The organism is Caballeronia sp. RCC_10, assembly GCF_041360715.1.
In the GTDB taxonomy this organism is placed as follows: domain Bacteria; phylum Pseudomonadota; class Gammaproteobacteria; order Burkholderiales; family Burkholderiaceae; genus Caballeronia; species Caballeronia grimmiae.
The window spans coordinates 57,672-115,043 of the sequence record NZ_JBFUPT010000012.1; the positions used below are offsets into that span (position 1 = coordinate 57,672).

53 protein-coding genes (2 of these 53 running past the window's edge) are annotated in these 57,372 nt (G+C 62.2%); 30 read left to right on the top strand and 23 right to left on the bottom strand.

Going from position 1 to position 57,372, the window contains the following annotated elements; translation table 11 throughout:
• The 4 genes from AB6804_RS20615 to AB6804_RS20630 all read right to left on the bottom strand — a co-directional run.
• Positions 1-721 carry the 5' end (the start) of a putative bifunctional diguanylate cyclase/phosphodiesterase gene (locus AB6804_RS20615; protein WP_370888019.1) on the bottom strand. The gene continues 1,175 nt to the left of window position 1, outside the view, so 721 of the gene's 1,896 nt are visible here — the first part of the coding sequence; its start codon is at positions 719-721; its stop codon lies beyond the left edge, outside the window.
• The gene (locus tag AB6804_RS20620) at positions 718-1,242 is read right to left on the bottom strand and encodes a YfiR family protein (protein ID WP_370888020.1); all 525 of its coding nucleotides are present in this window, start codon (positions 1,240-1,242) and stop codon (positions 718-720) included. Before AB6804_RS20620 ends, AB6804_RS20615 begins: the two co-directional genes overlap by 4 nt.
• Positions 1,242-3,263 (bottom strand): TonB-dependent receptor plug domain-containing protein, encoded by a 2,022-nt coding sequence (locus AB6804_RS20625; RefSeq protein ID WP_370888021.1) that lies wholly within the window; start codon positions 3,261-3,263, stop codon positions 1,242-1,244. Before AB6804_RS20625 ends, AB6804_RS20620 begins: the two co-directional genes overlap by 1 nt.
• Before the next feature lie 246 nt (positions 3,264-3,509).
• Complete coding sequence (locus AB6804_RS20630) at positions 3,510-6,704, bottom strand: PAS domain-containing protein (RefSeq protein ID WP_370888022.1); 3,195 nt, start codon at positions 6,702-6,704, stop codon at positions 3,510-3,512.
• 733 nt (positions 6,705-7,437) lie between these two features.
• Between AB6804_RS20630 and AB6804_RS20635 the strand changes: the two genes are divergently transcribed.
• From AB6804_RS20635 to AB6804_RS20660, 6 genes are all read left to right on the top strand, one after another.
• Positions 7,438-8,601: a porin gene (locus AB6804_RS20635; protein ID WP_370888023.1), complete on the top strand. Its 1,164-nt coding sequence runs from the start codon at positions 7,438-7,440 to the stop codon at positions 8,599-8,601.
• A 91-nt stretch (positions 8,602-8,692) separates the two neighbouring features.
• Positions 8,693-9,013, top strand: coding sequence for a flagellar transcriptional regulator FlhD (locus AB6804_RS20640; protein WP_370888024.1), 321 nt, complete (start codon positions 8,693-8,695; stop codon positions 9,011-9,013).
• The gene (gene flhC, locus AB6804_RS20645) at positions 9,010-9,552 is read left to right on the top strand and encodes a flagellar transcriptional regulator FlhC (protein ID WP_370888025.1); all 543 of its coding nucleotides are present in this window, start codon (positions 9,010-9,012) and stop codon (positions 9,550-9,552) included. The genes AB6804_RS20640 and flhC overlap by 4 nt, the downstream gene beginning before the upstream one ends.
• Before the next feature lie 102 nt (positions 9,553-9,654).
• Positions 9,655-9,957: a hypothetical protein gene (locus AB6804_RS20650; RefSeq protein WP_370888026.1), complete on the top strand. Its 303-nt coding sequence runs from the start codon at positions 9,655-9,657 to the stop codon at positions 9,955-9,957.
• A 225-nt stretch (positions 9,958-10,182) separates the two neighbouring features.
• Positions 10,183-10,569: a hypothetical protein gene (locus AB6804_RS20655; RefSeq protein ID WP_370888027.1), complete on the top strand. Its 387-nt coding sequence runs from the start codon at positions 10,183-10,185 to the stop codon at positions 10,567-10,569.
• A 9-nt stretch (positions 10,570-10,578) separates the two neighbouring features.
• A complete protein-coding gene (locus AB6804_RS20660; RefSeq protein ID WP_370888028.1) occupies positions 10,579-11,136 on the top strand; it encodes a hypothetical protein in 558 nt (185 codons plus the stop codon).
• Between the two features lie 133 nt (positions 11,137-11,269).
• Here AB6804_RS20660 and AB6804_RS20665 read toward each other — a convergent pair whose 3' ends face one another.
• The 3 genes from AB6804_RS20665 to AB6804_RS20675 are packed head-to-tail and all read right to left on the bottom strand — an operon-like array spanning position 11,270 to position 14,228.
• Positions 11,270-12,151, bottom strand: coding sequence for a tyrosine-protein phosphatase (locus AB6804_RS20665; RefSeq protein WP_370888029.1), 882 nt, complete (start codon positions 12,149-12,151; stop codon positions 11,270-11,272).
• Positions 12,152-12,162: 11 nt separating this feature from the next.
• Positions 12,163-13,500, bottom strand: coding sequence for an ATP-binding protein (locus AB6804_RS20670; protein WP_370888030.1), 1,338 nt, complete (start codon positions 13,498-13,500; stop codon positions 12,163-12,165).
• Positions 13,500-14,228 carry a response regulator gene (locus AB6804_RS20675; RefSeq protein ID WP_370888031.1) on the bottom strand — a complete coding sequence of 243 codons (729 nt, stop codon included), beginning with the start codon at positions 14,226-14,228 and terminating at the stop codon, positions 13,500-13,502. The genes AB6804_RS20670 and AB6804_RS20675 overlap by 1 nt, the downstream gene beginning before the upstream one ends.
• Before the next feature lie 155 nt (positions 14,229-14,383).
• On the opposite strand from AB6804_RS20675, the gene AB6804_RS20680 reads away from it, so the two are divergent.
• Positions 14,384-15,115, top strand: coding sequence for a response regulator (locus tag AB6804_RS20680; RefSeq protein ID WP_370888032.1), 732 nt, complete (start codon positions 14,384-14,386; stop codon positions 15,113-15,115).
• Positions 15,116-15,127: 12 nt separating this feature from the next.
• Here the strand turns inward: AB6804_RS20680 and AB6804_RS20685 are convergent, their stop codons facing one another.
• The 4 genes from AB6804_RS20685 to AB6804_RS20700 are packed head-to-tail and all read right to left on the bottom strand — an operon-like array spanning position 15,128 to position 16,803.
• Positions 15,128-15,796: a flagellar basal body L-ring protein FlgH gene (locus AB6804_RS20685; protein WP_370888033.1), complete on the bottom strand. Its 669-nt coding sequence runs from the start codon at positions 15,794-15,796 to the stop codon at positions 15,128-15,130.
• A gap of 16 nt (positions 15,797-15,812) precedes the next feature.
• Positions 15,813-16,439 (bottom strand): hypothetical protein, encoded by a 627-nt coding sequence (locus AB6804_RS20690; RefSeq protein WP_370888034.1) that lies wholly within the window; start codon positions 16,437-16,439, stop codon positions 15,813-15,815.
• A gap of 1 nt (position 16,440) precedes the next feature.
• Complete coding sequence (locus AB6804_RS20695) at positions 16,441-16,623, bottom strand: DUF6726 family protein (protein ID WP_370888035.1); 183 nt, start codon at positions 16,621-16,623, stop codon at positions 16,441-16,443.
• Positions 16,624-16,629: 6 nt separating this feature from the next.
• Positions 16,630-16,803 carry a hypothetical protein gene (locus AB6804_RS20700; RefSeq protein WP_370888036.1) on the bottom strand — a complete coding sequence of 58 codons (174 nt, stop codon included), beginning with the start codon at positions 16,801-16,803 and terminating at the stop codon, positions 16,630-16,632.
• A 283-nt stretch (positions 16,804-17,086) separates the two neighbouring features.
• Between AB6804_RS20700 and AB6804_RS20705 the strand changes: the two genes are divergently transcribed.
• Positions 17,087-17,437, top strand: coding sequence for a DUF6152 family protein (locus AB6804_RS20705; RefSeq protein WP_370888037.1), 351 nt, complete (start codon positions 17,087-17,089; stop codon positions 17,435-17,437).
• A 2-nt stretch (positions 17,438-17,439) separates the two neighbouring features.
• Positions 17,440-17,931 carry a DUF6644 family protein gene (locus tag AB6804_RS20710; protein WP_370888038.1) on the top strand — a complete coding sequence of 164 codons (492 nt, stop codon included), beginning with the start codon at positions 17,440-17,442 and terminating at the stop codon, positions 17,929-17,931.
• 13 nt (positions 17,932-17,944) lie between these two features.
• On the opposite strand, the gene argE is transcribed toward AB6804_RS20710, so the two are convergent.
• From argE to AB6804_RS20730, 4 genes are read right to left on the bottom strand one after another with little or no spacing between them, the layout of a single operon-like run.
• Positions 17,945-19,102, bottom strand: a complete 1,158-nt coding sequence (gene argE / locus AB6804_RS20715) for an acetylornithine deacetylase (protein ID WP_370888039.1) — start codon at positions 19,100-19,102, stop codon at positions 17,945-17,947.
• Complete coding sequence (locus tag AB6804_RS20720) at positions 19,095-19,772, bottom strand: DUF1028 domain-containing protein (protein WP_370888040.1); 678 nt, start codon at positions 19,770-19,772, stop codon at positions 19,095-19,097. Before AB6804_RS20720 ends, argE begins: the two co-directional genes overlap by 8 nt.
• A gap of 10 nt (positions 19,773-19,782) precedes the next feature.
• Positions 19,783-20,220, bottom strand: coding sequence for a RidA family protein (locus AB6804_RS20725; protein ID WP_370888041.1), 438 nt, complete (start codon positions 20,218-20,220; stop codon positions 19,783-19,785).
• Between the two features lie 25 nt (positions 20,221-20,245).
• Positions 20,246-21,553, bottom strand: a complete 1,308-nt coding sequence (locus AB6804_RS20730; protein ID WP_370888042.1) for a flavin-containing monooxygenase — start codon at positions 21,551-21,553, stop codon at positions 20,246-20,248.
• Between the two features lie 160 nt (positions 21,554-21,713).
• Here AB6804_RS20730 and AB6804_RS20735 point away from each other — a divergent pair, with 160 nt between their 5' ends.
• The 6 genes from AB6804_RS20735 (at position 21,714) to AB6804_RS20760 (ending at position 28,361) form a co-directional block, all read left to right on the top strand.
• Positions 21,714-22,640, top strand: coding sequence for a LysR family transcriptional regulator (locus tag AB6804_RS20735; RefSeq protein WP_370888043.1), 927 nt, complete (start codon positions 21,714-21,716; stop codon positions 22,638-22,640).
• 174 nt (positions 22,641-22,814) lie between these two features.
• Positions 22,815-23,963 carry an SRPBCC family protein gene (locus AB6804_RS20740; protein ID WP_370888044.1) on the top strand — a complete coding sequence of 383 codons (1,149 nt, stop codon included), beginning with the start codon at positions 22,815-22,817 and terminating at the stop codon, positions 23,961-23,963.
• Positions 23,964-23,993: 30 nt separating this feature from the next.
• Positions 23,994-25,175: an ABC transporter ATP-binding protein gene (locus AB6804_RS20745; protein ID WP_370888045.1), complete on the top strand. Its 1,182-nt coding sequence runs from the start codon at positions 23,994-23,996 to the stop codon at positions 25,173-25,175.
• A gap of 1 nt (position 25,176) precedes the next feature.
• Entirely contained in the window at positions 25,177-26,223 is a 1,047-nt protein-coding gene (locus tag AB6804_RS20750; protein ID WP_370888046.1) for an ABC transporter substrate-binding protein, read from the top strand.
• A gap of 43 nt (positions 26,224-26,266) precedes the next feature.
• Positions 26,267-27,508, top strand: coding sequence for an ABC transporter permease (locus AB6804_RS20755; protein WP_370888133.1), 1,242 nt, complete (start codon positions 26,267-26,269; stop codon positions 27,506-27,508).
• A gap of 25 nt (positions 27,509-27,533) precedes the next feature.
• Positions 27,534-28,361 carry an ABC transporter permease gene (locus tag AB6804_RS20760; protein WP_035960245.1) on the top strand — a complete coding sequence of 276 codons (828 nt, stop codon included), beginning with the start codon at positions 27,534-27,536 and terminating at the stop codon, positions 28,359-28,361.
• Between the two features lie 13 nt (positions 28,362-28,374).
• On the opposite strand, the gene AB6804_RS20765 is transcribed toward AB6804_RS20760, so the two are convergent.
• The 4 genes from AB6804_RS20765 to AB6804_RS20780 form a co-directional block, all read right to left on the bottom strand.
• Positions 28,375-29,292: a LysR family transcriptional regulator gene (locus tag AB6804_RS20765; protein ID WP_370888047.1), complete on the bottom strand. Its 918-nt coding sequence runs from the start codon at positions 29,290-29,292 to the stop codon at positions 28,375-28,377.
• Positions 29,293-29,367: 75 nt separating this feature from the next.
• Complete coding sequence (locus AB6804_RS20770) at positions 29,368-30,159, bottom strand: phytanoyl-CoA dioxygenase family protein (protein WP_370888048.1); 792 nt, start codon at positions 30,157-30,159, stop codon at positions 29,368-29,370.
• A gap of 147 nt (positions 30,160-30,306) precedes the next feature.
• Positions 30,307-31,977: a cation acetate symporter gene (locus tag AB6804_RS20775; RefSeq protein ID WP_370888049.1), complete on the bottom strand. Its 1,671-nt coding sequence runs from the start codon at positions 31,975-31,977 to the stop codon at positions 30,307-30,309.
• Positions 31,974-32,279 carry a DUF485 domain-containing protein gene (locus AB6804_RS20780; protein ID WP_370888050.1) on the bottom strand — a complete coding sequence of 102 codons (306 nt, stop codon included), beginning with the start codon at positions 32,277-32,279 and terminating at the stop codon, positions 31,974-31,976. The genes AB6804_RS20775 and AB6804_RS20780 overlap by 4 nt, the downstream gene beginning before the upstream one ends.
• Positions 32,280-32,613: 334 nt before the next feature.
• On the opposite strand from AB6804_RS20780, the gene AB6804_RS20785 reads away from it, so the two are divergent.
• From AB6804_RS20785 to AB6804_RS20850, 14 genes are all read left to right on the top strand, one after another.
• Complete coding sequence (locus AB6804_RS20785; protein ID WP_370888051.1) at positions 32,614-33,690, top strand: M4 family metallopeptidase; 1,077 nt, start codon at positions 32,614-32,616, stop codon at positions 33,688-33,690.
• A 42-nt stretch (positions 33,691-33,732) separates the two neighbouring features.
• Complete coding sequence (locus AB6804_RS20790; RefSeq protein WP_370888052.1) at positions 33,733-34,038, top strand: protealysin inhibitor emfourin; 306 nt, start codon at positions 33,733-33,735, stop codon at positions 34,036-34,038.
• A 278-nt stretch (positions 34,039-34,316) separates the two neighbouring features.
• On the top strand, positions 34,317-37,241 hold the full coding sequence (locus AB6804_RS20795) for a bifunctional glycoside hydrolase 114/ polysaccharide deacetylase family protein (protein WP_370888053.1): 2,925 nt from the start codon (positions 34,317-34,319) through the stop codon (positions 37,239-37,241).
• On the top strand, positions 37,216-41,019 hold the full coding sequence (locus AB6804_RS20800; protein ID WP_370888054.1) for a tetratricopeptide repeat protein: 3,804 nt from the start codon (positions 37,216-37,218) through the stop codon (positions 41,017-41,019). Before AB6804_RS20795 ends, AB6804_RS20800 begins: the two co-directional genes overlap by 26 nt.
• Positions 41,020-41,070: 51 nt before the next feature.
• Entirely contained in the window at positions 41,071-41,607 is a 537-nt protein-coding gene (locus AB6804_RS20805) for a transporter (protein WP_035960236.1), read from the top strand.
• 6 nt (positions 41,608-41,613) lie between these two features.
• Positions 41,614-43,041, top strand: coding sequence for a PelD GGDEF domain-containing protein (locus AB6804_RS20810; protein WP_370888055.1), 1,428 nt, complete (start codon positions 41,614-41,616; stop codon positions 43,039-43,041).
• Between the two features lie 7 nt (positions 43,042-43,048).
• Complete coding sequence (locus tag AB6804_RS20815; RefSeq protein ID WP_370888134.1) at positions 43,049-44,083, top strand: hypothetical protein; 1,035 nt, start codon at positions 43,049-43,051, stop codon at positions 44,081-44,083.
• On the top strand, positions 44,080-45,651 hold the full coding sequence (pelF, locus tag AB6804_RS20820; protein WP_370888056.1) for a GT4 family glycosyltransferase PelF: 1,572 nt from the start codon (positions 44,080-44,082) through the stop codon (positions 45,649-45,651). Before AB6804_RS20815 ends, pelF begins: the two co-directional genes overlap by 4 nt.
• Before the next feature lie 19 nt (positions 45,652-45,670).
• On the top strand, positions 45,671-47,041 hold the full coding sequence (gene pelG, locus AB6804_RS20825) for an exopolysaccharide Pel transporter PelG (RefSeq protein WP_370888057.1): 1,371 nt from the start codon (positions 45,671-45,673) through the stop codon (positions 47,039-47,041).
• 360 nt (positions 47,042-47,401) lie between these two features.
• The gene (locus AB6804_RS20830; RefSeq protein ID WP_370888058.1) at positions 47,402-48,721 is read left to right on the top strand and encodes a tyrosinase family protein; all 1,320 of its coding nucleotides are present in this window, start codon (positions 47,402-47,404) and stop codon (positions 48,719-48,721) included.
• 224 nt (positions 48,722-48,945) lie between these two features.
• Positions 48,946-49,959, top strand: a complete 1,014-nt coding sequence (locus tag AB6804_RS20835; RefSeq protein WP_370888059.1) for an NAD(P)-dependent alcohol dehydrogenase — start codon at positions 48,946-48,948, stop codon at positions 49,957-49,959.
• 68 nt (positions 49,960-50,027) lie between these two features.
• Positions 50,028-50,318, top strand: a complete 291-nt coding sequence (locus AB6804_RS20840; RefSeq protein WP_370888060.1) for a hypothetical protein — start codon at positions 50,028-50,030, stop codon at positions 50,316-50,318.
• A gap of 190 nt (positions 50,319-50,508) precedes the next feature.
• A complete protein-coding gene (locus AB6804_RS20845) occupies positions 50,509-52,179 on the top strand; it encodes an FAD-dependent oxidoreductase (RefSeq protein WP_370888061.1) in 1,671 nt (556 codons plus the stop codon).
• 53 nt (positions 52,180-52,232) lie between these two features.
• The gene (locus tag AB6804_RS20850; RefSeq protein ID WP_370888062.1) at positions 52,233-52,799 is read left to right on the top strand and encodes a hypothetical protein; all 567 of its coding nucleotides are present in this window, start codon (positions 52,233-52,235) and stop codon (positions 52,797-52,799) included.
• On the opposite strand, the gene AB6804_RS20855 is transcribed toward AB6804_RS20850, so the two are convergent.
• The 3 genes from AB6804_RS20855 to AB6804_RS20865 all read right to left on the bottom strand — a co-directional run bounded on the left by AB6804_RS20855 (position 52,796) and on the right by AB6804_RS20865 (position 56,196).
• A complete protein-coding gene (locus tag AB6804_RS20855) occupies positions 52,796-53,101 on the bottom strand; it encodes a DUF4148 domain-containing protein (RefSeq protein ID WP_370888063.1) in 306 nt (101 codons plus the stop codon). The genes AB6804_RS20850 and AB6804_RS20855 overlap by 4 nt on opposite strands.
• A 718-nt stretch (positions 53,102-53,819) precedes the next feature.
• Positions 53,820-54,656 (bottom strand): alpha/beta fold hydrolase, encoded by an 837-nt coding sequence (locus AB6804_RS20860; RefSeq protein WP_370888064.1) that lies wholly within the window; start codon positions 54,654-54,656, stop codon positions 53,820-53,822.
• A 784-nt stretch (positions 54,657-55,440) separates the two neighbouring features.
• The gene (locus AB6804_RS20865; RefSeq protein WP_370888065.1) at positions 55,441-56,196 is read right to left on the bottom strand and encodes a FadR/GntR family transcriptional regulator; all 756 of its coding nucleotides are present in this window, start codon (positions 56,194-56,196) and stop codon (positions 55,441-55,443) included.
• A gap of 501 nt (positions 56,197-56,697) precedes the next feature.
• Here AB6804_RS20865 and AB6804_RS20870 point away from each other — a divergent pair.
• Entirely contained in the window at positions 56,698-57,108 is a 411-nt protein-coding gene (locus tag AB6804_RS20870) for a hypothetical protein (protein ID WP_370888066.1), read from the top strand.
• A 22-nt stretch (positions 57,109-57,130) separates the two neighbouring features.
• Here AB6804_RS20870 and AB6804_RS20875 read toward each other — a convergent pair whose 3' ends face one another.
• Positions 57,131-57,372: the 3' portion of a hypothetical protein gene (locus AB6804_RS20875; protein WP_370888067.1), read on the bottom strand. The gene runs 7 nt beyond the window's last position; 242 of the gene's 249 nt are visible here — the last part of the coding sequence; its start codon lies off the right edge, out of view — the gene reads right to left on this strand; it ends in the stop codon at positions 57,131-57,133.

Consider the following 57,372-nt stretch of genomic DNA (forward strand, 5'->3'; position numbering starts at 1 on the left):
CGTCGAGGTCGATCAGGACCAGCCCGAGATAGCGGCTCGGCTCCTTCGCGCTCGCGAGCCGCTCATCGAGCGACTCATAGAACGTGCGGCGGTTAGGCAGTTTCGTGAGCGGATCGGTGCGAGCGAGATATTCGAGTTCACGTTCGGCCTCGCTCACGCGCCGCCGCATGCGGTTCATCACGAGCGTCGAAATCGATAACGCGCCGAGACACGCGACACCGAGAAAGCACGCGTATTGGACGAGTTGCCGGCGCACGAGATCACTAGTTGCGACCAGCACCACATATCCAAGCAGATGGCCATTGTGTTCGATGGGCGCACGCACGAATACGTCATCGAGCGAGAGCGTGGTGCGATGTTCCGTCGATTGCAGCGTGCCCTCTGCCGCTTCCTCCGGCGTGATGCCTTCACGCGCATAGCGAGTGAACAGCTGCCCATCCTTGCGGTAGACGCTCAGGCTCTGAACATAAGCCACGCGGCCAAGCGAACGCAGCACGTCTTGCGTCGACCGTTCGTCTTCGAACATCAGAGACGCACTGATGTTCTCCGATATCACCGACGCCTGCAGCGTCGCATCGTCATATAACGCGCTGCGAAAGGCCACGGCCTGATACAGCAACAGGACGATGCTCGCGGCCACGAGCGCAATGCCGACACTCACCAGATTCGCGCGGACCGTGAGGCGTCCCGTGCTGCCCTTACGCGTGTTCGTGGCTTTCACTTGAGCCTCCTTGCGAGCCGCAGCAGCTTGGAACTGAGCACGAGCTTGCGGCGCGTGGCTTCGCCATTGTTGATCTCGAAGCGCAGATGATCGTCTTCGGCGACCAGCGCGATGACGGCCTCGCCGTGTGTGATCGCGCCGACGCCCGCGATGATGAGCAAGGCATCGTCGGAGGCGAACGCATCGCGCATTTCTCCGCTGGTTCCGTCGTTGCCGGCGATGGCCAGCACGTCGCAATCGGCGAGCGGCTTGTCGGCGAGACTCGTGAACCGCCACACGCGCGCACCGACCGCACGGCCATTCAATGCCGCGAGTGCTTCGCGCAGCGGGCTGCGCGCGCTGGCGCAGACGCGCAATTCAGCGTTGCCCATGCGATCGGTGGGCCACTGCGTGAATTGCGTGAAGTTGAAGATGTACGCGCTTTCGAGCCTGCGAAGATCGGTTTGCGCATGCGCGCACCATGCCCCGGCCCCACCGGCCGTGAAGAGACATAGCGCGAGGCATCGACGCAATGACATCATCAGAATCCGTAGACCAGTTTGGCGAGCAGCGTGCGGCTCTGCTGCACGATCACGTTCTGCTTGAAGCCGGGCCCGGCGGGATCCGCATAGCGGCGATCGAACACGTTATAGAGCGACACCGACGCATCCGCACGCGGCACCAGCTTCCGGCTATGCACGGTCAAATTCGCGATGCAGTACCCGCTCGCTGAAGCCGTCTGCGCAACCCGCGACGACATGCACTGCACCTCCGCGCCCGCGCGTGCGCGCGCAGCGTAGAACGGCGCGCTGACGTTGAGCTTGCCCACGTGAAGCGGCGAGTTCTGCAATGCGCCGCCCGCGATGGAGTCCCGCGCGAGCTGATACGAATAGCTCGCGCGCACGCGCAAGCTCGTTGCGAACTGCTGCTGCCACGCGAGTTCCGCGCCGCGTGCCTGCGCGCGCTCGACGTTGCGAAAGACATAGAGACCCGTAGCGGGATCGATGGACTCGGTGATGACATCGCGCAGCCTGTAGCGATACAGCGTGACGGTCGCGCGCCCCATCCCGCCCAACGCGCGTTCATAGACGAGTTCCTGCGTGCCGATATGCTCCGATTTCAACAAGGGATTCGCGAGCTGCCCGCCTTCGCCCGGAAACGCGTAGTACATCTCGTAGGCGTTCGGCGCACGGTATGCAGCGCCATAGATGAGCTTGAAGGTATCGCTCGGTGTCGGCCGCCAGATCAGCGCAATGCGCGGGCTGAAGTTGCCGCCGATGCTGCTCTCGGTGTCGTAGCGGCCGCCGATATCGAGTGTGAGCGATTCGGCCAGTTTGATCTCATCGTCGATATAGACGCCGATGCGGTGACTCACCCGATGATCGTCGAGCAACTTCTCGTATGGATCGACGTTGTAGTTCCACTGGTCGCGCGCCGCGTCCATCGTGTAATCGACACCGAATACGATGCGATTTCGCGGCAGGGTTCGCACCGTCGCGTGCACGTCGCCGCCGTACCAGAGTGCGTGATCGCCATCGACGTTCGACGTGCCGGGCGCGGGCACGCTGACTTGCCGGCTCGTGTAGTCGTAATGGCCGCCGTACAGTTCGTAGTCGATCGCGATGTCGTCACGCACGGCCTGCCGGTAGGTGGCATCGACGAAGGCATGCGTGTCCGTCACGCTGAACGGTGCGTTGAACGCCGCATCGTAAGGCGCGCCCGGCACGTTCTTCGTGCGATTGCCGTATCCGGCGCTGATGCGGAAATCGCCGATGCCGAACTTGGCGAACAGCTTCTGATTGCGCTCGCCATCGAGATTGCGGGCGACGCCATGATTCTGATCGGGGGTATCGAATTCGGGGTAATACAGGTCTTGGCCGCGACGTTCATACGCCGTTGCCGACAGCACGAGGTCGGCATTGCGTTCGCCGTGCCAGCCATAGGTCACGCGCGCCTGTTTCTCGCCGAAGCTGCCGAGCGCGCCCGCGATTTGCGCGCCGCCGATATCCGCGCCCTTCTTCGTGATTACGTTGACCGTGCCGAACAGCGCGTTCGATCCATACACGGCCGAACCCGGACCCGGTATGTATTCGATGCGTTCGACGAGATCCATGTCCACCGGAAAGTCCGAGCCGAGCGGCGCCTGATCGTAGACCGCGTCGTTCAGGCGCATCCCGTCGACCAGCAGAAGGAAGCGGCTGTTGTAATCGCCCGGACGCTGAAACCCGCGCGCGCCGAGATACGAATACATGCGATCGGACGTGACATACAGCCCCGGCAGCGTGGCGAGGGCATCGGCAAGCGTGCGCCAGCCGTGATCGCGAACATCGGCGGCGGTCAGGATCACGACCGCGGCCGGCGCGCTCGATGCCGACTGCTCGATGCGCGTGGCTCCGCTGACGGTCATGTCCATCAGCGATTCGAGCGGCAGTGACGCGAGGTCATCGCTCGCCAGCGACGAGGCGGCCGAGGCTTCGACAGGCGGCGTCCATATGCCGAGCATCACCGCCATGAACAGCCCGACAAGCGAAGGCAGCCATGCAACGGCGAAGCACGAAGTCAATGGAGAGGCACCAGGGAGCGACATCTGTACGGCTAGTTATATGAACGTCTGTGCCTCCTTATCGGCATAAGTGTCCGGCTCCTTGAGCCGATAGCGCAAAGATCCCGCTTTGCGGCGGCCTCGATCGGCAACATTTTCTGATGACGCGCCGCTGCCGACAAGGCGGTGTACGAAGCCAACCGCAAAGGCTGAACGGCTATGGCCTCGCACCGCGCATTGCGGCGCGCAGCCGCTGTCCCTGCTGGCTCACGAAGTTTCGACAACGCGCCGAAGCGCGTGCGCAAGCGACGCCGTATCGTACGGCTTGCGTAACAGCACGACGCCGTCGATCGGCGGTGCATCGTTCTGGCCCGTCGCGAAGATGACGGACAGGCCCGGTTGACGCTGGCGTGCGAGCAGTGCGAGTTCGTCGCCGGGGACGTCGGGCAGGCCGATGTCCGTCAGCAGGACATCCACGCCGTGTTTCTCCAGCAAGGCAAGCGCCGAAGTCGAATCGGTCGCCTCCAGTACGACATGACCGAAGCTTTCGAGCAGTTCGACCGTCACGGCGCGAATGAGGTCATCGTCTTCGACATAGAGAATGCGCAGCGACGCGTCCTTGTGTTCAGGCTCGGGTTCCGTACGCAACGGATGGCTGCGCTTGACCGACTCATTGCCCAGCACGCGACGTATCTTGCGCGCAAGCGCCTCGCGCGAGTATGGCTTGCTCAGCAATTCGACGCCCGCATCCAGCCGGCCGCCGTGCACGATCGAGTTCTCGGTGTAACCGGAGGTGAACAGCACCGCAATGCCCGGAATGCGTTCCTTCGCCTTGCGTGCAAGTTCCGTGCTCTTCATCGTGCCGGGCATCACCACGTCCGTGAACAGCAAGTCGATATGCACGCCGCTTTCCACGATGGCGAGCGCGCTGATCGCATCGTTGGCGCGTAACACGCGGTAGCCCAGATCGTTGAGCATGTCGATGACGGTGGCACGGACCTGTTCATCGTCCTCGGCGACGAGCACGACCTCCGTGCCTCCTTCGGTAGCGCGCGAATCCGCCACTACGGGCTGAACTTCTGCTTCGAGCGTGCGCGGCAGATAGAGCCTGACCGTCGTTCCGTGACCCGGCTCGCTATAGAGCTTGATGTGTCCGCCCGATTGCTTGACGAAGCCATAGACCATCGATAAGCCGAGCCCCGAGCCCTTACCTTCCGGCTTCGTCGAAAAGAACGGCTCGTACGCCTTGCTCATGACCTCGGCCGTCATGCCGCTTCCCGTATCGGTCACCGCGAGCATGACGTACTGGCCCGGTTCGACTTCGGGATGGCCATAGGCATACGTGTCGTCCAGCACGGCGTTGACGACTTCGATCGTCAGCTTGCCCTGGCCCTCCATCGCGTCGCGTGCATTGATCGCCAGATTGAGGATGGCATTTTCGAGCTGCCCGGGATCGACGAAGGTATTCCAGAGTCCGCCGCTCATGACCGTTTCGACTTCGATTGCGTCGCCGAGACTTCGCCGCAGCATGTCGTCCATTTCAGCGACGAGTCTCGCAAGGCGCACCGCCTTCGGTTCGAGCGCCTGCCGGCGTCCGAACGCAAGCAACTGACTCGCCAGCCGGCCGCCACGGTTCACGCCGGCCAGCGCCTGCTGCAAGCGACGTTCCGCTTTCTCGTTGCCCTGCACGTCCTTCGATAGCAACTGCAAGTTGCCTGATATCACCTGCAGCAGATTGTTGAAGTCATGCGCGACGCCGCCGGTGAGCTTGCCGATCGTCTCCATTCTCTGCGACTGCTGCAACGCCAGTTCAGTTTGCCGCAGCGCTTCGGCCGCCGCCACGTCGGCGCTGATATCACGCCCCACGGCGTGAATAATGTCGTTATCGGGAACAGCCGTCCACGAAAGCGTGCAATAGCCGCCCTCGCGCCGGCGGAAGCGGTTCACGAATTTCAAGGTCCGGTTGCCGTCGGAGAGGCGTCGGACTTCATCGAGCGTCGCGGCGACATCGTCCAGATGAACGAGGCTCATGAAAGACTGCCCGATCAGTTCGACCGCAGTCCAGCCGAGCAGATCGGTCCACGCGGGATTGACGGAGACGATCGACGCGTCGAGGCCGGCGACGAGCATCAGATCAGTCGAAAGACGCCACATGCGCTCTCGGTCCGCCGCACTCTCCGCGACCTTCTGTTCGAGATCCTCGTTCACGCGCTCGAGAAAATGCGCCGCTGTCTTCTGATCGTGGATGTCCATGTTCACGCCGATCCATCGCGTGATCGCGCCGTCCGCGTTGCGAACCGGCAGCGCCCGGCTCAGGTGCCACCGGTACACACCGTTGACCCCGCGCAGGCGCACTTCGCGTTCGAACGCCTCTTCCGCGCGGACCGCTTGGCTCCACAAGTTCAGCGCGCCGGTCGCGTCGTCCGGGTGCGTCACCGTGGACCAGCCTTCGTCGCGCAGGCTGCCTTCGGGCATGCCGGTGTACTGATAGCTTCGCTCGTTGATCCAGTCGATGCGTCCGCACGCATCCGCCGACCACACCTGACACGGCAAAGCCTGAGCGAAGGTGCGAAACCGCTCTTCGCTTTCGCGCACCGCTCGCTGCGCTTCGATGTGCGCGGTCACGTCATTACCCTGTACGAACACGCCCAGAATCTCGCCCGCGGCGTCCCTCACGGGCTGATAGCTGAAGTCGAGATAGCGCGTTTCACCCGCCATGCCCGCACTCCGGTTGAGCGTCAGCGGCTCCGCGAGACGCGCGGTAGGAACGCCCTCGAAGAAGGCCGCATCGAGCAGTTCGAAGAAGCCTTGACCCGCCACTTCGGGCAGCGCCTCCCTGACGGTCTTGCCGATGATTCCGCGTTCCCCGACGAGTTCCATGTAGGCGGGGTTCGCCAGCTCGAACACGTGTTGCGGTCCCGTCATCATCGCGATGAAGCCGGGCGCCTGCTCGAACATGCGGCGCAGACGCTCGCGATCGTTCTGCAATGCACGTTTCGCGCGGACTTTGCCGGTGGTTTCGACGACGATGGCCATCACCGCGACCGGCTGCCCCGACTCGCAGAAGATGGGCGAGTAGTCGAGGTTCATCCACACCTGTTCCGGCACGCCGTTACGATGCAGCGTCAGTTCCTGATCCTCGTATCGCAAGGTTCTGCCGCTCAGACCGACTTTCATCACGTTGTCGTTGAAGTCCGCGACTTCCGGCCAGCCTTCGCGAACATTCGAGCCGAGTAACACCGGATGCCGGCCCGCAGCGAAGCCCGAATAGGCGTCGTTGTACAGCATGACGCCCGGTTCACCCCATAGCGTGACGATGGGAACCGGCGACGACATGATGACCGACAGCGTGTTCTTCAGAATGCCCGGCCATGTCGCGATGGGGCCCAGCGGTGTGGCCGACCAGTCACGAGACGCGATGATTTCAGAGCAGTTTCCACCTCCCGTCAAGAATGGCGGCATGACTTCGGTAGTTTTGGGAGATGTCATCGAGGAGAGAAGAGGCGAAAAATTCGCAGACGGGATAGTCGAACGATTGTACCTTTGCGTGAACTTCTCTCTTCAGGCCCGGACCGAACACGTATTTCGTCGGCACGAAAAAAAAGCCCCGCCGTTAATGACACGACGGGGCCTGACAAACGGCAATGCCGCTTACTTGCAGTGACGTTCCCAGTGATGATGAACGCGGAGCTTATGGCAGACCGCATGGTGATGCGATGCTGCGAAGGCGGGTGCAATAGCGAAGAACGTGGTGCCTGCAACCAGAGCGGCGAGAACGACCTTTTTCATGACTTGGCAATGTGTGAAATGAAGAAGGCGTCATGCTAGCAGCGCTAGTTTACGGACTCTTTGCAACCACCACCGATATGAATGGACGCCCTTCTTCGTGTGGCGCGCAGCCCACATCATCTTTCTGACCGGCTCAAGAAATTACCGTCTGTAATGAGCTGCCCCGGCGAATGCGCACGCGCGCACTCAACGCAGTCACGCAATTACTTCCTTCGCAGCACTTGCCCCGCAATACTTACGCAATATTCCGTAACCCGCGCGACACCGCTCAGCCGATTTCTTCGCAATTCTCCGTGCTTTAATCCGCGCTCCGATGCGTCGACAGATCCATCGGAAAGCCGGTCCGCGTCGTCCATGCATGAGAGCGGCGCGTCGACCGACGCACTGGCCATCCTGGAGAAACAGAGTGAAGAAATTCTTTATTGCCTCGAATGCGTTCAAGACGCTTACGGCGTTGACGGCGCTCGGCGCGATTGCAAGCGCAGCGCATGCACAAAGCAGCGTGACGCTTAACGGCCTCATCGACGCGGGCCTCACCTACACGAACAATCAAGGCGGCTCGCACAACGTTCAGGCGACGAGCGGAGCGGTCAATGGCAGCCGCTGGGGCCTGCGCGGCGCGGAAGATCTGGGCGGCGGCCTCAAGGCGATCTTTACCCTTGAAAACGGCTTCAACATCATGAACGGCAAGCTCGGGCAGAACAGCCGTGAATTCGGCCGACAGGCCTTCGTCGGACTGTCGAGCAACGTCGCGGGCGCACTGACGCTCGGCCGTCAATACGATTCCGTCGTCGATTATCTCGGCCCGCTGGCTCTCACCGGCACGCAATACGGCGGCACGCAGGCAGCGCATCCGTTCGATAACGACAACCTCGACAACTCGTTCCGCATCAGCAATTCGGTCAAGTATCAAAGCCTGAACTATGCCGGCTTCAAGTTCGGCGGCCTTTACGGCTTCTCGAACGATGCGGGCGGCTTTGCAACGAACGGCGCTTATAGCGTCGGTGCGTCGTACAACTACGGTCCGCTGAACGTGGCGGCGAGCTACATGCAGTTGAACAACGCGGGCGCGACGCTGAACGCAAGCGGCGCGGTCAGCGATGACGCCACGTTCAGCGCAGCGCGTCAACGCACGTTCGGCGCAGGCATCAGCTACGCGTTCGGGCCGGCGCAAGCGGGGTTCGTGTTCACGCAGACGCGCCTCGACGGTGCAACGGGCATCGGCGCATCGGCGTCGGGTACGACCAGCGGCATCACGCTCGACGGCGGCAGCGCGCGCTTCACCAACTATGAATTGAACGGCCGCTACAACCTCACGCCCGCATGGTCGCTGTCCGGTGCATACACGTTCACCGACGGCCATCTCGATGGCGTCGATCCGAAGTGGAATCAGTTCAGCCTGCAAACCGCATACTCGCTGTCGAAGCGTACCGACGTCTATCTGCAAGGCGTGTATCAGCACGTGAGCGATGTGGGCGATTCCGGCATCACGGCTGCGATCAACGGACTGTCTGCCTCGTCGTCGAACAGTCAGGTGTCGGCAACGGTCGGCCTGCGCCATCGCTTCTGATGCGATTGATCTCGTAACACCGTGAGCAAGAGCGGGCGCATCGCGCGAGACGCGATGCGCCCGCCTTCCCATCATCGAACCAATGTCAACGATGACCATCGCCCCGGAAAGCCTCGCGCAGATTCGCGAACTCAACCTCGCCTATCTGCTGCTCGCACGACGCCTGCTCGATGAGGACCGCATCATGGCGATGTACCGTCTCGGGCTGGACGATACCGCCACGCGCATCCTGTCGGCGTTGACGCCCGCGCAAACGCGACGCCTCGCCGAATCGACCGAACTCGTCTGGCGATTGCGGCTCAACGATGTCACGACGCTCAGGGCACTGGTCGATAGCGATCAACGCAAGCCGCTCTCGCATCTTCATGTTTCGATCGTCCTCGGAGAAGAAGCGTGCAAGCGCAGATCATGAACGCTAGTGCCGCGCGCGCGCCTGTCGCAGGCAGGAGCATCGTCGCGGAAGTGCGAGAAATCATGCTTGCCGAAGAACTCATCCGGCTCGGCGCGCGGCTGCAATTGCTCGAAGCGGAAACGACTCTTTCGCGTGACCGGCTGCTGAAACTCTACAAGGAAGTCAGAGGCGTATCGCCGCCCAAGGGCATGCTGCCCTTTTCGGCCGACTGGTTTCTCACGTGGCGGCCCAATATTCATTCGTCGCTCTTTCATTCGATCTTCCGTAACGTCCGCCCGCTCGTCGCCGAGAGCGACGCACGTGCGACGCTTCGTGCGCTCATCGAGAGCTATCGGCTTTATCTTCAAACGGTGGAGGCGCACGGCGAAGAGGCAGTGCTGTCTTTCACGAGGGCATGGACGCTGCCGCGCTTCTTCGATGCAGGCGTGCTGCATCTGAACACATGCACGCGCTGCGGCGGCCGCTTCATCGGCCACGCATGCGATGACTTCACATGCGGTCTGTGCCAACCTCCATCGCGAGCAGGCAAGACCGGTTGATCGCGCAAGACTGGTAAGGGTTCGAAAGGATCGACAGCCTCAGGCGCGTCGAGCATGCGCCGTTATGCCGGACTGGCAAAACGTCTTACGAAGAGGCACACGATGCAGATAGGCGGTTCGAATCCATCCCCTTATGCGGGCATGACCGACATGCCCGCGCGACGCGACGCCGACACCCACGCCACGAAACAGCAGATCGCACCGGATACGGTCACGACACAGGCAGTGGAACCCGCACCGGTAGCGACAGAGGCGGCGGCCTCGTCGGTCAAGCAGTTCGCATCGGGCGCGCTCGGCCTCGACAGTCCCGGCACATCCAGCGACGACACCAACGCGTTCTATACCGCCGGCAAATGGGTCGCAGCGGCAGTCACCGTCGGCAAGATCATTTCGTTGTTCGTATGATGTCCGGAAAGATTCGATAACATCCGGAAAGAACCTCGTCACCTGCAACGCTTCTCGCCGCATTGATTGCGGATGTGCTAAGCGAACATATCGATGCACGCTGCGTGAACCCTTTCATCGGACGCAGCGGCTTTTCAACGATAAACGTCCAGGCTCATGCACGCTCATACTCATAGAAAGTCTCTCCATTCTTCATTGCACGCCGTGCTCGCCGGCTTCGCGCTCATGCTGCCCATGTTGCACGCATCGGCAGAAGAGGTGCCGGATGTCTGCTCCGCACTGAAGTCCATCGTCGCCGCCGACTCCTTCGCGGCGCTCGGCAGGAACGCGGCGCTGATGCCCGCTGGATCGCCCGGTCAAGGCACATGCCGCGGCAGCCGTCATGTCTACGATTGCCGCTGGAAGGCGCACTGGGGCGCCGATGGCGTAGTCGCCGATCCGCTGCAGGAACTCGGCGCGGATATCGCCGCATGCTTTCCCGATGTGCGCCATGACGTCAACACGGCGACGTGCCAGCACTTCATCGTGCGAGACGATACGGCAAAGCATGCTGTGAGTCTGACCGCGAGCATCGACGGTCCTTCCTCGCTGCGTCTGCGCGTAGCGCGTTAAGTCAACACCATGCGCGCAACCGGCATGCTCACGCACGCGCTGCGGCAATTCATGCGATGCGTTGCAATCGCCGTATGCGCGAGCGTATCGTCCGGTTGCACCTGGACGCTCCTCACCGCCGCCGATACTGCGGGCTCGCTGGTTCAGGCGGGCATGTCGGTCGCTTCGAAGTACTCGTCGCCGAACTACGTCACGGGTGCGCCCGCCTCGCTGCGATCCATCTGCATCGAACTGAATCAGACGATGCCCGCCGGAGATATCGTCCCCGTGCTGCAGATAGCGTTGCAGCGTCGCGGTGTCGATTCGATGGTCTATAACCCCGGCACGTCGCCGCCCGGCTGCGAAGCGATGCTCGTCTATGCAACGACCACGAGCTGGGGCAATCCGAGCTTCAGCGACGATCCCGAAGCGTATCTGTCCGCCATCGACCTGACCTTGTTGCGTCAAGGGCACGTACTCGTGACGGCCCGTTATCAGGCGCATGGTTACACGCTCGACCGCTTTTCGAGCGCGCAGCAAAAAGTGGATGCGCTCGTCGACAAGATGGTGGCGTCGCGCGGGCCGTAGTTCCTTTCCGTGCCTTTCACAAGGCAAGACTCACCCGAACGCGATGTTATTCTGGCCCGGCCTCTGGATACGTCCTCGTTTCCGGCTCGTTTTGCGGGCGCAGACGAGCCGGTCTTTTTCGAGCGATGGCGTCCTAATGCACGAGCTTGGCGCGCAGCATCGCGATATCGCTTTGCCCGAGCGACAGCCCGCGCGTGAGATATTCGTTCAATGTGCCGAAGCGGTTCTGAAGTTCATCGAACGCTGCTTCGATGGTCGCACTTTGCGCCTGATGCAGCGGCGCGACGGCAAGCAGCGGCACGCCCACGCGCGCCGCATGCGCCGACATGCGCGCCGCAATCTGCGCTTCGGCCGCAACGTTCGTCACCAGATAGTCCTGAATGATCACATCGAGCGGCACATCGGCGATGGCAAGAATCAGCGCCGCCGCCCAGCCCGTTCTGTCCTTGCCCGTTGCGCCGTGCACGACTTGCCGCCCCGCCGTGCGTGCGAGCCGCGTCAGCAACGCACCGAACTGAGCGCGCGCCGTGGGATCATCGATCATCTGGCGCTGATGGTCGATCATCCATGCGCTCGCGGCCGCGGCATCCGTGGGACGCTCAGCGCCTATGTCGATGGGCGCGATCTCGTGCGTCTCGCGCAATAAGCCCTCAGGTACGCGATCCGGCGTAAGCGTGGCTTCGTTCAACGTGCGCAGATCGTGAATCGTAACTAGCGATAGATGCTGAATCGCGATCAGGTCCGCATCGTCCGCATTCATCGCGCCGGAACGATAGAACACGCCGCGCCGCACGCGACGGCCATCGGCTGTGGGATAGCCATCGCCCGTGCCGGCCATGTCGCGGAAGTTTTCTATCGACGTCAAGCGCGGCGCTTCAGGCACGGCGGCGCTGTCGCTCGCGCCGCCGCACGCGGAAAGCAGGCTCGTGCCCGCGCCAGCGAAAAGCATGGCGCTCGCACTGCTGCGCAGGAAGCGACGGCGCGACGACGAAACCGATAAGGAAGAGAGGGACATGGGTGCTGTTCTTATGATCGAAGCGACCGCGCACGCGCATCTAGGTCAGGCACGATGATGCGCACGATCAGTCCGCCGCCCGCCGCGTTGCCGATCTCGCATCGTCCATCCAGTTCGCGCGCGAGCCTTGCGACGATGGCCAGTCCGAGGCCGCAATGACCGTCGCCGCTGCGTGCCGGATCGAGCCGGACGAACGGCCGCATCGCGTCTTCGATACGCTCGTCGGGAATGCCGGGGCCGTGATCGCTTACTTCGATGAGCCATGCATCGGCAAGGCGCGCGGTACGAATCTCGACCGGCGGTTCGCCGTGTTCGAGCGCGTTGTCGACGAGGTTCGTCATCAGCCGGTCGATGATCGTGCGCGGCAGGCAAAAGGCGTCGCCCGCTTCGAGCGAGAGCGAGAACAGCGCATCGCCGCCATCATCGGGCGCGGGAAACTGCTCGGCGATGAACGCATCGACATGGCTTACCGATGTATCCGCCGGCGCGCGTGCGGCGAACTCGAGAAACTGCTGCACGATGCGCGTCAACGAGTCGATATCGCGCAGCGTGTCCTTGCGTCTGCTCGAAGCGTCGTCTTGTTGAATGGTCGCGCGCAGGCGCAGACGCGTGAGCGGCGCTTTCAGATCATGCGCAACGCCCGCGAGCATCACGGTCTTGTCGTCCTCGGCGTCGGACACGCGGCGCATCATCCGGTTAAACGAGCCGATGAGTTCGCGCAACTCGCGCGGCCCCTTCTCGTCGACGGGCGCGGGACGCTCGCCGTCGCCGAAGCGTCGTGCGGTCTGTGCGACGCGCGCGAGCGGACGCTGCAATTGCCACGTCGCGATCAGCGACAGGAGCACGGCCCCGAGCAACATGACGATCGACTCTGCGACGAACGGCGCGGGATGCGGCACGTCGATCGGTGTGACGATCCAGAAGCTGCTCGACGGATAGCGCACCCATAGGCGCGACATCGCGTTCGCATCGGTATCGACCGCGATGCGCGTGCCGGCGGGAAGCCCTTCTTCCAGCTGCCGCGCGAGATGCTCGTGACGCGTCCCAGCGGGCGCATGCAATTCGACAGGCTTCGGCATGTTCCACACTGGCACCGTATGCACGTGCATCGCGCGGGCGAGGCGGCCATCGAGCGCGGCATCGCTATGGGCCGCTTCGAGCACGAGCAGCAAGCCGCGCGCATAGCCATCGGCTTCATTGCGCTTTCCCTCATTCATCAGGATGGCGAACCATCCGCCTTGAACGATCAACAACACGACGATCGATATGAGCGCCGTGCGGCCAAAGAGCGTATTGCAGACGCCCGCCGCGCGAGGCCGCAGCCACCGGACCACCGCCTGCACACGCATCAGGCGACGCGTGAGTCGAATGCGGCGCCGTCGATGTCGGGCACGAACACGTAGCCCTGACCTCGCACGGTCTGCACGTGACGCGGATTCGAAGGATCGTCCTCGATGATGCGGCGCAGCCGCCAGATCGGCACGTCGAGCCCGCGATCGCGAAACGAGAGGTCGTCGCCGCGCAGCAGATCATGGATGAGCACGCGCGAAAGCACCTTGTACGGATGCTTCATGAAGATCTTGAGCAGCGCGAACTCGCTGTCGCGCAGCGCGATGCGCTCGTCGCCATCGACCAGTGAACGCGTCACGAAGTCCAGCTCGAAGCGGCCGACGCGTTCGCGCGCGCACGGCTCGGGACGGCTCGGCACGTTCGCGCGACGGCGCAGCACCGTTTCGATGCGCGCAAGCAGCTCGCGCGGATCGAAGGGCTTCGCGAGGTAGTCGTCCGCGCCCGCCTGGAGGCCCGCAATCTTGTCGTTCACGCTCGTGCGGCCAGTAAGCAGGATCACCGGGATATCGTCGCCGCTTGCGCGCAACATGCGCAGCGCGCGCAGGCCATCGGTATTCGGCATCATGATGTCGAGCACGACGATGGAGGGCCGCTCCAGTTCGAGCCGATGCGCGAGCGCGCCGCCGTCATGCAGCACGGACACCTGCACGCCGCGTTCGTGCAGGAACTGGCGCAGCAGGTCGCGCACCACGGAATCGTCGTCGACAATGAGAACCGAAATAGCCATCCCGAAATTGTAATGGCGAGCCTGTAAAACAGGCCTCTTTTCTAAAAAGCAATGACGTTACGGATTCTTACGAGGGCTCACAGGAAGTCACCGGGAAAGAATCGGAAAGCTTTTCGTATCGCGATTTGCACCATGCCGCGCATAGAATGCGGCGCATGACTCAACATGTATTGATGGTCGACGACGACCCCGTGATGCGCGACCACGTACGCGAATATCTGCAAAGCCACGGCTTCGCCGTGTCGGTGCTGCACGACGGCGCGGCGCTGAAGCGCAGCATCGAAGCCGAGCGTCCGTCGCTCGTCGTGCTCGACGTGATGATGCCCGGCAAGGACGGCATCAGCGCACTGCGCGAACTGCGCAGTTCGGGTGAAGACGTGCCCGTGATTTTGCTGACCGCTCGTTCGGATGTGATCGACCGCGTGATCGGCCTCGAACTCGGCGCCGACGATTATTTGTCGAAACCGTTCGATCCGCGCGAGCTGCTCGCCCGCATACGCTCGGTCCTGCGGCGCCGTCATGTCGACGCGCCGGGCGCGCCCGAGATGCGGCCCGCCTATCGCTTCGGCCCGTTCGAAATCGACTTCACCGCACGCGAATTGCGCCGCGACGGTGCGCGGCTGCCGCTGCGTTCTGCGGAATTCGCGTTGCTCAAGATTCTCATCCGGCACGAAATGGTCGTGCTGACGCGCGCGCAACTCAACGAACGGATGCGCGGCAACAGCGCGCATCGCGATCGCAGTCTCGACGTCGCCATCTGGCGGCTGCGGCGTCTCATTGAAACGGACCCGTCGGAGCCGCGCTACGTGCAGACGGTGTGGGGACGCGGCTACATCTTCGTGCCGCATGGCGATCCGGGCGCGGCCGAGCACGCGCCGTCCTTGTGACGCGCGCCTGAATCAAAACGTGAGCACGCTCATGAAGAGGCGCTGAAGCCAGCCCATCGTGGTCGAATCCGCGAGCATGCCCACGCCGACCTGTTCGATGCGTGCGTTCGCCACCTTGTTCGACGCGACATAGTTGCCTGCTTCGACATCCTTAGGATTGACGATGCCAGAGAAGCGCATCCGGTCCTGATTGCCGCCCATCGCAATGATCTTGTCGCCCGCGATCACCAGATTGCCGCCGGGCAAGGTGCCGATGACCGACACCGCGAGCGTGCCGTCCATCGCGCTGATGTTCGACGTGCTGCCCGAACCGTTGAAGCTCGTCGATGCCGAGCCTATGTTGAACAGCCGCGCAAGTCGCGCCGCTGCGCCGGTGCTCTTGTCGGCGGCCTCGGCGCTGATCGAGCTGTCGCGGCTCGCTTTTGCATCGGCGGAATTGCTGCCCCGATAGGACTCGGACAAGCGAATCGTGAGCACATCCCCCACTTTTTGTGCGCGCGGCGTTTCATAGAGCGAGTACGCGCTGCCTGTCTGGAAGATTGCGCCTTGCGTGTTGACATTCACGGGTTGCGAGACACTCGGTGCGAAGGTCGGCATCTCGACGATCGAACGCGAAGACGACGACGTGGAAGAGCACCCGCATAGCGCAAGCGCCGCGCATGCCAAAAGCGCGATTCTCATGATGTGATGTTCCTGTTCAGGGCGTATCCGCGGCAGCCGCACGCCATTGTTCGGTGAGCCGCGCGAGCCACGCTTCGTGGTCTTTCAGACGATAGATGACGCGCGCCGTCGTTGCGCCCGCGTTCGCTTCGAGCGTGATCGTGCTTGCGGCGTTTTCCCAGATGTATCGCGTGTAACCGTGCTCGCGCTTGACGCGGCTTGCGCCGTACTTCGACACGAGCGCATCGGCGAAATCGCTGGCCAGGTGCGCGTCGAAGACGAACGACATGCGATAAAGCCGCGGCTCCCTTTCGCCTGGCATCGCGGCGAAGCGCATCACGTGATCGAACGACGGCGCACAATCGACGACCGCCTGCGATGGACGCCAGCCTTCCTGCGTCCGATGCGCCCACTTGCACGCGATGGACACGCCATGTGGATCGCTCAGTTCCATGCCGAGCGAAGCGGCTTCGGGGTCCGTCGTGCAGATCGCGAGACTGCCGGCCGGAAGCGCGCGTGCATGTTCGTGGCGACGAAAGTCATCGAGCGATACGCCCAACTGCAGGCCGCGAAACGCATAAGGTTTCTCTGCGTGCGCGAGCACCGGCAGCATGAGGGTTGCGATGACGGCGCGCGCCGCAATGCGTCGAAAACGATTGTGCATGTCAGTCGATCGCGGCGGCGCAGGCATCGAAAGGCGTCGCCGCTGCATGACCGACGACGGGTACGATCTTCAGCGTCGCGGATGTCAGCCGGCATGGCAGCGCGGCGACCGCACAAGCATCGAGCATGAAGGGGCAAGCTGCGGCAACCACGAGCAGCAGCGCGGATTTGATGCGCGTTTGCATGTGCGCTCAAGCCGTAGTATCGATGGTGATCCCGAGATGCGCGGGATTGGACGGCTTGGCTGGCGCTGCCGGTGACGTCGCGGCGCTTGCGCCGGTGGTGGCGTTCTGGCTGCGCTTGATGGGAAGGGTCGATGCGCTTGCCTGCGGCGCGTGTGTGGCGAGTGGATTGGTGACGTTCATCGTGTGCGCTCCTGTGCGAGAAAGACCCTTGAACAAGGGACCATCGCATTGTGGTGTTGCGCACGGTCACGCGATCGCGCGATGTGATTGCGCTTTTCGCCGCTGCTTACCAGCGGTTACAGCGCGTTAGAAATGATGCTTAGCGCCCCTTCCCCAGCGACGCATTCTTGTCATTACCTTGCAAAATGCTGTCGAAAGTTCCTATAGTGATCGGGATGCGTCCGGATTCCAGACATCGACGGAATCACGCGCCGCACACCCGGACACGGACAAAGGTGATGACATGCGCATTCGACACTGCCTGATGGGCGCTGCTGCCGCGCTCGCCGTCGCGACGGCATCGGCGCACCACGGATGGAGTTCCTACGACGTTTCGAAAACGGTCAGGATCGAGGCCCCGCTAGTCGATGTTCAGTATCGCAATCCGCACGCCGACGCGGTGGTCGACTATCAGGGTGCGCAATGGAATGTCGTGCTGGCTCCGGTGAGCCGCATGCAGTCGCGTGGTCTGCCGAAGGATTCGTTAGCGGCGGGCAAAGTCGTCAGCATTGAAGGCTATCCGCGTTCGGATGGAACGCATGAGTTGCGCGCTGAACGCATTACGCTGGATGGCAAGACAGTCGAACTGCGTTAGCAATGGATCTGGCCACTTCAGCGGCCACGCTCGCAGCGTCTGTAGAAGCGTCCGCATTTGCGTTATGGCTTCGCAGTTCACCGTGGGTGTATCCCCTCGTCAATCTCGTTCATTTGCTTGGACTGACGCTCCTGATCGGGCCTATCGGGTTACTCGATCTGCGCTTGCTGGGCTTTGGCCGGCGATTCCCGATTGCCGCAGTGTCCGACGCACTCACGCCCTATGCGGCAAATGGTCTTGTGTTGCTGATCGCAAGCGGCGCAATGCTCTTCTGTGCGGATGCGGTCCCGCTGCATCGCAATGCCTTGCTGCAAGCGAAGCTGTGCTGCATCGTGCTCGGGCTGATTAATGCATTCGCGTTTCGCCGCATCTGGTCTAGGCGGTTCGTCGACTGGGACCAGCAGCCGCCGTTGACCGGGCGCGTGCAGGCGGCGCTGTCCTTGCTATTGTGGCCATCGGCGGGCGTGCTGGGGCGGCTGCTCGCTTATCAATGACGGTATCGATTGCTCACTGCGCGAGATGATCCGCGAGGCGTGTCAACATGGCATCACAGGCGTGGAGTTGTTCGACGGTCACGAACTCATCGGGCTTATGGCCCTGGTCCATGCTGCCCGGCCCGCATACGACCGCAGGAATGCCCGCCTGATCGAACAAGCCGCCTTCCGTGCCGAACGCCACGGTGCCGAATTCGTTCGACTCGCAAAGCTGCGCAAGAAGACGCGCTGCATCGCTTTCAGGCGATGCCGCCAATCCCGGATACGCAGATAGCGGCTGCAAACGAATGCCGGAATCGGGCTTGATCGCGCGCATCCGTGGAACGAGTTCCGCCTCGGCGTAGTCTTGCAGATGATGGGCGACTTCGTTCGCATCGAAGCCCGGCAGCGCGCGCACTTCGAAGTCGAACTCGCATTCCTCAGGCACGATATTCAGCGCCCGGCCACCCTTAATCACACCGGTCTGCACAGTCGAATATGGCGGATCGAATCGCTGGTCATGATGCTGCGGATGCGCGAGCTGCTCGCCAATCACCTCCAGACGATTGATGAGCCGCGCCGCGTATTGAATCGCGTTGACGCCATACGGCGCATAAGCCGAATGACAAGCCGCGCCCTTCACATGACAACGCATCGCGAGCTTGCCTTTGTGACCGAGGACTGGCTTGAGTTCCGTCGGCTCGCCGATAAGGCAAAGCACGGGCTTATGCGGCCGTTTTTCGAGTGCGGCAAGCATGGGACGTACGCCCAGGCAGCCCACTTCTTCATCGTATGAGAAAGCGAAATGCACGGGCAAGCGCAATTCACGTCCGGCGAATTGCGGCACTGCTGCCAGCACCGACGCAATAAAGCCCTTCATATCGGCGGCGCCGCGTCCGTATAAACGGCCTTCGCGCTCGCTCATGCGGAACGGCTCGACCGTCCAGGCCTGACCGTCGACCGGAACGACATCCGTATGACCCGACAGCACGATGCCGCCACGATCGGGCGGACCGATGGTCGCAAAGAGATTCGCCTTGGTGCGAGCGTCGTTATAGAACAACTCACTCTCAACGCCATGTTGTTCCAGATAATCACGGATGAAGGCGATCATCTCGAGGTTCGAATCGCGGCTGACCGTGGCGAAGCCGATGAGTTTTTCGAGCAGCCCACGGCTCGACGAGTCATTCATCGCCCGGCACTCCATAGCTCGGCGCGGCGGTCGGATTCAATGCGCGCGTGATGTAGTCCTGCATCTGCGGCGCATAGGCTTGCCATAGAACTGCGAGCTTGCCGATGGGGTCATCATCGGCCCAGTCGATGCGCAAATCGACGATGGGCCAGACCTGATCGCCCACGATCTTGAGTGCAGCCGAATGCACCGGCCCCGCCTCTCCGCCCATCTCCATCGCGGCACGCATCGCGGCAAGCAGCCGGTCCGCAAGCGCGCCCGATGTGCGCTCGAATGCGGGCGTCATCGCTTCTATCACGTCGATGCTGGTCAGCATATTGCCGGCCGCGACGCATTGATTGCCCGCTACTGCATGATTGATTCCGAGCGCCTGCTTGCCGCTAAAGAACGCGGTGCGGCCTCGCGCGTCGAGCACGGTGACTTGCCGATAATCGCTATACGCGTCTGTTTCCAACGCACGATCCAGCGCAAGCGAAGGATCGATTTCGCGGTCATTCAGATGATCGAGAATCAAGGGGCCAAGCGCGGGCAGCGTCACGTTCTGCGTCGCTACCGCACCGACGTTCGCGCGCAGCCACGGACACCGCGCACCAACCGCGATGCTCGAAGAACTGATTGCAATGCCAAGCTGCCCGGTCTTTTCGCAACGTCCGGAAATCGAGAATGTCATCTACGCTCCTTTACGCCGAAGGCGGCGTCCATCCATCGGGAATGACCGCAATCACATCGATTTCCATCAGCCATTCCGGCTGGCCTAATGCTACGACGACGAGTCCGGTCGAAATAGGAAACACGCCCTTTAGCCATTTCCCGACTTCACGATACACAGGTTCGCGATAACGCACATCGGTGAGGTACGTCGTAGTCTTGACGATGTGGGACATATCGCTGCCCGCTTCTTCCAGCAGCTGCTTGACGTTCTTCATCGCCTGCTCGGCTTGCGCACGCGGATCGCCGAGACCAACGAGATTGCCTTCGAAGTCCGTGCCGATCTGACCTCGCACATAGACCGTATTGCCCGCGCGTACGGCCTGGCAAAGATCGTTATCGAGCGTCTGATTGGGATACGTGTCCTTCGTATTGAACATGCGGATACGGGTGTGCGTGGGTTGGCTCATCAATACACCTTTTCGTGGGACTCAGTTAAATCGCTTCGCTGACTTTCAGCGCGGGTGCATCGCCTGGCTCGTTCGTTTGGGCATCGTAGTAAGCGAGATACTTGCGCTGCGTGACGATGTGATCGGCAATATGCTTCGCGTCGTGCCACACGCCCCAGATGAACGCGGAACCGCGCCGCGAGAGCCACGGCAAGCCCAGAAAATAGACGCCGGGTTCCTTCGACACCCCGCGCTGATGCTTTGGTTTTCCTTTCTCGTCGAATGCGTCCACTTGGAGCCAGCCGAAGTCGACCGCGTAGCCCGTCGCCCAGATGATCGACGTGACGTTCGCCTGTGCCAGATCGAGTTCGAGAATGGGTTGCGTCACGCACGGCGGATCGGACGGAATATCGCGCGCGTGCGGCTCTTGCGGAAGATCGAGTCCATTGCGTTGAGCATAAGCGTCGGCTGCGTCCAGTAGCGAGAGATAGTTCTCGTCGCCACGCCGGATGTTGTCCGCAAGGTCAGCCTGAAACGTGGCGATACCGTCATCGAATGACTTCGTGAGTCCGACGAGCGTCACGCCCTGATGCGCGAGACGCCTGAAATCGACGGTATGTCCGCCGCGCGCACCGCTCACGGCGATGGTCACGTGCTCCTTGCCCGGCCGCATGACTTCGGCATCCCATTCGCCGAGCACGCCGAGCCACCAGCAGAAGTCGCGTCCGCGGTACGCGCGTGGCGGTCGATCATGCGGCCCCACGGACAAATAGACTTGCCTTCCTGAACGCTGCAATTCATCGGCAATTTGAACGCCCGACGAGCCCGCGCCCACGACGAGCACCGCGCCTTCAGGCAATTGCTGTGGATTGCGATAGTCGGCGGAGTGAATTTGAGTGAGTCGCGTGTCTCGCGGCGCAATCGGCGGAATAACAGGGCGCTGGAACGGACCCGTCGCGACAACGACTCGGTTTGCTTCAACCGTGCCCTCAGATGTCTCGACCGTGAAGCCGGGACGGCCTGAGTTGCGCACCACTTTCTTCACTTCGACGCCCGTGCGGATCGGCGCATTGAACTTCTTCGCGTAAGCGACGAAGTACTCCGCAACCTGATCCTTCGACGCAAAGCCGTTCGGGTCGAACTCGCCGAACTCAAGATTAGGGAAACGGTCGTGCCAGGCCGGCCCGTTGGCGACGAGCGAATCCCAGCGTCCTGTGCGCCAGCGCTCCGCAATGCGGGCGCGTTCGAGCACGAGATGCGGAACGCCCGCTTTGCTCAAGTGCTCGCTCATCGCGATGCCGGCCTGACCGCCGCCCACCACCAGCGTATCGATCGACGTAGTTTCCACTGTCATGGCTAGGTCCCTTAGGAAAAGCAGATTCGTATGCGTGGCAATCTACGCGTCCCGAGAGGATTCGAAAAATATATAAAAAAAATGCCGCGCATCGGATTTTCCTATGCAAGGATTTTTGGGCACCGCAGAATGAAGCTGATCGAACACGGAGTCATCGGTGATGGAAAGCCACCCTTTGCGCTACTCACTGCGCCAGTTACGCTATTTCGTCGTCACCGCCGAAGCATTGTCATTCACGGCTGCGGCCAAGCGGCTGCACATCTCGCAGCCGTCCATCTCCACGGCGCTCGCGGATCTCGAAGTGTCCTTTGGCGTGCAGCTTTTTATCCGGCATCACGCAAGCGGCCTGTCGCTCACGCAAGCGGGACGTGACCTCCTCGGGCAAGCGCGCAATCTTCTGAAAATTGCAGAAGAACTGCAGATGGCCGCGAAAGAACTGGACGGCGGCATGACGGGAGCGATCACGCTGGGCTGCCTGGTTTCACTCGCGCCGCCGCTCATGCCGGGCCTCATCAGCCGCTTCACCGACGAGCACGCGGGCATATCCTTTCGAACCGTCGAGGCGCATCAGGATGCGCTGTTGAGTGGTTTGCAGGACGGCTCACTCGATATTGCACTGACGTATAGCCTCGACATGACGGAAGACATCGCCTTTACGCCGCTGCTTTCGCTGCCGCCTTACGCCATCCTGCCGAGGACACATCGACTCGCGCGTGCGCGCAAGGTCTCGCTTGCCGATCTGCTGCCGGAGCCTTACGTCATGCTCGATCTGCCGCACAGCCGCGAGTATTTCGCCGCACTCTTCGATGCGGTCGGCAGCCGCCCGGTGCCCGCGTTCCGCTCTTCGCAGCCCGAGGTCGTGCGCGGCATGGTGGCCAACGGACTCGGCTATAGCCTGCTGAACTTTCCGCTCAAGTCGAATCGCACGGTGGACGGCGAAGAGTTCGTGATTAAACGTTTCAAGGACACTGTCAACGCAACGACACTGGGTATCGCCCAATCGCGCACGATGAAGCCGCGGCAGGTCGTGCACCGGTTTGCGTCGTTCTGTGAGAACTACATTCGGCGCTTGCGTCTGGATGCCTGAGACAAGCCGGCAACTCATTGACTTTGTACGCCTGCATAGTCAAAAACTTTGCTTTGTATCCGAAAACAATATTTTGGCTGGCAATTTGGCTTGATAGATTGATGACCATGTTGGAGCGCGATGCAGAAGCCTTGCGTCGGCGCGCTCTCTATGCAATGAAAGAAGGAGGGCTTCATGGCTGACCCGGCAGGCACGAATACACTGCAAGCGCTCGTCGATGAACTGCGCACAGGTTGCGAACGATCATTCGGTGATGGGCACGCGATGCCGCCGGGCGTCTATACCTCCCCCGACTTTCTCGCGCTGGAAGAGCGCGACATCTTCGCGCAAGAATGGCAATGCGTGGGCCGCGCAAGCGCACTCGAAGCGGCCGGAGACTATCTGACGGCGCGTATCGGCGAGCAGCCCATCGTCGTGTTGCGCGACGAAGACATGCAACTGAAAGCCATGTCGAACGTGTGCCTGCATCGCATGTCGGTGCTGCTGGAGGGACGGGGCAATGTACGCCGCATCGTCTGTCCGTATCACGCATGGAACTACTCGCTCGATGGCGCATTGAAAGGCGCGCCGCTAATGGACCGGCAAGCGGGCTTCTGCAAGGAAAGCTATAAGTTGCCGCAGATTCGCTGCGAGGAATGGCAAGGATGGATCTACGTGACGCTCGCTCAGAGCGCGCCGCCCGTCCATACGCAGCTCGCAAAGCTGAATGAACTGATCGATGCATACGGCATGGCCGATTACATCGAGACGTTCCATGAAGAACACGTGTGGAACACCAACTGGAAGATCCTCGCGGAAAACTTCATGGAGAGTTACCACTTGCCAATGCTTCATCGCGCGACGGTTGGGCCGCATTCGAAGCTCGAAGAAATGGAATGCCCGCCTGGCTATCCCGCGTTCAATTATCACTGGATCACCAAAGAGGCGAGTTTGCCCATTGGCAACGCGCATCCTTCCAACACGCGGCTGACCGGACACTGGCGCAAGACGACTGCGCTGCTTGCCATCTATCCGACTCATCTGATCACGCTCACGCCCGGTTATTTCTGGTACCTCGTGCTGCAGCCGCAAGGCGTCGGGAAGGTGCATATCCGTTTTGGCGGCGGGCTCGCGCCTGAATTCATTGCCGATCCCGAAGCGAATGCCCATATGGCGACGCTCAAGCAATTGCTCGATGAGGTCAACGCCGAAGACAGGCGCGGCGTCGAAGCCGTGTTTCGCGGCGTGCATGCACCGCTTGCAAGCCCAGGGCAATTGAGTCATCTCGAACGGCCCAATTACGACTTCGCGCGCTATCTGGCAAGCAAGATCGGCGCGCATTGAATATCGCATCAAAGACAGGACGCAATCACGATGTCAGACCCTTCCTTCATCTCGTTCTCGGGCGTGAGCAAATCGTATGACGGCGCGAACTATGTCGTCGACGATCTGAACCTCGACGTGCGCAAGGGAGAATTCCTGTCCTTGCTCGGGCCGTCGGGATCAGGCAAGACGACTACGCTGATGATGCTGGCCGGCTTCGAATCGCCCACGCATGGCGAGATTCGCCTGGACGGCAAGCGGCTCGACGACAAGCCGCCGCATCAGCGCGATATCGGCATGGTGTTTCAAAACTACGCACTGTTTCCCCATCTGACGATTGCCGAGAACGTCGCGTTCCCGCTTTCCGTGCGGCGCATCAGCCGCGCCGAGCAGAAGACGCGCGTGAAGCGCGCGCTCGAGATGATCGAACTGCCGCATCTCGCTAATCGTCGTCCCTCGCAATTGTCGGGCGGACAGCAGCAGCGCGTCGCGCTGGCGCGTGCGCTCGTGTTCGAGCCGAGCGTCGTGCTGATGGATGAACCGCTCGGCGCGCTCGACAAGCGCCTGCGCGAAACGATGCAATACGAAATCATGCGGCTGCATCGGGAGTTGTCGCTGACCATCGTCTATGTGACGCACGATCAGGCCGAAGCCCTCACGATGTCCGACCGCGTCGCCGTGTTCTCCGATGGCCGCATTCAGCAAGCCGCGACGCCCAGCGAACTTTATGAAAACGCGCAGAACGCCTTCGTCGCGAACTTCGTCGGCGAGAACAACGGACTGACCGGACGCGTGGTCGGTCTCGATGAACCATGGGCCACGCTCGCGCTATCGGATGGCAGCACGATTCGCGGCCGCTACGAGCACGGCCTGCGCGCCGGCGACGATGCCATGCTCGCGCTGCGCCCCGAACGCGCCCACATTCCGGATGCCGAGGGCACGCATGTGGATCAGCACTGCAACGTCGTGCGCGCACGCGTCGACGAGCTCGTGTACTGCGGCGATCATCATCGCGTGCATCTGACGCTGGGTTCGCGCGATGCGATCGTCGTCAAGGTGCCGAACACGCAACGGCATGCACTGCCCGCACCCGGCGACGTGATTCAAGTCGCCTGGCGGCACGACGACTGCAAGATTCTCGCGGCAGCCGCGCCACGCAGCGCACCCGTCATTCAATCCCCCACCGCGCCATCACCTTCCATCATCACGACCGCACCAGCAGGAGCCAACTGACATGCGCACTCATATCAAAGCACAATGCGCCGCACTCGCCGTACTCGCTTTTGCCACCGTCACGACGCAAGCAGCAGAAACGCTGTCCGTCGTGACCTTTGGCGGCGCTTTCGAAGCCGCTGCAAAGAAGGCCTGGTTCGATCCGTTCACGCAATCGACGGGCGTCACGTTCTCGACCGAATCGTATGACGGCGGTCTCGCCAAACTGTCGGCCATGGAACAGGCGAAGAACACGACGTGGGACCTGATGGACCTGGAAAGCAACGACGCCATCACCGCGTGCGACGAAGGCTTGCTCAAGAAGATCGACAAGAATTCGCTTGGCAAGACGAGCGATTTTATTCCCGGCTCGATCACGGATTGCGCGGTCGCGAGCATGGTGTGGTCCACCGTCTATGCCTACGACACGAGCAAGCTCAAGAGCGCGCCGACCACCGTCAACGACTTCTTCGACTTGCAGAAATTCCCCGGCAAGCGCGGGCTGCGCAAGTCGCCGAAGGTGGCAATGGAATGGGCGCTGATCGCCGATGGCGTCGATCCCAAGGACGTGTACAAGGTGCTCGGCACGCCCGCCGGCGTCGATCGCGCGTTCAAAAAACTGGATACGATCAAGAAGAACATCGTGTGGTGGGAGTCGGGGGCGCAAGCGCCGCAGCTTCTCGCGGACGGTGCTGTGGTGATGGTGCAGGCCTATAACGGCCGCATCGACGATGCCGTCAAGCGCGACCAGAAGCCGTTCAAGGCGGTATGGGACGGGCAGCTCTATGACTTCGAATGGTGGGGCATTCCCGCGGGCGCCAAGCATGCGGATACGGCCGCGAAGTTCATCGTATCGCAGGCACAGCCAAAGGCGTCGGCCGATCTCTCGAAGTACATCGCGTATGCGCCGCCGCGCAAGGATGCGATTCCGCTCGTCGACAAGCAGCGTCTGGCCGATCTCCCCACTGCGCCCGACAACTTCAAGCGCGCGGTGCAGGTCAACGCAAGCTTCTGGGCCGACAACGCGGATGCGATCAACAAGCGCTTCCAGGCGTGGCTGACGCAGTAACGCTCCTGTAGAACGAGAGTCCATCTTGACCGTGACCACCCACCTGCACGCATCGGCCCAGGGCGCTCCGACCGGAGCCGAGGGCCGTGCGTCCTATCAGAGGGCGCAACGGCGCGCATCCATGCAGGCGTTGATGCTTGCGTTGCCGTTGATCGTGTTCCTGCTGTCGACATTCATCGCGCCGATTGCGCTGCTGCTCGCACGCAGCGTGCAGAATCACGAAGTGCCCGACAGCATGCCCGCGCTCGCGCGCGCCCTCGATGCGTGGGACGGTCACGGCGTGCCGGACGAGCGGACTTTCGCATTGCTCGCGTCGGGCCTCGCGCAGGCACGCGAGAGCGGACAACTCGGCAATGTGGCGCGCCGGCTCAACTTCGCGCAGCCCGAGTTCCGCAGCCTCTTGATGCGCACGGCGCGCGGCCTTCGCGACGATGCCCCGGCCGCGTGGAAGCCCGCATTGATCGGCATGGACGAGCGATGGAACTCGCCCGAAATATGGCGCTTGCTCAAGCGTGCGGCCGCATCGCCGACGCCGGATTATCTGCTCGCCGCCGTCGATGCCGAGGTCACCCCGCAAGGCGCGATCGCGTCGGTGCCGTCGAATGCGGCGGTGTATCGCGATGCGTTCACGCGCACCATCTCCATCAGCGCGACGGTGACGCTGCTATGCCTCGTGCTCGGCTATCCCGTTGCGTGGCTGCTCGCGAATCTGCCGGCGAAAAGCAGCAACCGCCTGATGCTGTTCGTGATCGTGCCGTTCTGGACGTCCCTGCTCGTTCGCACGACCGCATGGTATGTGCTCTTGCAGCCGGGCGGCGTCATCAATAGCGTATTGACGGGGCTCGGCATCGCGACGCATCCGGTGCCGCTCATCTTCAATCGCACAGGGGTGCTGATTGGCATGACACACGTGCTCTTGCCGTACATGATCCTCGCGATCTACTCGGTGATGAAAAGCGTTTCACCCGTCTACGTGCGCGCGGCGAAATCTCTCGGCGCGCATCCGTTCACGGCTTTCATGCGCGTGTACGTGCCGCAGACACTGCCAGGCGTCGGCGCGGGATGCTTCCTCGTATTCGTGCTCGCGCTCGGTTACTACATCACGCCCGCGCTGCTTGGCGGTGCAGGCGACGAGATGATCAGCCAGCTCATTGCGATCCAGACCAACACGCAACTCAACTGGGGCCTCGCGGGCGCGCTGTCTGCGTACCTCGTGATCTTCACGGCGATCTTCTATTTTCTGTTCAACCGCATCGTGGGCATCGACCGTCTGCGCTTCGGCTGAGGCACTCGCATTCGAAGGAACGTTCATGCAAGACAAACGCAACACGGTGCTGACCGAACGCATCGCCGCGCGCTGGGTGCGCTTGCATACCGCGCTCGTGCTGTTCTTCCTGATCGCGCCAATCCTCGCGATCATCCCGCTCTCGTTCAACTCGGGCTCGTATTTCTCGTACCCGTTGCAGGGCTTTTCGTTGCGCTGGTATCAACAGGCGCTCACGAGCGCGGACTGGCAGCGCGCGCTGCTCAACAGCATCGGCATCGGTGCGGCTTCTACGTTGATCGCAACGTGTCTCGGCACGCTTGCCGCGCTGGGCCTTTCACGCGCGCAGTTTCCGCTACGCTCGGTCATCATGCCGATCATCATTTCGCCGATGATCGTGCCGATCGTCGTGGTCGCGGCGGGCTTCTATCTCATCTTTGCGCCGCTCGGTCTCGTCAACTCGTATCCCGGCGTGGTGCTTGCACATGCGGCGCTCGGCACGCCGTTCGTGGTCATCACGGTGACAGCGTCGCTGCTATCGTTCGATCAGAGCTTGTTGCGCGCGGCGTCGGGGCTAGGTGCAAAGCCGTGGACCGCGTTCAGGCGCGTAACCCTGCCGCTCATCACGCCCGCAGTGGCAACGGGCAGCGTCTTCGCGTTCGCTACTTCGTTCGATGAAGTCATCGTGATCCTGTTCATCGGCGGTCCGGAGCAGAAGACCGTGCCCCGGCAGATGTGGAGCGGCATCCGCGATTCCATCGATCCGTCGATTCTCGCCGTCGCAACGATGCTGATCGTGTTCGCCGTGCTGCTGTTCGCGAGCATCAACTGGCTGCGCGCTCGTGCGGCGACGGCGAGCGAAGCGCTGGCTTAGTTAGCGCCCGAACTCATCGCCCGAGTTCTTCGCTGAGCATCTTCTCTGCATAGTCGACGAAACGACGCGCCGGCGTGGTAAGCCGATTGCGCTTGAGCCACGCGGCGACGAGCGCCGAACGCGTTACGTCCTCGGCAATCTCCGCCGCGACCACTTCATTGCCGTCATAAGTCAGCGACGAAGGCGGCCGCGTAACGAGAAGCGAATAGCCGAAGCCCTGCCCCACCATGCCGCGCACGAGTTCGAGCGACGGCGAACTGAACGTGACACGCGGCGTCAGGCCGAATGGCTCGAACAGATCGACGAAGTAATTCCGGCTCGGCGCGACATCGAGCAGAATCAGCGGCTCGTCGTAAAGATCGAAAAGACTGACCATCGCCTGCCCTGCGAGACGATGCGACGCCGGCAGCAACACATAGGGGCTTTGCGGACGCGTCAGCCGATGCGTATCGATGGCCGCATCGAGACCGAGTTCATACACCATGACGAGATCGAAGCGGCCGCTGAATAGCCCTTGCAGCAATTCGTCCTGATCGCCATCGCGCACGCGAATCTCGATGCCGGGATACACCGTGTTGAAGCCGCGAATCAGCGACGGAAGATACAGCGGCGCGAAGGTCTCGAAGCAACCGATATCCACGCTGCCCGACGATACATCCCCTTCCGCCAGCGCGTTTTGCTCGAACTCTCTCGCGCTGCGCAAGAGTTCGCGGGCCTGTTCATAGAACCGCGCGCCCGCTGGCGTCAGCGATACACCCTGTGCATGACTGCGGATGAAAAGCTGTGTGCCGAAGCCTTCTTCCAGCCCCTTGATGGCGGCGGATATCGACGGCTGCGCGATATAAAGCTGTCGCGATGCCTCCGCGACACTTCCATGATCGACCGTCGCAACGAAGTATTTGAGCTGACGCAGCGTGAAGGAAGTGGCCATGCGCGCGCTGTAACGAAAGGACCGGGAAGCCGATGGTAGCAGGCCAGAATCATTGAGTGCCGCCCGCTCTTTCGATCAGCCGATGAAGGGAAACTCCTTCTCGGGCAGCGGATCGCCATGCCGAAGCTGCCCCGCGAGATGCCGATAGGGCGGTGACGTCTCGCCGCCGCGATCGACATACACCGCTTCATCGCCGAGCCATCGGAACGACACCACGCGGCGCGAGTTGCCCGCTTGCCGATTACCGGGCGCGCCATGCACCGTCAGGTAGTTGAACGCGATCGCATCGCCCGGCTGCAAGTCCCAGCCGAGAATGTCGTATTCCTCGCGATGCGCTTCGATATCCGGCATGTCTTCGAGACCGTCGACGCTTCGATCGTAACTTACGCCGGTGAACTTTCGCGGCCTGAAGAGCTTGCCCCAGCGATGCGAACCCGCGACGAATTCGACGCATGTATCGCGGGGAACGGTATCGAGCGGCACCCACATGCTGACGCTTTGCCGCGCGCTCACGCAGTAGTAGGGCTCGTCGTGATGCCAGGGCGTCGGCTTGTCCGCGCCGGGTTCCTTGACGAGCACATGCTCGTGAAAGATGCGCGCACGGTCGGACTGCATCAGTTCGCGTGCGATGCGCGCAGCCGGACTCTCTTCGACGAAGCGTCGAAACGGCTCGATGCGCTCCCAGTTGCAATAGTCGCCAAAGAAGCGGCCTGTCGCTTTACCAGCCGTATAGTCGCGAAAATCCGGACCCGGCTCGGCGACGTTCATCGCAACGCCCTCACGCAGCGTCGGAATCCATTCCGTGAATACGCCGCGTAGCACCGTAACGCCATCGCGTGCGAACGCTTCTTTCTCTTCTTCGAACATTTGATTCTCCTGGTGAGAAGATCGCTAATGTTCGATAAGGGTGTCACGACATATTGCCCGGGGAAATAATGAAAAACCTATAACCCCGAAAGGAAAATGCTGGAGCGCGGCCAGCGAGCATCTCGCCGGCCGCGCATGTCCAAAGACTCAGTGACTCGCGCCTTCCACTGCGCCGATGCCCGTTTCCGAACGAACGGTCTGCGCATCGAAGCCTGCCTGATCGATCCGCGCACGCGCGGACTTGTCCGTCACCGAGAAGAGCCAGATGCCGGCGAAGCCGATCGCCATCGAAAACAGCGCGGGCGATGCATACGGAAACGGCGCATTGGCGAAGTGAAAGACATCCACCCACACGGCCTTGGAAAGCACGGTCAGCGCCACTGCGGAGAGCAGCCCGAGGAAGCCGCCGACCGCCGCGCCGCGCGTCGTGCATCCTCGCCACAACACGGACATGAACAGCACCGGGAAGTTGGCCGAAGCCGCGACCGCGAACGCAAGCGACACCATGAACGCAATGTTCTGCTTCTCGAACACGATGCCGAGCACGACCGCCACGAAGCCGAGCACGACCGTCGTCACACGCGATACATGCAGTTCGCTCTTGCTCGACGCGTTGCCATGCTTGAACACGGTCGCATAAAGATCATGCGATACCGCCGATGCCCCCGCGAGCGTCAGGCCCGCAACCACCGCGAGGATCGTCGCGAACGCAACCGCCGATATGAAGCCGAGGAACACGTTGCCGCCCACCGCGCTCGCAAGATGCACCGCCGCCATGTTGGTCCCGCCGAGCAGCTTGCCGCCCGCATCCTTGAACGCAGGATTGGTGGACACCAGCACGATTGCGCCAAAGCCGATGATGAACGTGAGAATGTAGAAGTAACCGATCCACGTCGTCGCCCAGAATACCGACTTGCGCGCTTCCTTCGCATTCGGCACCGTGAAGAAGCGCATCAGGATGTGCGGCAGGCCAGCGGTGCCGAACATCAGCGCAATGCCGAATGAAATGGCCGAGATCGGGTCTTTGATGAAATTGCCCGGCCCCATGATCGAGGCCTTCTTTTCATGCACGTCGACGGCTTTCGCAAAGAGCGCCTCGGGGCTGAAGTTGAATTGCCACAGCACCATGAACGCCATGAACGATGCACCCGCGAGCAGCAAACACGCCTTTATGATCTGCACCCAGGTGGTCGCGGTCATGCCGCCGAACAGCACGTACACCATCATCAGCGCGCCGACGATCACCACCGCGATCCAGTATTCGAGGCCGAACAGGAGCTTGATGAGCTGTCCCGCGCCGACCATCTGCGCGATCAGATAGAACGCCACCACGACGAGCGTTCCCGATGCGGCGAACGCACGAATGGGCCCCTGCTGGAAGCGATACGCGGCGACATCGGCGAACGTGAAGCGTCCGAGATTGCGCAGCCGCTCGGCCATCAGGAACGTGATGATCGGCCAGCCGACGAGAAAGCCGATCGAATAGATGAGACCATCGTAGCCGTTCGTATAGACCGCCGCCGAGATGCCGAGAAACGATGCCGCCGACATGAAATCGCCGGCGATCGCAAGGCCGTTCTGAAAGCCGGTGATGCCGCCGCCCGCCGTATAGAAGTCGGCAGCGGAGCGGGTTCTTTTCGCGGCCCACTTGGTGATGAAGAGCGTCGCCACGACGAACGCGATGAACATGCTGATCGCCGTCCAGTTCGTGGCCTGCTTGACCGCCTGCCCGAGATCGCCGCCCGCTGCGAACGCAGTGTTGGAAGCCGTCGCAGCGGCGATGAGCGCGCTTGCAGTGAAGATGCGTCGAGCGTTCATTCGACCTCCCGCTTGATCTTGTCGGTGAGTTCGTCGTACGTGCTGTTGGCGTGACGAACGTAGAGTCCGGTAATGGCGACGGTGAAGACGATCACGAACAGGCCGATCGGCATGCCCCACGTCATCACGCCCGCGCCGATTTTCGATGCGAGCAGATCCTTGTCGAATGCGATCAGCAACACATAGCCGTAATAGACGATTAGCACGAGCGCCGTGAGCGTCCAGCCGAGCGTCGAGCGTTTGCGGACGAGTTCGCGATAGGCCGCGCTCGATTTGATGGTCTGTGCGACCTGTACGTCCATGATGTGTCTCCTGCCAAGGTGATGTTTGCGCGCGCGATGCATGATCTCTGAATCTTTTTTTTGCGCTGACGCCTAAGGTACGTGCGCCGGCTTACCCGTTTCTTACGCGAAGGGACGGTAGGCGGCGGGGTTTACGCGGGGGTATCGGCGGCAAACTGCGTGAAGCACGCCACGAAACGTGATGATTGCGCGTGATTCACGTATCGTTGCAACAGCTCCGCAGAACTTCCTCACGACGACACGCGCCGTACGGACGAGCCGATCGACCGTTCGACATCGCCAAAGCTAACGTGGGCCGAAGCTGTCTCGCTCACTCGAAATCAGGGAGAAGACCATGTGCAATCACGCCAGCCATGAACGAGCCCATCCGATCTACTGTATCCTGCCGCCGCATATGCTCAAGGAGATCGCGAAAAAGGGCACGCCGCAGCAGCGCTCGCTCGCCATCGAAACCCTGAGCGCCGACCACACGTTCCGGCAAATCCGCTCCGTTGAGGCGGCGATGATCGCGCCCAGACGCGGCGCGCACCTGAAGCCGGCCGCCGCGCCGTCGGCTCAGCGCAGCATCTACACGGCGAACAATACGGAGACCTTGCCGGGCACGCTCGTGCGATCCGAAGGCGCTCCGAAGTCCGACGATGTCAGCGTCGACGAGGCCTATGACGGCCTCGGTGCGACCTTCGATTTCTATCTGAAGGTATTCCAGCGCAACTCTATCGACGATGCGGGGATGCCGCTCGTCGGCACCGTGCATTACGGCGTCGAATACGACAACGCGTTCTGGAATTCGCAACAGATGGTGTTCGGCGATGGCGACGGCTCGCTGTTCAATCGCTTCACGATTTCGCTCGATGTGATCGGCCACGAACTCACGCATGGCGTCACCGAGCACGCAGCCGCCCTCGCCTATTCGGGTCAGTCCGGCGCGCTGAACGAATCCGTGTCCGACGTATTCGGTGCGCTCATCAAGCAATACGCGCTGCAGCAAACGGCAAGCGAAGCGGACTGGCTGATCGGCGCGGGCCTGTTGACGAGCAGCGTGAACGGCGTCGCGCTGCGTTCGATGAAAGAGCCCGGCACCGCTTACGACGATCCCGTGCTCGGCAAGGACCCGCAACCCGCCGACATGGCGCACTATGTCCAGACGGCGCAGGACAATCACGGCGTCCACATCAATTCGGGCATTCCGAACCGCGCGTTCTGTCTGGCCGCGCTCAACCTCGACGGCTACGCCTGGGAGAAGGCCGGGCGCATCTGGTATGAGACGCTCAACGATACGCACCTCAAGCCGAACGTCAACTTCAAGACCTTCGCGAAGCTCACGGTATCGAACGCTGACCGCATCTTCGGCGCGGGCAGTGCGGAGTCGAAGGCCGTCAGCAAGGCGTGGGATACGGTCGGGGTTTTGTGATCCGCGAGCATCACTTCGCATGGCATGCAGAAGGAGTCGTCTGTGCGCGCTGAACTGATCATCGACGGGGGCGTCGGCTTTTTTCCCGGCCTTGCACGGCCCATTGTCATCGACGAATGCGATCTGTCGCCCGCCGACCGCGAAGAGTTGTCGCGCCTCGTATCGGCCGCACGCGAGCAACGGGCTGCCGCGCCACGGGCCGACGGGAAGCCGGTGCCGGACGGGCGGACGTATCGCATCGTCATCGTTTCGGGCGATGGGGACACGGAACTGCGATGCGCCGATCCTGCCGTGCCGCCCGCTTGCTCCGCGCTGATGGTGTTTATCAGGCAGCATGGGCGCCGGTGATTGCTCGCGAACGCTGTCGGATCTACCTGTCGCGTTGTAAAGCGGCGGGGGTCTGTCCTTGTCAGAGCCAGAGCGCAGACGCGACGGCGTACGAACGTCTGCTGGCACCTAATTTGCTCAGATCATTCGGCGCGGCGTCGCGAGCCGCGCGGATATCGCCTGTCCAACTTCAGCGAGCACGCCGCGAAGGCCCACGATATGAGACGACACGACATTCCAATCGCATCCGCCGCATCTCGCGCAGCCGACGCGCGCCGCGCCCGCGATCACGCTGCCTGATGCTCACGCTGTCACGCAGCATTGGAAGCACGCTCGCGTCGATATTCGCCGCAGCACTCGCGATGACGCTGCTTCCCGCACGCGCGGATGAACCCGCGCGCGACCCATCCATCGCGCTCTTCTACGGCGCGCCGGTGCCGGTCGGCCAGTTGTCGGCATTCGATACCGTCGTCGTCGAACCGGACAGCGGCTTCTCGCCGTCCGTGCACGCCGCCCAATCGGCGCAGTCGAAATGGTTCGCTTACGTGAGCGTCGGCGAAGTCACGCCCGTGCGTGCTTACTATAAGGACATGCCGCCCGCGTGGCTCAAGGGCAGCAATGCGGCGTGGGCGTCGCGCATCGTCGACCAGTCGGCGCCCGGATGGCCGCAATTCTTCGTCGAGCGTGTCATCACGCCGCTGTGGGAGCGCGGTTATCGCGGCTTCTTTCTGGATACACTGGACTCCTATCAAGCCATCGCCCGCACCGACGACGAACACGCGCAACAACAAGCCGGCGTCGTCGCGCTCATCCGCGCGATCAAGGCGCGCTATCCTGACGCGCGGCTCATCTTCAATCGCGGATTCGAACTGATGCCGCAGGTTCACGACCTCGCGTATGCGGTCGCGTTCGAGTCGCTGTATCGCGGATGGGATCAGGCGGCGAAGCGGTATGTCGCGGTATCGGAGACCGACCGCGAGTGGCTTCTCGGCCAGACGCGCACGCTGCGCGAACGTTACGGACTGCCGGTGCTGTCGATCGATTACTGCCCGCCCGCCGATCGTGAATGCACGCGCGATGCTGTCGACAAGATCACCGCGCAGGGCCTCATTCCATACGTGACGGACGGTGCGTTGCAAACCGTCGGGACCGGCCCCGCCCGCGCCGCGATGCTACCGGCTGCCAGTGCATCGCGCACGATTCTCGTCGTTCAGGACGTGACACCCGGCGCGGATCTCAACGTGACGCCGGGCGTGCGCTATGTGTCGATGCCGCTCAACTGGCTCGGCTATCGCGTGGAATTCGCGGACATTGCGAAGCCTTTGCCCAAAGGCGACTTGTCGAAGCGATATGCGGGCGTCGTCGTGTGGCTCGACTATCCGGTGCCTGACCCGTCGGCGTTTCGCGACTGGCTCGAAGCGCAGGTCGACAATCACACGCCCGTCGCGATGCTGACGACGTTCGGTGTCGACGTGAGCGGCGACCTTGCGCGCAAGCTCGACCTCGAACCCGTTGCAGGCCGCGCTGGCAAACGATTGCGTGTTGAATCGATGGATGCCTCGATGATGGGCTTCGAGATGCAGCCACAACCCGATCCGCACGATACGGCGAACGTCCGCGTCGGCGCGCGCAGCCATTCGCTGTTGCGGCTTGCATCGGCGGACGCGGGCAACGCCTTCACGATCGACGCCGCCGCGATCACCCCGTGGGGCGGCTACGCGATGCGCCCCTTCGCCGTCTTCGACATGCCGATGGCCAATCAGGCGCGTTGGGTTCTGCAACCGATCCGCTTCTTTCGCGCGGCGCTGCGCCTTCCCGAAGACATGCCCGCGCCCGATCCGACCACGGAAAACGGCCGGCGCTTGCTGATGACCCATATCGACGGCGATGGCCTCGCCTCGCGCGCGGAGTTCGACGTGAACGGCGGGACGATGAAGGTATCGACAAACGCATCGCCGCAGTATTCCGGCGACGCGCTCTACAACGTGATCCGACATTTCGGTCTACCAACTACTGTGTCTGTCATCGAGGGCGAGATATCGGATAACGGCCCCTACCCTAAAGACGCGCCACGCCTGCGTGCCATTGCGCGCGAGCTGTTTGCGTTGCCGAACGTCGAGATGGCGAGCCACACCTACACGCATCCGTTGCAGTGGATGCGCGTGACGGGCCTCGGCAAATCCAGCGGCGACGACACCGCCGAGGGCGCGAGCCGCGCGAACTACAACGGACTGTCGATCGCCATTCCCGGCTATCGCTACGACACCGATCGCGAAATCGAAGGCTCCATTCGCTACATCGACACGCTCGCGCCCGCCGGCAAGCGCGTGAAGATGTTGCTGTGGAGCGGCGACTGTCAGGTTCCGGCGAGCGTCATCCAGGCAGCGGACAAGGCGGGCGTCTACAACATGAACGGCGGCGACACGCTCATCACGAAGCGCTACCCGAGCTGGGCTGCGATTGCGCCGCTCGGCGTGAACAAGGATGGCTTCTTTCAGGTGTTCGCGCCGAACCAGAACGAAGAGCCGTACACGGACCTGTGGCATGGACCGTACTACGGCTACCAGCGCGTGCTCGAAACCTTCGACATGACGGAGACACCGATTCGCTTCAAGCCGGTCGATGTCTATTACCACATGTTTTCCGGCACCAAGTATGCATCGGTGAAGACCTTGTCGGAGGTGTATCGCGCACTGTCGGCGCAACCGCTGATGCCCGTCTACGCGTCAGAATATGCGCGCAAAGTGCAGGACTTCGAGCGCATGGACGTGTCGCGCGATGGCGACTTCTGGCGCATTCGCGGCAATGGCGATCTGCGCACCGTGCGGCTGCCGGAAGGCCGCGTGCCGGACCTTGCGAGCGCGGAAGGCGTCATCGGATATAAAGCGGGGCCGGGCGGCGTTTATGTCAGCCTGAGCGGCGCCGATGCGCGCTTTCGCATCGTCGATGCAGCGCATGCGGCAAAGCTGCCGTACCTCGCGGAAGCCAACGGCGCCGTCGATCGCTTCGCGCGCATCGCGCAGGGCTTTTCGTTCGAACTCGCGTCGCATGTCGCGCCGCACTTCGCCATCGGCGGCGAAGCGCGTGCGAATGCATGCGTCGTCAGGGCGAATGGCCGTACGCTTGCTCCCGCCATCGCGCAGGGACGTCGCGTGTATTCGCCGCCCGCGTCGAAGCGCAACGAATCGGATGCCGTCCATGTCGATGTCGTCTGCGCAAGCTGATCGCCAGCGGCTTTTCTCGCCCTTCGTCATCGCGGCTTTCGGGCTGCTGGTTGCGCTCATGCTCGTGCTCGCGTTTCCGCGCGAGCGCTTGCAAGAGCGGCTGCTGCAAGGCCGCGAAGCCGATACGCTGACCATTGCCTATCTCGAAGCGTGGCTGCGCATCGAACCCGATAACACCGACGTGCTGAATGAATTGACGCGCGAGTATCTGAAGGCACAGCGTGTTGCAGATGCAAAACGGATGCTCACGCGGCTGTCCGTTTCGAGCGATCCGCAGGCGCAGTTGCGGGCGCTGAAAGTGCGTATCGAGCTTGCCGAGACAGAGGCATATGCACTTGCGCCGGGCGATCCTGCACGCGCCGCGCGGCTTGCTCAGTTCGATGCGCTGCTCAGAGAGGCCATCGACAAGCCGTGGGATGCGGCCGAACTCGAAGCCTTCGCGGCGAAGGCGCGTGCATTGAACGACGGTGCGCTCGCCGGCCGATACTATGAACGGCTCGCGCGACTGAAGCCCGACGAAGCCTCGCGTTGGCTCGCGCAAAGCGCCCAGTTGAAGCTCGCTGCGGGCGATCACGCTGCCGCCGCCGATGCGTTCTTCGCAGCGCAGACGCATGCCGCGACACGCGACGACGAGCGTCGCCTGTTCCTCTCGGGCGTGCAGGCGTTGCAGGCCGGGAACCGTCTCGCCGATGCGCTCGCTGCCGCCGATGCGCACATCGGCTCCCTCGGGGGCGATCATGAAACGCTGCGCTATTTGACGCGGCTTGCGCTGGCCGCCGGGCGACCGGACATCGCGGGCCGCTATGCGAAGCGCCTGCTCGATATGTCGGCGCGCAAGAACGCGGCGCGATTGGCGTCGTTCGATGGCGCACGAACGCCACGCGCCGCGATCTGCGCCCGCGCGTGCATGCGCGGCTCGCCGGGACATGTCATCACGCGCATAGCGGATGCACAAGTGCCGCGCAACTTCCCCGATCCTGCCGACTACGAACTTGGCTTCAAAGTCTTTCTGGCGAATGGCGATCTCGCAGCCGCGCAACGCGTTGCACAAACGGCGGTCGATCGCGATCCCGCATCCATCGAATGGCGCGAACGCCTCGCGCAGGTCGCCGAATGGAACCATGCGCCGGACGTCGCGCTCGCCAACTATCTCGTGCTCGCCCGCATGCATGGCGACGACAAATACTGGAAACAAGTGGAGCGCTTCGCCCCTGCCCTTGGCGACATCGACGCAATGCTCGCCGCGGCCATCCACGAATCGGACCGCGCGCCCGGCGACATGAAGCAGCTCGATCGCGTCGTGAGCGCCTACGAAGCTCAGGCCGATCCCGATGCCGCGCTTCGCTTTCTGCAAGCGCGTGCAAAGGGTGCTTATCGCCGGCAAGTGCTTGAGCGTTACGCGAGCCTCGCCGAACGCAAGGGCGACGACGATCGCGCCATCGAAACATACGGACACCTGATGACCGAGTTTGGCCCCGATCCCGCCTACGCGCTCAAGCTAAGTCTCATGTACTACACGCGCGCTCGTTTCGATCGTTCTCTCGCCGTGCTGGATGCCGCTAAAAGCCACGCCAGCGCGGAGAACGGCGGCTTCTGGCGCTTCTACGCGATGATGGCGACGCTGCGCCAGCAAGACCAGAAGGCGCGCGAAGGCTACGACAGACTCGTCGAAGGCGGGCAGGCATCTGCCGACGATCTCACCGCGATGGTCTCGCTCTACGATGACGAGCCGCTCGAAGCGGGACGCATTGCCGAGTTCGCGTATCGCCGCACGGGCCGCGAGCCTCTGCTCGAACTGGCTATCTTCGACTACCTGCGCGCCCATGCGACTGCGCGCATCGGCGCATTGCTGGCCTCGCTCGATCCCGCCGCTCGTGAGCAAGCCGAGCACTCGCCGCGCTTCTTGCTGGCGCGTGCGCAGTATCTCCGGCGCGCGGGCGACCCGGACGGCGCACTCGCCGACACCCGCGCGGCGCTCGTCATTGCACCCGGCGATCAGGAAGCCCGCGCCGCGCTGATCTGGGCTCTGAACGAGCGCGGCAGCGATGCCGAACTGCGCGCCGCCCTCGCCCGCTACGCACGCTCCAGTGAACGCGACAGCGGGCTTTGGGCGCCGTATGCCGCCGCGTATTTGCGGCTCGGCAATGCGCGTGGCGCGCTGCACATGATGCACAAGCAGGCCGCGTCGCGCCGTGACGATCCGTTGTGGGCGCTTGGCTATGCGGATGCGCTGGAACTCAACGGGCGCATCGACGATGCATGGCGCGTGCGCAACGCAGTGTGGCGCAAGCAGATGGCGCTGCGTGCATCGGGCAAACAACCACTTGCCCTCGATGATGAGCAGCGCGACGACCTGCGCGGCCGCATGGTGGGCCTTACAGACCAGTTCGCTGGCGGCGACGCATCGCGACAAGTCTTGATCGAGTTGCTGAGGGAAGACGAAAACTCCATCGGTACGCCGAATCAAATGATCGCGGGCGACGACGCGTTGCAAGGCGCCGCGCGTCGCGAAGAGAACAAGCAGCGCCTCTATTCCGCCGTCGCCCGCGAAGCCGCTCTCGGCTGGCTGCAATCACACGAGGCCTACGACGCCGAAAGCCTGTGGCTCTTGCGCCAGTACATCGACAGTGCGACGCGCCCGGTCTACGCTGAAGTGACGATCGCGCTCGCCGAACACGATCGCGCGACGCTGAATCGCCTGCTCGATACCGAAGCTGACTGGATACCGCGCCAGAACCGGCTCGACGCCGAAGCCACGACAGGGCGCTTCGGCGACGTGCAAACGCACGCGTTCGAACAGCAGTTCACGCTGCCCGACGATGAAATCGTCAATCAGATACTGCGCGAGCAACTACTTCGCAACGCGCAAGCCATCGCGCCGCATTTCAGGGTCGTCGATCAGGGCGGACTGTCGTACACGGAAGCCGGCATCGGCGCAGGCCTGCGGCTGTCGCCGACGCAATCGCTCGCCCTTAGTTACGCCGAACGCAACCAGCACGGCGATAACACACTCGTCAACGTGCCGCGTCACGACCGCCAGTTGTTGCTCGCGTGGCGGCATCTTGGCCTCGACGACAGCGAGCGCGTGAGCATCGGCCGTCGCAATGCACTCGATGACTTCACGACGGCTCGCATCGACGGAACGCTTTTCGAACAACAAACGCTCAGCTTCAACTACGCGCTCGGCTTCAACCAGGCGGCGACGGAAACGAGCCAGTTGATCGTCGGGGGAATGAAGGATCTCGCGAGCGTGGGCTTCAATTATCGGCCGGACCCGCATGTGTTCGTCGGCGGGCGGGTGGAATACGACCGCTTTCATGGACAAGACCGGTCGTTTCTCGGCACGGGGACGGTGGTGGATTTCAACGCGGGCTACAAGCTGCGAGCGGATTATCCCGACTACACGATCCGCGCGGTCTTCACGCATGGACAGTACAGCGCGTCGGGCACTCCCGGCAGCCAGCTCGCGCGCCTGTTGCCCGCCGGCACGCCGCTGACTGCGAGCCAGTCCATGCCGCAGTCGTTCACGCAGGAAGGCGTGCTGTTTTCTTTCGGCGACGATCTGCCCGAAGGCTATACGCGCGGCTGGCGGCCATTCTTTGCTGCCGGGCCGATCCACGATTCCAACCAGGGCTGGACCGCGCAAGTGCGCGTGGGACTGGCGGGCAGCGTGCTCGGCAACGATCAGGCGCTCGTCTACTACGAGCATGCCGGCGCGACGGCCGGGCGCACGCAGGCGTTCACGGAATATGGCGTGCGCTATCGCTGGCTGTACTAGCGACGCCCGCCCTAACGATACATCGGACAACGAAGCAAGCGGAGAGGACATATGAGACTGCCACGACGACTGGAAGCCGCGTTATTGACCACATACGCGGTGCTTGCGCTCAATGCATGTGCAGTGATGGATCACAGTGACACCGCCGCCGCCGCGCTCGACAAGAACGCAAGCTGGACCGTGCTGCCGATCGCCAATCGCACGGAAACGCCGCAAGCGGGCTTGCGCGCGTCGGCGATTGCGCAAAGCCTGCTGACATCGAATGGAATACAGCTCACGCGATACCCCGACACCGGCGACGAAGAAACGCTCTTCGATACCGCGAAACCCGACGCGAATGCGAAGGCGCTCGCCTGGGCGCGCTCGCAGAACGTGCGTTACGCGCTGACCGGCACGGTCACGGAGTGGCGCTACAAAGTCGGCGTCGATGGCGAGCCGGCCGTGGGCCTCACCTTCGATGTCGTCGATGTCGCGAGCGGCAAGGTCGTCTGGAGCGCGGCGGGCAGCCGCACCGGATGGAGCCGCGATGCTCTTTCGGGCGTCGCACAGAAGCTCGAGAAGTCGCTTCTCGGCGCGTTGACGAAGTAAGCCGCCATGCCCGCAATCGAAGGTAGCGGCAAGAGGCAGGACGACGCCAATCCGCGACGCCAGCGCGCCGCGCAAAGCGGACAGTCCGTCGCCCGCGACATGCCTTGGGCGCGCGTGTTCGCGCCATCGGGCATCTCGCGCAGGCGGGCCGCGTTCATCGCGATGGAAGTCGTCGTCGCGACCATCGCGCTGCTCGTGGTTTGCTGGTTCGTCGACCCCGCCGACCCGCTGCTCTCGCGCACCGGCTTCGGCTGGGTCTGGCTCGTGCCTGTGGTCTTCGCGCTGCGCTACGGCACGCTCGCGGGCACGGGCAGCGCACTGTTGCTATTGCTCGCATGGCATGCGCCGCAGTGGGCCACCGGCACGCACGCGCACGCCGCATTTCCCGGCGGCTTCTTCTTCGGCGGATTCGTGCTGACCCTGCTATGCGGGCAATTCGGCGATATCTGGATCGGACGTCAGCGGCAGGCGCGCATTGCCAACGACTATCTCGCTGAACGGCTGTCGATACTCACGAAGAATCAGTTTCTGTTGCGCCTGTCGCATGAGCGGCTCGAACAGGACGTGCTTGCGCGCCCCGCGACCTTGCGCGATTCTCTCGCGCGCCTGCGTTCGCTCGCGCTCAACGACGAGGACGATGGCCCGCTGCAAGGCGCCGCGCGCTTTCTGAAGACGGCTGCGCAGGCGTGTCAGCTCGAAACGGCGAGCCTCTTTGCATGGACGGGAAGCACGGTCGCGACAACGCCGGTTGCAAGCGTCGGCGATCCCTTCGAACTCGACATGAGCGATCCGCTCGTCAGCGAGGCGCTGGACAAGCTCGTGCTGACGCATCCCGAATCGAATGCGACCGATGCCAGCACGCGTTATCGCGCGGTCGCGCCCTTGCTCGACGCCGCCGGGCGGCACGTCGCGCTGCTCGTCGTGGAACGCATGCCCTTTCTCGCGATGACCCGCGACAATCTCCAGTTCCTGCTCGTGCTATGCGGCTATTACGCCGACAGCGTGCGCCATGCGGATGTGAGCCGCTCGATCCTGCAAGCGTTCCCACGGTGTCCTTATGATTTCGCACTCGACTATGCCCGCCTCGTGCACTTGCTGCGCGATACGGGTGTGGAGTCGTCGCTCGTCGCGCTCGTCTTCGATACGAGCGAGTTCGGCGCATCGCTGCATGAACACGTGCTGCGTCTGCGACGCTCGCTCGATGCGCAGTGGCCGATCATCACACCGGCGCGTCGCGTCGTGCTCACACTGATGCCGCTTTCGGGCGAAAGCGCGGTGGCGGGCTATCTGCTGCGCATCGAAGAGAATCTGCGCGCGCAGTTTGGCGCGGACTTCGAATCGGCTCACGTCGCGACGCACGCAATGCGCCTTTCCGCCGATTCGCCCGTGGAAGGCCTGCATCACTTTCTGAGGCTGTGTCATGTCGAAGACTGAGCGCGCGATGCATCGCACGATTCTGGCGCTGGCGTGGCTGTCGGCGATCTGTGGCGTCGTCGTGCAGGCCCACGTTTTCGTACTCGCTGCGCAAGGCGGGCCGCCAACGCGCGTGCTGCTCATGTGCCTCGCGCTGCAATGCGTCGCTGCTGCGCTGATCGCGTTTGCGTGCTGGCGGACCCTGCCGCAGCGATATCGCTCGAAAGGGGCATGGTGCTATCTGTGGCTGCTGAATTTCGCGGTACCGGCGGGCGGCGCGCTGGTTTCCGTGGGCGCAATGATCGTGGCGCTTGCGTTGCCGCGTCGCGTGCAGGCTCGCCATATTGCTTACGTCGAAGAACCGGAGTTCGCGACGCATTTGATTCCGCATGTTTCATATGGACGGGGCGCGCGCCTGAAGGCCGAGTTACAGAACGCAGAAGCGGTCACATCTCTGCGCATGACCGCCTTGCTCGCGATGCAGTCGATGCCCGCGCATACCATCAGTCCGCTATTGCGCGGCATGCTCGCCGATCCGCTCGACGATATCCGCCTGCTCGCCTACGGCATGCTCGACAGCCAGGAGAAGCAGCTTACGCAGCGCATCCTCGCGCAACGCCCGAAACTCGCGATGCAGCTTGAGCCGCGCGAGCGTTATGAGGTCAACAAGACGCTCGCCGAACTCTATGGCGAGCTCATCTATGCGCATCTCGTTCAGGGCGACGTCTATCGGAACGCAGCCGATCAGGCCGATGCCTACGCCGCCGCTGCACTCGATATCGAGCCCTCCGACGCCGCGTTGTGGCGCATGCGCGGACGGCTCGCGCTGGACCGCGGCGATCTCGATGCCGCCGACAGCCTGCTTGAACGCGCGATCGAACAGGGCTTCGCACGCGATCGCATGCTGCCCTATCTCGCGGAAGCCGCCTATTTACGCGGCGATTTCGCGCGGGTGAAAACGCTGCTCGGACAAATGAGCCAGTCCGCGATCCTGCCCGTCATGAAACCCGTGCTCGAGTATTGGCGCGGCTCGCTCGCCACTCTTCGCAAAGGCTCGACATGAACACCGTTGCCCTTCCCGATGCAGCGTCCGTGCAGACCTGGCCTGCGCTCAGCACTGCGTTACCCAAAGCCACGCGCGCGGATGTCGTTCTGCTCCTCGAAGGGACGTTCCCGTATGTAAGCGGTGGCGTATCGAGCTGGGTCAATCAGATGATCCGCGCGTTTCCCGATCTCACGTTCGCGCTCTGCTTTCTCGGCAGCCGTCCGCAGGATTACCCGAAGGCATCGTATGCATTGCCGCCCAACGCCGTGCACCAGGAAAATCACTTCCTGTACGACTTCGAAGCCGCGCCCGAAGCCGAGAAACGCCGTGGGGATCGCGCGGCCTTTGCGCAATCGGCGGAACTGCACGAAGCCATGCGCAATCCGGCGATGCGTGCCGCCGCCGGTTCGATGCTGCGCGACCTGCTCGAGGACCTCGCCCCCGATGGCCGCCTGTCGGAGAGCGAATTTCTCTATTCACACGAGGCCTGGAAGACCATTACGGAGCAGTATCGGGAGCGCTGCACGGATCCTTCCTTCGTCGATTACTTCTGGACCGTACGCGTGATGCACAAGCCCTTGTGGCTGCTCGCACGCATCGCCAATGGCTTGCCTGATGCCGGTGTCTATCACACGGTTTCGACGGGATATGCGGGGTTTCTCGGCGCGCTCGCGCACTTTCGTACCGGCCGGCCTCTGCTCGTTTCGGAACACGGCATCTATACGAAGGAACGCAAGATCGACCTGTTCCAGAGCCAGTGGATACGCGACAACCGCAGCATCTTCGAGCGCGACGTATCGCAGGTCGGTTACTTCCGCGATCTATGGGTGCGCTTCTTCGAGACGCTCGGGCGCGTCTGCTACGACGCAGCCGCCGACATCATTGCGCTCTATGAAGGCAACCGTCAGCGACAGGTCGCCGATGGCGCGCCGCCGCAAAAGACCGCGAGCATACCGAATGGCGTCGACTTGCCGAAGCTTTCGGCGCTGCGTGACAAGCGTGCGCCCGGCGTGCCGAAGACGCTGTGCCTGATTGGCCGCGTCGTCCCGATCAAGGACATCAAGACCTTCATTCGCGCGATGCTGACAGTCGTGCGCAAGGAGCCCGATGCCGAGGCATGGATTGCGGGACCAGAGGACGAGGACCCGGAATACGCACGGGAATGTCGCAGTCTCGTGGAAAGTCTCGGGCTCGAAGGCAAGGTCAAGTTCCTCGGCTTTCAGAGGATCGACGAGTTGCTTCCGAAATGCGGCGTTCTCGTGCTTAGTTCGATATCCGAAGCATTGCCGCTCGTGGTACTGGAGGGCTTTGCAGCAGGCGTGCCTTCCGTGACGACCGATGTCGGCTCGTGCCGTCAGTTGATCTACGGCTTGCCCGGCGATGATGCGGCGCTAGGTGCGGCAGGCCGCGTCGTGCAGATTGCCGACCCGCGCGCACTCGCTGATGCCGCGCTGGAGCTGCTGAAAGAAGACAACTGGCGCGCGGCGCAGGCGGCGGGCATCGCGCGCGTCGAACGCTTCTATACGCAAGAACGCATGGTAGGCGCATATCGCACGCTATACGAGCGGCTTATCGGCCACGCATAACGACTACACGGGAATCGTCATGGCGGGAATCGGCTTCGAATTGCGCAAGATGCTCCGGCGCGACACGCTCGTCGGACTGATGCAGGCGTATGCATATGCGGGACTCATCAGCGCGGGGCCGTGGATTCTGTCGATCATCGGCATGCTGCTGATCGGCATTCTGAGCCTGCCGTTCGTGCTGCCGTCCGGGCTCATCACGCAGTTTCAGGTATCGGTGACGTATCTGATCTCGCTGTCGCTCGTGCTGACCGGGCCGCTTCAACTCGGCTTCACGCGTTTCACGTCCGACCGCCTGTTCGAGAAACGCGGCGACATGGTGCTTCCGAACTATCACGGCGCGGCGCTCGTTGCGACCATCGCCGCGATCGTGCTCGGCGGACTCGCGGTGGTGTTTCTATTCCCCGGGCAGACGGCGGCGTATCGGCTATTGATGCTCGCGGGCTTCGTCGTCATGTGCAACATCTGGCTCGCTACGATCTTCTTGTCGGGCATGAAGCAATATACGTCGATACTGTGGGTGTTTTTTATCGGCTACACGCTGACGGCGGGTGCGGCCATCACGCTCAATATCTTCGGATTGACGGGACTGCTCGGCGGGTTCGTATTCGGGCAGACCGTGCTTCTAGCGGGCCTGCTGACGCTGATCTATCGCGACTACACGAGCGATCGCTTCATCTCTTTTGAATTCTTCTCGAAGCGCTACCGTTACCCGACTCTGATGGCGACGGGCTTTCTCTACAACCTCGCGATCTGGGTCGACAAGTTCATGTTCTGGTATGCGCCGGGGACCGGGCAGGATGTGATCGGACCGTTGCGCGCGTCGATCATCTACGACATTCCCGTCTTTCTGGCCTATCTTGCGATCATTCCGGGCATGGCAGTGTTCTTGATGCGTATCGAGACCGACTTCGTCGAGTACTACGACGCCTTCTATGGCGCGGTGCGGGAAGGCGCGTCGCTGCAGCATATCGAACGCATGCGCAACGCGATGGTCGAGGCGCTGCGCAACGGACTCTATGAAATCGTGAAAGTGCAGGCGACCGCTGCGTTGTTGCTTTTCGCGATCAGCGCGGCGCTGCTCGGATGGCTGCGCATTTCGGCGCTCTATTCGCCGCTGCTGTATATCGATGTGATCGCCGCGAGTTTGCAAGTGCTGTTCATGGGCGTGATCAACGTGTTCTTCTATCTCGACAAACGGCGTGTGGTGCTCGCGCTCGTCGGCCTGTTCGTCATATCGAATGTCGCGCTGACGGGGGTGACCCTCGCGGCCAATCCTGGCTGGTACGGGTATGGCTTCGCGGCGTCGCTGCTGCTGGTGCTGCTCGTCAGTCTCGTGTGGCTCGATCGCAAGCTGGAGATGCTCGAGTACGAGACGTTCATGATTCAGTAGATGAAGCTTTACAACGGCGCACACATGCCTTAGTAGGGGGCTTGATGCGTCATGCAAGCTTGTATGTTCGTTACCGAACATTCTCTTCGTTCGCGATTCTAATTACCGGATTGAATGTTTCCGCACGTGATCCATACTTCTTTTGCCCACTGTGGAGGGCGAATCCGTTGCAGGGTCCTTGCGGCAGTGCGGCGGAAGCCAGACGCTCGCTTTATTTGGGCTTTCCACGTTCAAGAGGTTCCGTATGGACTCCAATTCGATCAAGCGGCGCACGTTCGTCAAAGGAACGGCGTCGGCACTCGCGCTCTTATCCCTGCCCAAACTGAGCGTGGCGGTGACGCCCCCGGTTATAAGGCTCGAATGGCAAGCATTCAAATCGACGCCTTATTACGCACCTTTCCTCAATGCCGTTGGAACGATGCAAGCAAGCCGGCATCGTGGCAATACTGGGTGAATGTCCATCGCAACTATTGTCCGCATAGCGAGCCGTACTTTCTCGCGTGGCATCGCGGCTATATGTATTGCATCGAGCAGCAGTTGAGAACGATTTCAGGCCAAAATGGCCTCACTCTGCCGTATTGGGATTACTACACTTATCCCGTCATTCCTTCCGAATTCACCGATTCCGCGAGCGACAATCCGCTGTACGTCTCGCGCGTGAATAGCAACGTCTATCAGGCGCTCGATCTGAGTCCGTTCGCCTCGACCGTGGTCAATATGCAGCGGGGCACGAGAAACGCATTCGAAACGAAGTTCGAAAATGCACCGCACAATCCGGTGCACGACATTATCGGCGGCAATATGGGCAACATTATGACGGCGCCCATCGATCCGATTTTCTATTTGCATCACTGCAACATTGACCGCCTCTGGAGCGCATGGGAGCTGCGCGCGACGAGCAAAGTGCCCGCTGCCAGCAACAGCTACTGGAGCGGCAGTTTTACGTATGCAAATGGCCTTACCATGGCTAAATCGAAGACGCGGACGGTGGCCGGCCTAGGTTATGCCTATTCCAACAACACCATGCCGGTCGCGTTGCCGCCGCAAGCGCAGCGTGGAGGGATCGTGCGAGTACAGGCGCAGGTATCGGCGATTCACGCACGGCCGCAAGCCGGCAGGTTCACGGCAAGCCCGGGCCGCAGCATCTCGGCGACGCGACGATCATTAGGCGGCGTCAGAGGCGTCGGACTGGGCAATGCCTCGCTGAGCGCGGCCATTCCGCTCGCAGCCACGAGCGCGACCGCGCTGAAGGACGTGCTTGCGTCGTCACCCGCGGCGAGTCTCGACGAATCATCGCAAGCGCCGCAGGCAGTGGCCCCCGGCAAGGCATCGTTCCGTCATGTGAAGCTCGTGCTCGACGGCCTCGCGATAACAGCTGAGGGTCAAAACGGCGGATTCTTCTACAACGTCTATCTCAATCTGCCCGCCGCCGGCGACATCGATGCGGTGAAGAGCGACCATTTCGTCGGAACGGTCGGCGCGTTCGAAATATCTACGGCCACGCATCACGGGATGAAGATGCTTTCCTACGATGTGACGGAGCAACTGGCGCGGCTCGGCATCGGCAATGCGAGCGAGATGGTCGTGTCGTTCGTGCGCGTGAGCGGGCTAAACGCGCCGAAGGGCAACGTCGTGTCCGTCGACGAGTTGCGCGTCGAACTCGGCACCGACGCGCCTTGAATTTCGAGTGCAATCTCCTACGACGCGGCGCTCGGCCGGGCCGCGTCGCCTCTCGCCCGCCCGTAGTTTATCCACGAATCGATCGACGAAATGGCCCGCTCGCGCGTCTGGATCGCGCAGGGCATCGGTCAGGTCCGCCAGTTGCACGGCACGCGGCGTTTGCATGATGCATGCAAAATGCACATCTACCGATACGTTGCCGCTACCGGCAAAGGAGAACCTCGATGAAGGCATTCGCTATCCGCGCGCCCGGCGGACTGGACAAGCTCGAAATCCGCGACATTCCGGATCCCGGACAACCGGGACCGGGACAGATTCGCGTTGCACTGCACGCCACGTCGCTCAATTTCCATGACCTGCTGGTCGTGAACGGCACGAGTCCGACAGCCGATGGCCGCGTGCCGATGTCAGACGGTGCGGGTGTCGTCGAAGCGGTCGGCGATGGCGTCACCGAGTTCGCAGTCGGCGATCACGTCGTGTCCTGCTTCTTTCCGCAATGGAGCGACGGCCTGCCGCAATCCGAAGTCGGCAACTTCGCGGGCACGCCGGGCGATGGCATCGACGGCATGGCGGCGATGCATGTCGTGCGCGCAGCCACCGCCTTCACACACGCGCCGCGCGGCTGGAGCCATGCTGAAGCAGCCACGATCACCACAGCGGGCCTGACCGCGTGGCGCGCGCTCGTGGTGGATGGTGGCCTCAAGGCGGGCGATACGGTGCTCGTGCTCGGCACCGGAGGGGTATCGATTGCGGCGCTGCAAATCGCGAAGACGATGGGCGCGCAAGTCATCGTTACGTCTTCGTCGGACGAGAAGCTCGCGCGGGCGACGGCGCTCGGAGCCGATCATGCCGTCAACTACCGAACGCACGAGAAATGGGGCGCACTGGTGCGCGAGCTCACCGATGGGCGCGGCGTCGATCACGTGATCGAGGTCGGCGGGCCCGGCACGCTCGCCCAGTCGATCGAAGCCGTGCGCGTCGGCGGGCATATCGCGCTGATCGGCGTGCTGACAGGGCGCGAAGGCATGGTGCCGACGTCTCTATTAATGGCGCGTCAGGCGAAGCTGCAAGGGCTGATCGTCGGTAGCCGGCGGCATCAACAGGAATATGTGCGCGCGCTGGAGCTGAACGGCGTGCGTCCCGTCATCGATCGAACCTTTGCTTTCGACGCCCTCCCCGATGCGTTCCGGCATCAGCAGAGCGGCGCGCACTTCGGAAAGATTTGCGTCGAGTGGTAACGCTCAGCCGTGGCGTTGGGCGGCATGCGCATTGCAGACATGGTGCGTCGACATAACAGGAGTCACCCATGATGATCCAGCGCACGCGTAGCTTTGCATTAATGCTGTCGGTTGCCGGCGCCGCTGCAATCGCAGCGCCCTCTTACGCCACCGAAGCCGCCGCACCGGGCAATCAGCAGCGCAACGAAGGAGTGGGCGTGCGCGGCGGGCAATCGGCCCACAGCGCTCAGAGCGGTCAAGGCGCGAGTCCGCAGGGCGGCCAGGGCGCGGCAACGCAGATGGGCACGCCGCCGCGTCAACTGAAGCGTGAGGAAGAAGCGCGTCAGCGCGGACAGGCATCGGGAGCAGCGGGGAAATAGCCAAGCGTTCGCGCGTAGCCGGCCTCGCGACATTGCTTTCAACGTCGCGACGTCGGTAATTTCACATCCATTACATTTCACTCGCCGCTCTCCTATGATGAGGAAGCGCGCCCGTTGCAACGACGATTGAATCAACGGCTTCACATCGCATCACGCGCGCTGTTTCATCCATCAGCGGAGGACGGCCTCGATGAGCACGCGTTCGACTGAAAGCGAAGACGCCAGCGCGCGTGATCACCCGCGCTATGCGCAGATGTTTCCGGTGCTCCCCGCAGCCGACGTCGAACGCCTGCGCCGTTTCGGTGCCATCGTGCATTACGGCAAGGGCGCGTTCCTGTATCGCGCAGGCGGCCTCTGCCCTGGCGTGTTCGTGCTGTTGTCGGGCAAGGTGCGAATCGTCGCGCGCGAAGGGTTGCTGCGTGAACGCGTGATCCACACTTATACGCAACCCGGCGAGTTCACGTCGGACGTTGCGCAGCTTTCGAACAAGCCCGCCGTGGTCGATGCACACGTGATCGAAGACGTCGACGCGATACTGCTGCGCCCCGACGCGCTCAGAGCCGTGATGGTCGCCGAAGCCGATCTCGGCGAACGCATCATGCGTGCACTGATCCTGCGCCGCGTGCTCGTTTTCGAGCGAGGCCACGGCGTCGTGCTGGTGGGCGCATCGGGCAATGCGCGGCTGCGGGCCTTGCAAAACTTCCTCAACCGGAATGTCTTTCCGAGCGTCACGCTGGATGCCGACAAGAACGCCGAAGCGCTCGCGCTACTCGAACGTCTCACGCCGCAGCCCGACGATTTTCCGCTCGTCGTATGCCCGAGCGGGACGGTATTACGCAATCCGGATGAAGGGCAACTCGCGTCGTGCCTCGGCCTCGTGCCTGAATTCGACCCGGCACACGTCTACGATGCGTTGATCGTCGGCGCGGGACCAGCGGGGCTCGCCGCAGCCGTCTATGCGGCCTCCGAAGGATTGTCGGTCGCGGGCATCGATTGCCGCGCGCCGGGCGGACAGGCGGGCAGCAGTTCGCGCATCGAAAACTATCTCGGCTTTCCGACCGGCATCACGGGACTTGCGCTCGCGGGACGCGCGTTCGTGCAGGCGCAGAAATTCGGCGCGCATATCGGCATTCCGTGCGAAGCCAAAGCGCTGCATTGCGGTGCCGACGCGCTCGCCGTCGAACTCTGCGATGGCCGGCGTATCGCCGCGCGCACGGTCGTCGTTGCGAGCGGTGCGGATTATCGTCGTCCGGACGTCGACGGTCTCGCGCGTTTCGAAGGCAGCGGCGTTTATTACTGGGCCACGCCGATCGAAGCGAGGCTGTGTCGCAAGGAGCCAGTCGCGCTCGTCGGCGGCGGTAACTCAGCGGGACAGGCCGTCGTCTTTCTCGCTTCGCACGCGGAGCATGTGCATATGTTCTTTCGCGGTCCGAGCTTGAAGCAGAGCATGTCGCACTATCTGATCGAGCGGATCGCGGGCTTGCATAACGTGACGCTGCATGCAGGCACGGCGCTGACTTCGCTGCAGGGCAATGCGCGTCTCGAATGCGTGCGTTATCGCAACAGCGACGGCATCGAATGCGCGCTCGATACGCATCATCTCTTTGTCTTTATCGGCGCGCAGCCGCGAGCGGGCTGGCTGAAGGAATGCGGCGTCGCGCTCGACGCGAAAGGCTTCGTGCTGACGGGCGCAGACGTTCCCGGCAGCGATCCCCGTGCGATGTCGCTTCAAACGAGCATGCCGGGCGTCTATGCAATCGGCGACGTGCGCTCGGGTTCAATCAAGCGCGTGGCGTCGGCGGTTGGCGAAGGCGCGGCCGTCGTCGCGCAGATTCATGCTTATCTCGCGGTGAATGCCTGAGCGCGTTCTTATGGCGCGAATTCATAGGCATGTCACGTGCTGTGTCTCGCGGCATGAAAATCGTATGCATCGCCTGGGGCTCCATGCTATGGAATCTGAAAGGCTTTCCAATCGAAGGGGAATGGCGCGAGGGCGGTCCTTCGATACCCCTTGAATTCGCGCGGCATTCCGATGGCGAGATCGCGAGTCTCGTCGTCCTTGCGTCCGGTCCCGTATCGACGACTTATTGGGCTCCCGTTGCAGTGGACTCACTCGATGCCGCTCGCGAAGCGTTGCGTAAGCGCGAAGACGTACGCATCAACGAAAGAGAATGGATCGGCAGCGTTCCGCGACCGGCGGGCATCGACTATCCGCAATCTCACGCATTCGCTGAGTGGCTTGCGCGCAATGGCGCGGACGCTGTCGTCTGGACCGCGCTCCCTCCAAAGTCGCACGATCGCAATGGCCGCATGCCAAGCGTCGACGAAGCAATCACCTACATGAACTCACTCAACGATGAGGATCGCGGCCGTGCTGAAGCCTATATTCGGCAATCTCCACCGCTAATTCGTACTCCCTTTCGCGAGCGCTTCGAAAGCGTATTCGGATGGACGCCGGTGAATTCAGGCGATCAGTTTTAGCGTGAGTTTCCGCTTGCGTCGGCTGTAGCGCACGTATCGACGCCTTCGAGTCCGCGCGCGCGTTTCGCTGCTTCTAGACGCGCCTGTGCCGCCTGCAGGTTACGCGGATAGTAAAAGTCCTCCTGCCACGGTCGATACCCCACGCTTTCCAGCTCGCGTAACTCACACAACTGATGCGCGCGGGTCGGCGACACTTGTGACGATGACTGTCCAGTCGACTGGCAAGCGGCCAAAGTCAATGCGACGACGAGTGCAAGCGCGACCTCTGCGCGCGACTGGCTATGGTCAACGCTATCAGGCATGGCGAATGCTCCTTTTCTCTCGACTTAATGTCCGCGATAAGTACCCGTTCTCAACGTACGCGGTCCAAGTCAGTAACCAGGGCTATAAATTACGTTGCAGTCGAGGTAACGATCATGGTCATCAACTGCGCCCATTGCGGCAAGCTTTATTTCGTGGATAGCCAGGACAGAGCACTCAAGGCGTGTCCGGTTTGCGGTGCGGAAGACGCAGAGCAATTAGCGACGACGATTATATTCGCGCAAGCAACGAGCGATCCGCCACCCGTTCTTAGTCAGAGGCAGGATGTTCATCGAACGCATTCCTGATTCGACAGCACGCAGCCGCTCAAGCGACACGTCACACGAATTCCGAGCACGTTTCAAACAAAACCTCTCTTACCCACGCATGTTCTGGCGAACGATGCGTGCGCTCGCGCGACGCGACGGTCTAGACAACCGGGTATCTTGATGGGAGCTTCGACGATCACGAGTCCATCGCCGGGACGGACGAGCCGGCGCGGCACCAGCGTGATCAAGTCGCGGCACACGAGAATGCGAGGCAGCAGGAGGAAGCTCGTCACCGACAACACGCCGCGGCGCGCGCGCCCAAGTCTGGCGAGGGCCTGGGCGAGCGTACCCAATAGATGACATGCGAGCCGCTTTATTTCACCGCACTTAATGACGCTGCCCAGTGGGGCACTCGCGGAAACGTACTAAGCATTCCCGCGAGTGAAAGAGCTTATGACTGCACGAATGCGAGCAGGTCGGCGTTGAGGATTTCGGCATTGGTCGTCAACATGCCGTGCGGGAAACCCGGGTAGGTCTTGAGCGTTCCGTTCTGGAGCAGCTTGACCGACTTCAGCGCTGCATCGGCGATCGGCACGATCTGGTCATCTTCGCCATGGAGAACAAGCGTCGGCACCTTGATCGACCGGAGATCTTCGGTCTGGTCAGTTTCCGAGAATGCTTTGATGCCCTCGTAATGGGCCTTGGCGCTACCCATCATGCCCTGCCGCCACCAGTTCTGAATGACGCCCTGTTGCACCGTCGCACCGGTACGGTTGAAGCCATAGAAAGGACCGGCCGGAACATCGACAAAGAATTGCGCGCGGTTGTCGGCAAGCGCTTTACGAAAACCGTCGAAGACTTCAATGGGCAGCCCTTCGGGATTCGCTTCGGTTTTGAGCATCAGCGGAGGCACTGCGCTGACGAGCACTGCTTTCGCAACGCGCCCTGCCGGTTCGCCGTGCTTTGCCACATAGCGTGCTACTTCGCCGCCGCCGGTCGAATGGCCGATATGCACTGCATTGCGCAGATCCAGTGCTTCGGCGACAGCGAAGGCGTCCGCTGCGTAGTGGTCCATGTCGTGCCCGTCGGAGACTTGCGACGAGCGGCCATGGCCGCGTCGATCGTGCGCAATCACGCGATATCCTTTCTGCACGAAGAAGAGCATTTGTGCGTCCCAATCGTCAGAGGACAACGGCCAGCCGTGGTGAAACACGATGGGCTGTGCGTCTTTCGGGCCCCAGTCTTTATAGAAAATCTCGACGTTGTCCTGCGTGGTGACGTACGGCATGGTGCTTCTCCTTTTTCGACGTTATCGGGCAATAGCCGGGCATCAATCATCCGGCGCGATTGTTACAAACGCCACCGTGGTGGCAGAAGACATCAATGGCAAAGTGCGGAAAGCGACGAGAAGAATACGGGCGTCATAATTCTGGCGGAAGTGCGCCAGATGGAACGTAACGTTGCGCGGGTAGGATGCTGAGTGAGTTTAGTCGGTCGGCTGGGCAGATAAGTACGTTATGCGCTCGTGCTCATTCTTTGGGACGCGCAGCGGTGTTGATGCGCAGACGTGCTTCGTTGCGGGCGCTTGCTTGGCAACTCGACACTGTATGGTTTGCCGGCTTGGTGCAAGTTTGTGGCGTCGTTCGATTGTGAAGCGGCTTGAGGTCGGCCGACCTGCTTGCTGTCGACGCGCACGGCTCTGGCTCGAAAACGCTGTCGCGTCGCAGCGCCTGGAAAATCGCGCTCGAGTGCGTTTGCCGCTGTTGCATCCGCGCTCGGAATCTGCTGTCGCTAGCGCACTACTTCAACGCAGAGCTTCTTCTTTAGCTCGCGCAGTAATGAAGTGCTTTTGGAAGAACCGCTGTGAGTCGTATAGGCGTGCGGACATCTGCCGCTTGCGCGTTCAGATGGGCTTTGGTGGATGCGGCATGAGAGCTCGACCTACCGCCGAATGTTGAATATACGAGCGAAGATGAGTCGGCACTCCGGCCGCCATTTTGAATGCTGCATGCCGCATGCCGCATGCGATTCGCATAGCAAGCACCCCGCCTTACCGACGGAGCACCGCTGCCCTAGCTCCCATCCGAGACCTTAAGCGACGCCTCTTGAGCCCGCCGCAGCCGCTCCCGGCTGTTCGACAGATGCATACGCATCGCTGCGCGGGCCGCCTCCGCGTCCCGGCGGGCGATTGCATCGTAGATATCCTCGTGCTCGCGATTGACGCGATCGAGATAGCTACCCGGATCGTGATGCGCAAGCGCGGCCGAATTGACTCGCGTGCGCGGAATGATGGTGTTGCCGAGCTGGCTCAGGATGCTATGGAAGTAGCGATTGCCGGTCGCTTTCGCCAGTTCGAGATGGAACGCGACGTCGGCTGCGACTGCGTTGCCGGTGCCTTCCGCGATGTGCCGTTCGAACTCATCCAGCGCGCGGCGCATCTGCGCGAGGTTTTCGTCGGTGCGACGCATTGCGGCAAGACCCGCCGCCTCGGCTTCGAGGCTAATGCGTAACTCGAGAATCGCCATCACGTCGCGTACGGTCAGGTCACCGGCAGCCTCGATCTGGAACCGGTCGTGATCCCCCGCTTCGAGCACGAAAGTCCCGATGCCATGACGCGTCTGCACCAGCCGCGCCGCCTGCAATCGGGAAATGGACTCGCGCACGACGGTGCGGCTCACGCCGAGTTGCGCCATGATTTCCGACTCGGTCGGCAGCTTGTCTCCGGGCTGCAGCGCCCCGCTGCGAATGCGCTCGGACAACTCGGCGACGACTTCCTCGGTGAGGTTGCGGGAACGGCGAAGCGCGCCGGGTGCGGGTGGTTGTGACATGAAAGAGCCGGATTCGAATGCGGATGGCCCATTATAGGGCGCGACGAAGCTTGTACGACGACTTATCGGCGGTGCCGGCCATGGAATCGATGTAAGTGACGGCTGCATCCGTCTTGGCTCTAGCGATTGAATGCAAAGAACAATTCGTTGAAACGCAGCGCGGTGCAGCGTACAGTTCACGTACCGCCTGAAGTGACGACAGCGCCTGCGCCCGAAAGCCGGCTGCTGCGTGTTCGTCGTCAGACGCGCCACCCGCACGTACGCATCTGTTCGATTGCTAACTATCGCGTACAGGCGAGTTTTGAAAGCTCGATAATCGAATCGTCCTTTCCTAGGTAGAACGGCCTTCGCTGGTCAAGCACCACGTTTACCCGGACGAGTCGAAGCGGAGCAAGACAGAACACAGCAACGATTTGCAAGCAAGCGGCCACTTTGACTCAGCAGGCGCGAACGCGCCGACTGTGCGGGATCATCTCAACGCTGGCCGCCAGGAGACGAGCAATGATGCGAGAAGTAGTCGGGGCGTTTTGCGGCTCCCGCAAGCTGGATGAAGCACTCGGGGATCTGCAGGCAGAAGGCATCGCCAGCGACCGAATCCGCGTGGCGCGTATGAGCGGCTTTGCCGACTTCCAGATGTCGATTGCGCTGAGCGCCAGTTCGCCGACGCAATGGATCATCGCCGAGCACGTCGGCCAGGCTGACACCTATGACGCGTTGGACATCGCGTCGTCGGGCGACGATATCCTCCCCGACTTCGAACGCGCCGACACGCACGGTCCCGGTGCGGAAGGCTTCGGCGGCATCACGCGAGTCGTCGTGACCATACACGACGAGGCCGAGATGCGTGCCGTATGCGATATCTTTTCGCGCCTGGGCACCGACGACCTCGACGCCGAAAGCGCGGCAGCCTAGCTCGTCACGTTCGACCGAACGCTCACTGCGTGGTCGTTTCGACCGGCTTCGCTTTCTTCTTGTGCCTAAAGTGAAAGCCGCCTTTGTGGGTGCTTCCGGGCGGGGATGCATTGTCTCCCCCGACCGTGGGTCCGGCTGTCGCGGCGCCGTGAGCGTTGCCGCCGCCCGATCCCCCGTTTCCGTTGCCCCCGGCCTGAGCCAGTGCGACGCCCGAGGCGAATGTCGCGCCTGTCACCACGACAGCTAACAACGTCAATCTGCGTT

Excerpts from the sequence above, each read along its gene's own strand:
- AB6804_RS20620 (WP_370888020.1), bottom strand. The coding sequence starts at position 1,242 with ATGATGTCATTGCGTCGATGCCTCGCGCTATGTCTCTTCACGGCCGGT.
- AB6804_RS20630 (WP_370888022.1), bottom strand. The coding sequence starts at position 6,704 with ATGCCGCCATTCTTGACGGGAGGTGGAAACTGCTCTGAAATCATCGCG.
- AB6804_RS20640 (WP_370888024.1), top strand. The coding sequence starts at position 8,693 with ATGACCATCGCCCCGGAAAGCCTCGCGCAGATTCGCGAACTCAACCTC.
- flhC (WP_370888025.1), top strand. The coding sequence starts at position 9,010 with ATGAACGCTAGTGCCGCGCGCGCGCCTGTCGCAGGCAGGAGCATCGTC.
- AB6804_RS20650 (WP_370888026.1), top strand. The coding sequence starts at position 9,655 with ATGCAGATAGGCGGTTCGAATCCATCCCCTTATGCGGGCATGACCGAC.
- AB6804_RS20655 (WP_370888027.1), top strand. The coding sequence starts at position 10,183 with ATGCTGCCCATGTTGCACGCATCGGCAGAAGAGGTGCCGGATGTCTGC.
- AB6804_RS20660 (WP_370888028.1), top strand. The coding sequence starts at position 10,579 with ATGCGCGCAACCGGCATGCTCACGCACGCGCTGCGGCAATTCATGCGA.
- AB6804_RS20665 (WP_370888029.1), bottom strand. The coding sequence starts at position 12,151 with ATGTCCCTCTCTTCCTTATCGGTTTCGTCGTCGCGCCGTCGCTTCCTG.
- AB6804_RS20670 (WP_370888030.1), bottom strand. The coding sequence starts at position 13,500 with ATGCGTGTGCAGGCGGTGGTCCGGTGGCTGCGGCCTCGCGCGGCGGGC.
- AB6804_RS20675 (WP_370888031.1), bottom strand. The coding sequence starts at position 14,228 with ATGGCTATTTCGGTTCTCATTGTCGACGACGATTCCGTGGTGCGCGAC.
- AB6804_RS20680 (WP_370888032.1), top strand. The coding sequence starts at position 14,384 with ATGACTCAACATGTATTGATGGTCGACGACGACCCCGTGATGCGCGAC.
- AB6804_RS20685 (WP_370888033.1), bottom strand. The coding sequence starts at position 15,796 with ATGAGAATCGCGCTTTTGGCATGCGCGGCGCTTGCGCTATGCGGGTGC.
- AB6804_RS20690 (WP_370888034.1), bottom strand. The coding sequence starts at position 16,439 with ATGCACAATCGTTTTCGACGCATTGCGGCGCGCGCCGTCATCGCAACC.
- AB6804_RS20695 (WP_370888035.1), bottom strand. The coding sequence starts at position 16,623 with ATGCAAACGCGCATCAAATCCGCGCTGCTGCTCGTGGTTGCCGCAGCT.
- AB6804_RS20700 (WP_370888036.1), bottom strand. The coding sequence starts at position 16,803 with ATGAACGTCACCAATCCACTCGCCACACACGCGCCGCAGGCAAGCGCA.
- AB6804_RS20705 (WP_370888037.1), top strand. The coding sequence starts at position 17,087 with ATGCGCATTCGACACTGCCTGATGGGCGCTGCTGCCGCGCTCGCCGTC.
- AB6804_RS20710 (WP_370888038.1), top strand. The coding sequence starts at position 17,440 with ATGGATCTGGCCACTTCAGCGGCCACGCTCGCAGCGTCTGTAGAAGCG.
- argE (WP_370888039.1), bottom strand. The coding sequence starts at position 19,102 with ATGAATGACTCGTCGAGCCGTGGGCTGCTCGAAAAACTCATCGGCTTC.
- AB6804_RS20720 (WP_370888040.1), bottom strand. The coding sequence starts at position 19,772 with ATGACATTCTCGATTTCCGGACGTTGCGAAAAGACCGGGCAGCTTGGC.
- AB6804_RS20725 (WP_370888041.1), bottom strand. The coding sequence starts at position 20,220 with ATGAGCCAACCCACGCACACCCGTATCCGCATGTTCAATACGAAGGAC.
- AB6804_RS20730 (WP_370888042.1), bottom strand. The coding sequence starts at position 21,553 with ATGACAGTGGAAACTACGTCGATCGATACGCTGGTGGTGGGCGGCGGT.
- AB6804_RS20735 (WP_370888043.1), top strand. The coding sequence starts at position 21,714 with ATGGAAAGCCACCCTTTGCGCTACTCACTGCGCCAGTTACGCTATTTC.
- AB6804_RS20740 (WP_370888044.1), top strand. The coding sequence starts at position 22,815 with ATGGCTGACCCGGCAGGCACGAATACACTGCAAGCGCTCGTCGATGAA.
- AB6804_RS20745 (WP_370888045.1), top strand. The coding sequence starts at position 23,994 with ATGTCAGACCCTTCCTTCATCTCGTTCTCGGGCGTGAGCAAATCGTAT.
- AB6804_RS20750 (WP_370888046.1), top strand. The coding sequence starts at position 25,177 with ATGCGCACTCATATCAAAGCACAATGCGCCGCACTCGCCGTACTCGCT.
- AB6804_RS20760 (WP_035960245.1), top strand. The coding sequence starts at position 27,534 with ATGCAAGACAAACGCAACACGGTGCTGACCGAACGCATCGCCGCGCGC.
- AB6804_RS20765 (WP_370888047.1), bottom strand. The coding sequence starts at position 29,292 with ATGGCCACTTCCTTCACGCTGCGTCAGCTCAAATACTTCGTTGCGACG.
- AB6804_RS20770 (WP_370888048.1), bottom strand. The coding sequence starts at position 30,159 with ATGTTCGAAGAAGAGAAAGAAGCGTTCGCACGCGATGGCGTTACGGTG.
- AB6804_RS20775 (WP_370888049.1), bottom strand. The coding sequence starts at position 31,977 with ATGAACGCTCGACGCATCTTCACTGCAAGCGCGCTCATCGCCGCTGCG.
- AB6804_RS20780 (WP_370888050.1), bottom strand. The coding sequence starts at position 32,279 with ATGGACGTACAGGTCGCACAGACCATCAAATCGAGCGCGGCCTATCGC.
- AB6804_RS20785 (WP_370888051.1), top strand. The coding sequence starts at position 32,614 with ATGTGCAATCACGCCAGCCATGAACGAGCCCATCCGATCTACTGTATC.
- AB6804_RS20795 (WP_370888053.1), top strand. The coding sequence starts at position 34,317 with ATGCTCACGCTGTCACGCAGCATTGGAAGCACGCTCGCGTCGATATTC.
- AB6804_RS20800 (WP_370888054.1), top strand. The coding sequence starts at position 37,216 with ATGTCGATGTCGTCTGCGCAAGCTGATCGCCAGCGGCTTTTCTCGCCC.
- AB6804_RS20805 (WP_035960236.1), top strand. The coding sequence starts at position 41,071 with ATGAGACTGCCACGACGACTGGAAGCCGCGTTATTGACCACATACGCG.
- AB6804_RS20810 (WP_370888055.1), top strand. The coding sequence starts at position 41,614 with ATGCCCGCAATCGAAGGTAGCGGCAAGAGGCAGGACGACGCCAATCCG.
- AB6804_RS20815 (WP_370888134.1), top strand. The coding sequence starts at position 43,049 with ATGCATCGCACGATTCTGGCGCTGGCGTGGCTGTCGGCGATCTGTGGC.
- pelF (WP_370888056.1), top strand. The coding sequence starts at position 44,080 with ATGAACACCGTTGCCCTTCCCGATGCAGCGTCCGTGCAGACCTGGCCT.
- pelG (WP_370888057.1), top strand. The coding sequence starts at position 45,671 with ATGGCGGGAATCGGCTTCGAATTGCGCAAGATGCTCCGGCGCGACACG.
- AB6804_RS20830 (WP_370888058.1), top strand. The coding sequence starts at position 47,402 with ATGGCAAGCATTCAAATCGACGCCTTATTACGCACCTTTCCTCAATGC.
- AB6804_RS20835 (WP_370888059.1), top strand. The coding sequence starts at position 48,946 with ATGAAGGCATTCGCTATCCGCGCGCCCGGCGGACTGGACAAGCTCGAA.
- AB6804_RS20840 (WP_370888060.1), top strand. The coding sequence starts at position 50,028 with ATGATGATCCAGCGCACGCGTAGCTTTGCATTAATGCTGTCGGTTGCC.
- AB6804_RS20845 (WP_370888061.1), top strand. The coding sequence starts at position 50,509 with ATGAGCACGCGTTCGACTGAAAGCGAAGACGCCAGCGCGCGTGATCAC.
- AB6804_RS20850 (WP_370888062.1), top strand. The coding sequence starts at position 52,233 with ATGAAAATCGTATGCATCGCCTGGGGCTCCATGCTATGGAATCTGAAA.
- AB6804_RS20855 (WP_370888063.1), bottom strand. The coding sequence starts at position 53,101 with ATGCCTGATAGCGTTGACCATAGCCAGTCGCGCGCAGAGGTCGCGCTT.
- AB6804_RS20860 (WP_370888064.1), bottom strand. The coding sequence starts at position 54,656 with ATGCCGTACGTCACCACGCAGGACAACGTCGAGATTTTCTATAAAGAC.
- AB6804_RS20865 (WP_370888065.1), bottom strand. The coding sequence starts at position 56,196 with ATGTCACAACCACCCGCACCCGGCGCGCTTCGCCGTTCCCGCAACCTC.
- AB6804_RS20870 (WP_370888066.1), top strand. The coding sequence starts at position 56,698 with ATGATGCGAGAAGTAGTCGGGGCGTTTTGCGGCTCCCGCAAGCTGGAT.